The organism is Nocardiopsis sp. NPDC058631 (assembly GCF_042716955.1).
Taxonomy (GTDB): Bacteria; Actinomycetota; Actinomycetes; order Streptosporangiales; family Streptosporangiaceae; genus Nocardiopsis.
In genome coordinates this window covers 1-55,396 of the sequence record NZ_JBHXQY010000037.1, presented here as the reverse complement: position 1 = coordinate 55,396, position 55,396 = coordinate 1, and the positions used below count along the sequence as shown (strand labels likewise).

The window sequence follows — 55,396 nt, the reverse complement described above, 5'->3', positions numbered from 1 at the left end:
ATCCGAGTGGAGCTGCCGTGCGGACCGATCCCCCCGACCCCGCTGTTCTGACCCCCGTGCATGAGCACCGTGTCGACGATGTAGACGGTCGCGTTCGAGGTCTGGACGTTGCCGCAGACCACGGCGGAGTCGTCGTTGACCGTGTAGTCCTCGCCGGACCCGGCGGCCATGACGTCGTCGCCCTGGAGCGAGGTGAACGTGCCTTCCTCCAGATCGGCGGGGGCCTGGCGGCCCTCGACCACGTGGTAGGTCAGGACCTCGGTGAGCTGGTCCTTGTCGGCGAGGAGGGCGTCCAGGTCCTCCTGCGGGATCTTCTCGAAGGCGTCGTTGCTGGGTGCGAAGACGGTGATGTCCTCCGCCGAGTTCAGCGTGTCGACGAGGTCCGCCTCGCCCACAGCGGTCACGAGGGTGGAGAGCAGCGGGTTGTTGGACGCTGCCGTCGCGACCGGGTCCTGGGCCATGCCCTCGAAGCTGCCGTCGCCGTCGGTGGGCACGTCGGCGCAACCGGGGCCGAAGTTCTCGCCGACCTCCTGCATCTCGCCGCCGGTGCCCTCGGTCTCCTCCGTACCCGGGCTCTCCTCGGCGCCGCCCGCGGCCGGGGTCTCGGCCTCCGTGTCGCCTTCCATCCCGCCGCAGGCCGAAAGGCCGAAGGCGAGGACGGCTGCGGCTGCGGTGGCAGTGAGAGCGTTCTTGCGGATCATGGTTCTCTCCTTCAACTGTGTGAACTTCGATTGACTGAAACCACTGCCTGGAGGGCAGCGTCAGCGTGGTTACTCAGCGGTGAACCGGACGCGGTGCCACCCGGTGGCTCCGTCGGGAACCGGGTCGACCCGCTCAGAGGGCTGGGTGTGGCCGGTGGAGTCGGTCGCGCGCACCTCGACGGTGTGCGGGCCGGGGTCGACGGTGGTCTCGGCGATCCACTGGACCCAGGTGTCGATGCCGGGGACCGCGGCCAGCTCGGCGGTCTCCCACTCCCCGTCGTCCACGCGGACCTCGACGGCGTCGATCCCGGTGTGCTGGGCCCAGGCCACCCCGGCGAGGACGACCTCGCCGGAGTCGACGCGACCCAGCGGGGCGGGCACGTCCACCCGCGACATGGTCTTGATCGGCGCGCGCACACCCCATCCGCGCTGCGCCCAGTAGGCCTCCTCGACGGCGAACCGGGTCAGCTTGATGTCGGTGACCCACTTGGTGGCGCTGACGAACCCGTACAGGCCGGGCACGACCATGCGCGCCGGGAACCCGTGGACGGGGGGCAGGGCCTCGCCGCCCATGCCGACGGCGAGGAGCGCGTCGCGTCCGTCCATGACGACCTCGGTGGGTGTGCCGCAGGTCCACCCGTCCCGGGAGGTGCTGAGGATCTGGTCGGCGTCGGCGTGGACGCCGGCGCGGCGCAGAAGGTCGGCGAGGGGAAACCCGAGCCACCGGGAGTTGCCCGCAAGGTCCCCGCCGACCTGGTTGGAAACGCAGGTCAGGGTGATGTCGGCCTCGACCAGCTCTTCGGCGAGGAGTTCGTCCATGTCGATCTCGAAGGGCCGGTCGACCATGCCGTGCACACGCAGGGTCCACCGCGCGGGGTCCACCCGGGGGATCGTGAGGGCCGTGTCGATTCGGTAGAAGTCGTTGCCGGGGGTGCTGAAGGGCTTCAGGCCCGGTACCCCGAGGTCGGTTCCGGCGGGCAGCGGTGCGAGGGGACGCGCGGCGGTGGGGAGGGCGAGCGTGGACTGTCCGCCCGTGTCACCGACGACCGAGGGCAGGCGCCATCCGAGGGCGCCGACGGTTCCGGACGCGGCCAGGACCCCCGTCGCCGTGAGGACGAAGCCTCGCCTCCCGGGTCCCTGCGCCGGTCCCGGAAGGGGGACGGCAGTGTTCCGGTCCCTCTCCGCGTCCGACATCCCGGGTGCGCCCGGCCCGTCCGGCTCCTGTGCCGTCGTCGGGCGGAGGTAGCCCCTTGCACTCCTGAGGAGGAGCGCGAGGGCCAAAGCCCCTGCCGCCGCGCCGACGAGCACGGGGACCGCGGCCCCCGGGTCGTCGGCGCGGCGCAGGAGCACGGCGGCGAGTCCCGCCGCGGCGAACACCGCCAGCCCCGCATACCCGACCGCCGGGCGCCGGAGCGCCACGACGCCGAGCACGGCCCCGACACCGAGGAGCACGATCACGATTCCGGAGACCAGTACGACTTTGTCGGCTGTTCCGAACAGCGAGATCGCCAGCTCCATCAGGGCCGGCGGTGTGTTGTCGACGACGGTGTCGCCGACCGAGACCACCGGTGACGCGGTACGGGTCAGTGCGGAGGCCAACTCGGCGGCGCCCAGTGAGGCACCGACGGAGAGGAACCCCACGACTGTCCCGACGACGGTCCGTCGCCTGTCGCGTGGCGGGTTTCTCGTCCCGCGTGTCTTTGTGGTCACGTGGGGTATTCGGGCCCGGCGGACCGGCGGATGGGTCGGTTGGGAACTTTTTTCCGGAGGTTTCTCTCGGAGGGCCCTGAACTGGGGTTATGTCGCGCTGAAGCGGGTGCGGTGCCACCCCTCGGCGCCGTTCGGGATCGTCTCCACCTCGGCGGAGGACCGCGTGTACCCGGTGGAGTCGGTGGCGCGCACCTCCACCGCGTGCATCCTCCGCGTACCTGCCGGCGGAGCCCCACGGGCGTTGTGGGCCCGAGGTGCGAGCCGGTGAGCGGCGTGGATCACGCCCGAGGGGGGTCGAGTGTGCCGCCGGGGCAGGGGGAGTCGCGAGCCGGCTGAACCGGGTGAGGCGGATGCACGGAAGCGGCCCCCACAACGCCTTGTTGCGGGGGTTTGCCGTGCGTGGTCACCGGAACGGGATCCGGTGCCTAACGCGGGCTCTCGTTCCGCTCTCCCGGGGTTTCCGGTCCGGTGGCGCGCAGCTCCTCGTTGATCCGCTGGGCTTCCTCCAGCTGGTCCTCCAGGATGATGATCCTGCACGCGGACTCGATCGGTGTGCCCTCGTCCACGAGTTCGCGCGCCCGGGCGGCGAGCTTGAGTTGGTAGCGGGAGTAGCGGCGGTGCCCGCCCTCCGAGCGCAGCGGCTCAATCAGTTTGGCCTGACCCAGGGCGCGCAGGAAGGCTGGCGTGGTGCCGATCATCTCGGCCGCGCCGCCCACGGTGTAGGCGGGATAGTCGTCATCGTCGAACCGGTCACCGGTGTCGGGACGGGGCAAGTGCGTGTCTTCTTTCTCCTGAACGCACGTCGAGGGCCCCAGCGCGGTACTGCGCTGGGGCCCGAGAGTTTAATACCACCTACCGGCTGCTGCCGGTCTTCCGCGGCCCGAGGTCAAGCTGGCTCGGGATTGCGGGGATCGCGGTTGTGTGACCGTGGACCACCTTCTTCCGATTCAGGGGCCTGCGGTACCCGAGCGGAACTTCCCACACCCGGGCGATCCTGATGGCATCTACTCCTCTCGATCTCATTTACGTGCACTGCCTTCGCCTACGGTCCTGCCGGCTCCCGACGCCGTACAACCGTGCGCCGGTCGAGCCCTCCTGCGGTACTTCTGTCCTACCGGCTCCCGGTGTCTTGAAGCACGTGCACACCGTCGAGCCGTCCTGCTTTACTTCTGTGCTGCGATCCTGCGGTACTTCTGTCCTGCGGTGCTACCGGCTCCCGGCGCCGTACTGCCAAGCGCGCCGGTCGGGCCTTCCTGCGGTGCTGCGGTCCTGCGGTGCTTCTGTGCTGCGGTCCTGCTGTACTACCGGCTCCCGGTGCTGTGCAACCTTGCTCCGGTCGAGCCCTCCTGCGGTCCTGCTGTACTACCGGCTTCCGGTGCTGTGCAACCTTGCTCCGGTCGAGCCGTCCTGCTTTACTTCTGTGCTGCGGTCCTGCGGTACTACCGGCTCCCGGCGCCGTACTGCCAAGCGCGCCGGTCGGGCCTTCCTGCGGTCCTGCGATCCTGCGGTACTTCTGTCCTGCTGTACTACCGGCTCCCGGTGCTGTGCAACCTTGCTCCGGTCGGGCCTTCCTGCGGTACTTCTGTCCTGCGATCCTGCGGTGCTACCGGCTCCCGGCGCCGTACTGCCAAGCGCGCCGGTCGGGCCTTCCTGCGGTACTTCTGTCCTGCGATCCTGCGGTACTTCTGTGCTGCGGTCCTGCTGTACTACCGGCTCCCGGCGCCGTACTGCCAAGCGCGCCGGTCGGGCCTTCCTGCGGTGCTGCGGTGCTGCGGTACTTCTGTGCTGCGATCCTGCGGTGCTACCGGCTCCCGGTGCTGTGCAACCTTGCTCCGGTCGAGCCTTCCTGCGGTACTTCTGTCCTACCGGCTCCCGGTGTCTTGAAGCACGTGCACACCGTCGAGCCGTCCTGCTCTCCACCGGCGTATCCGGTGGTCCAGCCGTGTGTCTCTGTGGCTACGACAGGAAATGTAGCAGCGCGAGAAAGACATGTCTACTCCAGCCGCTACAAGTTTCCGATCGTGGCCGGGGAGGGTTTCCCGGAGGTCCGGGATCGCCCGGCAGCCGGCGTCTTCCACGGCGGGAACGCGTGGAACGGAAGCCGGCGCCCCTGCGGCCCGGCACCCGCGCCGCGCAGGGGCCGGAACGGCAGGAACCACGAAGAGGGCAGCCTGGTGGATCAACCATTCATGCCGGTTCAGACTCCTTCCCCCTCGCCCGATTCCCGGACATCCCCCCTCCGAGCGGCCGGTATCACGCCAACCGGGGACGGGGCGGTCGGTTCGGCCCCCCGGGTGCTGGAGGATGTTGCCGGTACGCCTCCCTCAACGATCGGAGTTCCCCCACATGGCGCGGAAGACGCCCATCACCGTGGTCGCGCTGATGGTCTCGGGCAGCCTGCTGCTCAGCGGCTGCACGATCACCGCGGACATATCCGACTGGTGGTCCGAGACGTTCGGAGACGCGTCGGGGCCGCCGACGGTCAGGGAGGAGTTCCCCTACGTCCGCGAGGGGCGCATCTTCCAGGACACCGGTCAGGACACGGAGATGCACTTCGCGGTCACCGGCCTGGAGCGCACCGACGACTACACCGTCATGTACTACGAGGTGACCTACCCCGACGAGTTCTCCGGGCCCAACCGGAACCTGAGCATGGCCGACACCCTCGTCGACCCGCTCAGCGGCCGGGTCTACCGGCAGTTCCTGGACGACGGGGGTCTCAAGTACGGCTCGGAGAGCCCGAACGAGGACGGCCTGTACCCGGTCCACGACGGCGTCACCAACGAGTACGTGCGCTACTTCCCCCGTATCCCCGACGAGGTCGAGCAGGTGACCTTCGTCGGCAGCGGCCTCGGCGCGATGACGGGTATCCCCGTCCAGGACGTGGAGGAGGAGCAGCCGGACCCGGAGAACCCCAACGGTCCCGACCACCTCAGCCTGGACAACCCGCCGCCCCGTGGCGAGAACCTCACCTTCGTGAACCGACGCCCCGACGAGGACGCGGTGGCCGACGAGGGCTGGGTGCAGAGCTTCGTGGACTCCGAGATCGCCTCCACCACCCGGGACGGAGACCGGGAGATCATCTCCCTGCACTCGGACGTCATGTTCGAGTTCGACCGCTCCGACCTGACGGCGGACGCCGAGGACGTGGTGCGCAGGGCCGCCACGACCCTGGCCTCGAACGTCGACCCGGACGAGCCGACCATCACCGTCATCGGACACACCGACGGCATCGGGGACGACTCCTACAACGACACCCTCTCGGTCCAGCGGGCGGAGAGCGTCCGCGACCTGCTCGCCGAGGAACTGGGCACCGACTTCACCCTGGAGGTCGAGGGCCGGGGCAAGCGGGAACCGGTCGCCCGTGAGGGAGGCCCCGACGACGACGAGGCCCGGGCCCGCAACCGCCGCGTCGAATTCTCGTACGTGTTCAACACGACGGTCGAGGCGACAGAGGAGGAGGAGTACGACGACGACGGGCTGGGCGTCGCGCAGCGCAACGTCACCTGGCCGGCCCCGTACGACGCCGACCCCGGGTCCGTGGTGGCCGAGGGCGAGCTGGACGGGGTGCGCCTGGAGGTCTACCCGCTGCGCCGCGACGGCGCGTACGTGATCGGCACGGTGGCGCTGACCAACACCACGGACGAGCCGACCATCCCGGACATGGGCGGCCAGGAGGCCGTCCAGGCCGGTGGTCCGGAGCAGTTCAACAAGGGCACCCTCGGCGGCTTCCAGCTCCTGGAGCCGGAGAACGGGCTGGTGCGCTATGTGGCGCAGATGGACTTCGGGGAGGACCGCTACAGCAGCTTCGCCGAGGAGGTCCACATGCTCCAGCCGGGCAACACCTACAACCTCGTCGCGGTCTTCCCGGCTCCGCCGGTGGACGTCGAGGAGCTGACCCTGCGGGCGGGGCCGTTCGGCGAGTTCGAGGAGATCCCCGTCGAGTACTAGGGTTGCCCGCCGAAACGGGGCCGCCGGGGCCCCAGGTGCCCTTGAGGCTTCCTGAGAGCCCTGGGAATCCCGGGGCGGAGCAGAGGTCCGGCCAAACCCCCGGAAACCCGTGAGGGGCCGTCAGCGCGACGCTGGCGGCCCCTCGCCGTGTGATCGGGCCTGTCGGGTTCCGTGCCGGCCCCGCCGGGCGGAGTCCAGCGGCCACGGGGGGCGGGTCCGCACGATCCCGCGCGGACCCGCCCCGAGCGGTCAGCCGCGGACGCCTTCGGCGGCCTGCATGACGATGCGCTCCAGGTCCTCGCGGGGGATCTCCTCGCCATAGGCGACCACGGTCACGTACAGGTCGCCCGGCAGCGACAGGTACAGGTTGCGGCTCGAACCGTCCACGGTGCCCACGTACTCCAAATCGCCGCCCAGGGAGTCGGACTCGTCGGTGTGGTAGCTGTCCACGTCCACGTCGATGTCCACCTCCCAGTTCATCTCCTCCTCGGCACCGGGCACCTGGACGACGTCCGGGTTGGTGCTCGGGTCGGCGTTGGCCGTGAACACCAGGGTGAGGGAGGGAGCGCCTGCTGTTCCGCTTCCGTCGCTGAAGGAGCACACGACCTGCTCGGCGTCGGCGATCCCCTCCACCGGGCCGATGTCCTCGGCGAGGACGGGGCCGGGGGCCAGGTCCCCGACGGCCTCTGCGGCCCCGGCTGCCTCGCACGACTCGGGAAGCCCGTAGGACGAGGCCTCCTCCTCGGCCTCCTCCTCTTCCCCCTCCCCGGGGCTGGGGCTGGCGCTGGGGTCCTCATCAGGTGAATCCTCGCCGTCTCCGGAGAAGAAGCTGAAGTCCATGTCGAAGTCGTCGGTGTCGACCACGTCGCAGCCGACGAGGACGAATCCGCCGACGACGACGGCGACGACGGCCGTGCCCAGGCACGACAGGGGAGAGGACGGGAGCAGTCGCATGGGTGGCTTTCGGTTCGGGGAGCGCCGGGCGGACGGGAGTGGCGCCGACGGGGGACACACGGAAACCTAGCAAGTTCCCCGTCTCCCCATCGAGGGGACGCCGTCGCGGCCCCGCCCCGGGCGCCCGGTCGCACGGGGCTCGGCACCGGGCTCCCGGCAGGGGGTCGCGGCAACGGAATCCGTGTGTGTTCCCGGTAGGCCGGGACCAGAATCCTGCATAGGCGACACCGTTGCCGAAAGAAGTCCTTTTTGTTTACTTATGGGGCAAAACGGTGAACGCTTTCTGCTTCTGGTGGTTATAGCGTGTGTCACGCTCCACCCACGCGAAACCTTCCCGCATCCCGATTTCCGAGGCACGGAAAGCCGATCCCCCGATTCCCACAACGCGCGCCCTGATCCCCGACCTCCTGTTCCGCCCTTCTGATCTCGGCTTCTCCGATTGCAGCCGTTCCTTTCAGGCCGGTCCCGACATCCCGGGCCTCCGGTTGCTGCCCGGGGCCGTGCAGTGCCCCCGTCCCCTGTCCCCCGTGTGAACATCTTCGAGAGTGAGACCCGACCATGCTCGACGCGGACATCCGCCTGGAGTGGTTCGTCTCCTTCCTGGCCGTCATCGACACAGGGAGCTTCGTCGCCGCAGCCGAGTCCACCCGCAGGTCCCAGCCGCGTGTCAGCCAGCACGTGGCCGCACTCGAACGCGAGATCGGTCAGCCCCTGTTCGACCGGAAGAAGCGCCCGGTCCGCCTCACCGAGGCGGGCGACGCCCTCGCCGCCCAGGCCCGCAACGTGCTCCGCGCCCTGGAGTCCGCAGAGTCCGCCATGGCCCCCTGGCGCGGCGGTACGCGCGGCATCGTCTCCCTCGGCTCCTACCCGAGCGCCAGCGCCGCGTTCGTCCCCGGCCTCCTCAAGAACCTCCTCGCCGAGGACCCCGACGTCAAGGTGGTCCTCGTGGAACGCTCCACCCTCGAACTCGACGAGGCCCTCGCGGGCGGTGGCATCGACCTCTACCTGCGCCCGATGTCGCCCCGGCCCGCGTCCCCCTCCGTCACCAGCCTGCCCTTGTGGTCCGAGCCGCTCGTGGTCCTGCACGCGGACGGCCACCCCCTCGGGAACGTGCCCGACCCGGTCCCCGTCGAGGCTGTCGCGGCCCACCCCATCGTGTCCATCGGACGGCTCGACGCCCCGGAGACCTCGGAGTTCGAGTCCTACCGGGTGTTTCAGGAACGGGGTATGCAGATCGATCCGATCCAGGCCACCAACCAGCCGCAGACGCTGGTGTCGATGGTTGCCGAGGGCATCGGGGTCGGTGTCACCAACTGGCTGGCCGCGTCGATCTCGGACACCAGCGGGGTCAGGATCAGACGCCTGGAAGGGCCGCCGGAACGCCGGGTCGCGGTGTGCTGGGACTCGACCCGTCCGCTCACTCCGGCCGCCCGCAGTGTCCTGCGGACCATCACGGAGCAGCCGAGCCCCCGAGGCACCGTGAAAGTCATCGCGCCCCCTAAACGTTCAACAGGCACAGTATTCACTTCTTGAATACCGCTATCACGGAATGGGACTTAACGCCGAGGTTGCGCGGATGTAGCCTCAACCACGCGAAACGGCGGAGGGGATTCCGACCGGCAAGAACCGTCATCCCTTCCGAGCCTCCCCTTTTTCACTCTCCGCTGCCCTGTTCGTGGTTGGCGACAGCCATTCCTCGATCTTTCCTGGTAGGTCGTGGTCCACCGGGGCCGGGAGGGTGCCACCCTGCGTGATCGGAAGAAGTCCATGCCTCGACTTTCCCAGTTGTCCCTCGCCGCGACGTGTTCGTCGGTGCTTCTGCTCACCGCCTGCACCGGGGGCTCGACCGTCGACGACGACGTCGAGGGCGCCGACGCGGGCGCGGGTCCCCTGACGAGCATCAACGCCGGTTACGTCTCCGCGATCGACCAGATCGGTCTGCCGATCGGCACCGAGCGAGGCCTGTTCGAGGAACGTGACCTCGATGTCACCCTCGCCGAGCCCTTCCCCACCGGCGTCGACGCGATCAACGCCCTGGAGGCGGGTGACGTCGACATCGTCCAGGTCGGTACCCCTGCCATCGCGGCCGCGCAGGAGGGCGCCGAACTCAGCCTGATCGGCAACTACACCGGTTCGGCCACCCAGCGGAGCATCGACGAGACCGCGGCGATCGTCGCCGCCGAGGGCTCCGAAATCGACCCCGAGGACCTGTCCACGCTGGAGGGCAAGTCGATCGGTGTCTCCGTCGGCTCCATCAACCACCTCTACCTGCTCGGGCTGCTGGAGGACCTCCGCATCGACACGGACGACGTCGAGCTCGTCAACACCGCCCCGCCGGACATGGCCGTGGCCCTGGAGACCGGCGGCATCGACGCAGCCGTCATCTGGGACCCCTGGCCGATCACCATCACCGAGCAGGTCGAGGGCTCGGAGACCGTCCTGAGGGGCGGCGGCTACATCCCGTTCATCGGCTACATCGTGACCACGCCGACCTTCCTTGAGGAGAACCCCGAGGCCGTCGAGGAGTTCCTCGCCGCACGGGCCGCCTCCGACCAGTGGATCCGGGAGAACCCCGAGGACGCGGCGTCCTCGGCCGTCCAGTGGCTCACCGGCACCGAGCTCGGTGTTGCCCAGGAAGCCATGCAGTACAACGTCGCGCAGCTCGACCCCCGTTTCTCGGCCTGCAACTACCTGGCGCTGGACACGGTCGGCCAGCTTCTCGCGAACCAGGGCGAGATCGATTTCGACTTCGACATCAACGACTACTTCGAGCCCGGCCCGATCCTGTCGGTCATGGAGCAGAACCCCGAGCTCTTCGAGGACCTCACGGAGATCCCCGATGCCGCGGCCGTCGAGGCCGAGTACAACTTCGTCCGTGAGATCGCCCAGGAGTCGTGCTCGGTATGACCCCCGACCCTGTGCCCGCCGCCGGGCGTACCGCGCCCGGCGGCCGGGTGGCCCGGAGGGCCGGGCGCGGCCCCGGGGCCCGGTTCGTCGGACCCGCGCTGTGGTTCACGCTCCCGTTCGTGGCCCTGATCGCCCTCTGGGCCGTGACGGTCGAGCTCACCGGAGTTCCCCGGCGGATCTTCCCGCAGGTCGACGACGTCGCCGCCGCACTGGCCGACATGGCGGCGAGCGGTGAGCTCGCCGAGCACCTCGGGGCGAGCCTGTACCGGGTGCTCACGGGGAGCGCCGTCGCCATCGCGACCGGACTCCCGTTCGGTGTCGCGCTCGGCGCCAGCCCGGCCCTGTCCGCGTTCTTCTCGCCCCTGCTGCGGTTCTCCGTGGCGCTGGCGGGGATCGCGTGGATCCCCATCGCCACCCTGTGGCTGGGCTACGGTGACGGCGCCGTCATCTTCATCGTGTGGAACGCCATGTTCTTCGCGCTGGCCTACAACACGATGCTGGGCGTCCGGCGCATCCCCACGTCGTTGCTGCGCTCGGCCCGGTCCATGGGCGCGACCCGGTGGCGGATGTTCTGGGAGGTGCTTCTGCCGGGGGCGCTGCCGAGTGTGGTCAGCGGGCTGCGGATCGGGCTCGGCTACGGCTGGCGCGGCCTGGTGGCCGCCGAGATCATCGCGAGCAGCGCCGGCCTCGGGTACGCGCTCTTCCTGGCCCAGAAGACCTTCTCCACGGACGTCATCATCGCGTCGATGGTCGTCATCGGCGTCCTGTGGCTGATCATGGACCGGCTTCTCCTGGCCCCGCTGGAGAGGCGCACCATCGAACGCTGGGGCATGACGGGGGGCGCGCGATGACCGCGACCCGTGAGAGGGGAACACCGCTCGGCGCCCGCCCGGAGGCCCGCCGCGCACCCCTGACGAGGCGGTGCTGGGCGGTACTCTCCCGCAACAGCGTGTTCCGCACCCTCGGGCCGTTCATGCCCGTCGTGGCCCTGTGGTGGCTGGTCGCCGAGGCGGGGGTCTTCCCGGACGCCTTCTTCGTCGGCCCCGACAGGGTCGTCGCCGAGGTCGGCGACCTGCTCCGCAAGGGCGTTCTGCCCGGCTACCTGTCGGACTCCCTGACCCGGCTGGGCCACGGGGTCGGGTTCGGTCTGCTCATCGGCCTGCCGATGGGTTTCCTGACCGCGATGTCCCTGCGGGTCCGCAAGGCCGTCTGGCCGATCCTGCTGTTCTTCCAGGCCATCGCGGACATCGCGTGGCTGCCCATCGTGATCGTGTGGTTCGGCTTCAGCCTGACCTCCGTCACGTTCGTCATCGTCTACACGATCGTCTTTCCGCTCATGCTCAGCGTCGTGGCGGGGGTCGAACAGGTGCCCGGCGAGCTGATCCGCGCGGCCCGCAGCCTGGGCGCGGGACGCATCAGGGTGTTCGTGGAGGTCCTCCTCCCCGGGGCTCTGCCCGCGGTCGCGAGCGGTGTCCGCACCGGGCTCGGCTACGGATGGCGCGCGCTTGTGGCCGCGGAGATCATCGTGGGCACCAGCGGTATCGGTTTCATGATGTTCGACGCCCGCCGGGTCGGGGACGTCAGCCAGGTCTTCCTGGGCATGATCGTGCTCGGAATCCTCTGGTACATGCTCGACGCGCTCATCCTGGCGCCGTTCGAGAAGGCCACCGTCGAACGGTGGGGGATGGTGCGAAGCATGGAGGGTGACGGATGACCGCACTGGTGATCGAGAACCTGAACAAGGTCTACACCGACGCCTACTCGGGGGAGGAGGTCACCGCGATCGGTGACGTGTCCTTCGCCGTGGAGCGCGGTGAGTTCGTCTCCGTCCTCGGCCCCAGCGGCTGCGGCAAGACCACGGTGCTGAACACCGTCGCGGGCTTCGTCGAGCCCACCGGCGGCGCGGTCGAGGTGGACGGGAGCCCGGTGTCCGGTCCGGGGCCCGACCGCGGGGTCGTGTTCCAGAGCCACGCCCTCTTCCCGTGGAAGACCGTGCTCGGGAACGCCGTGTTCGGCCTGCGTATGAAGGGCGTCGCGCGCGCCGAGCGCGAGCGCCGCGGCCGGGAGTACCTGGAACTGGTCGGCCTCGGCGGCTTCGAGCGCAAGTACCCGCACGAGTTGTCCGGCGGCATGCAGCAGCGGCTCGGCGTCGCCCGGGTCCTGGCCAACGAGCCCGCGGTGATGCTCATGGACGAGCCGTTCGCGAGCATCGACGCGCAGACCCGGCGCAGGCTCCAGGAGGATCTGACCCGGATCTTCGAGGAGCGGAGACCGACGGTGTTCTTCGTGACCCACGACATCGACGAGGCGGTGTTCCTCTCCGACCGGGTGGTGGTCCTGTCCGGTCGGCCGAGCACGGTCCAGGAGATCGTCACGGTGGACCTTCCCCGTCCGCGCACCTGGCGCGAGGCGGTGGACCTCCCGGAGTTCCGGGACAAGGTCGCCCGGATCAACGACTTGCTCTCGGGCGTGGCGGCGACGGGGGGTGGGGCCCGTGTCGACTCGGACAGCCCCGTCGACGTGGGCTAGGGCCCTCAGGAGCACGGCCCTGCGCAGGATCGCGGTGGTGGCCCTGGCCGTGCTGCTGTACCAGGGGTGGCTCGGGTTCCAGGCGATCGGCAAGGCCGAGCCGGGGCTGGGCGACACCCCAGACGAGCGCGGCAGGTTCGACGTGGACGTGGTCCTCGGGTTCGTGCCCGAGCGGTACCACATCCTCCGACTCCAGAACCACGGGCGCGTCGCCGGTACCGACGACATGGTCGTCCACCTGCGCGGAGTCTCGCCCATGGGGGTGGACGCCTTGGCGCGCGAGTACTGGATCGACGCCCTGGTCGCCCCCGAACCCGAGTAGGGCCCCGTGAACCCGTCGGCTCCGCCCACACCGGCGCGGACACCCTCCGGTGCCCCTGACAGCGTCGGCGGTCGCCCGGCGGCCCCGGGGCGGAAGCCCGCGGAGACCACCGCACCGGATCCCCAACACCGCGATCCCCACACACCCCATGCCGGCGTGAGACCGTCGGCCGCAGAGTCGGAGGAGCCATGGAAGGCCAGCACCCGGGCACCGAAGGGAGTCGGGGCGACGCGCACCGCCCCCGCACGGTCGTCGTCGTCGGCGGTACGAGCGGCATCGGCGCGGCCATAGCGGAGCGGTTCGTCGAACGCGGCGACAACGTCGCCGTGGGCGGACTGCGGGCGGGTGGCGCTCCGCCCGCGCTCCGTGGGCGGGCTGCGGTCTCCGAGGTCGACGTGACCGGGGGCGCTGCCCTGGAGGCCTACCTGGGAGGGTTCGCGGAGATCGACGCCCTGGTCAACGCGGTCGGGATCATCCGGCGCGGGGACGAGTTCGACCCGGTCGTGTTCGCCCGGGTCGTGGAGGTCAACCTGACGTCCGTGATGCGCGCGTGCGTGGCCGCCCGTCCTGCGCTGGCCGCCTCGGGCGGGTGCGTGGTCAACATCGCGTCGATGCTGAGCTACTTCGGCGGTCCGCTGGTGCCCGGCTACAGCGCGAGCAAGGGCGGCATCTCGCAGCTCACACGGTCGCTGGCGGTCGCGTGGGCGGCGGAGGGCATCCGGGTCAACGCGGTCGCGCCGGGGTGGATCAGCACCGACCTGACCGCGGGGATCCGGGAGGACGACGAGGCCGAGGCGCGCATCCTCGACCGGACGCCGATGGGCCGCTGGGGCCGTCCGAGCGAGGTCGCGGGCGCGGTGGACTTCCTGTGCGGGCCCGACGCAGGGTTCGTGACGGGCGCGGTCGTGCCCGTGGACGGGGGGTACCTGGCGGCCTGACCGGACCACGCGCGGTCCCGGACGCACGGTGCCCCGGATCCCGCCGGCCGGATCACGGGCGCACACCCCCGCGTCACAGGGGCGGCGCGGCTACGGAACCGCGTGCCACAGACGCTCCCGGGAGCCGCCGCCATCACCCGGCCACCCGGCGGGGCGGACAGTTCCCCAGGTGCTTTTCCCATGGGAGGAACGGCAGACGCGACAACGCGGGGCGCAACACCAGCGAACCCGGCCACACCGAGCCACACCGGCCACGGAGCCGCGTGGCACAGCAGGGAGGACACCGTGTCACCGAACGCCGCATCCGCCAACGAGCCCGTGCGCATCGCACCGTCGCCGGGCATCCCCGCCGAGATCGCCATTCCCGCGGTCCCCGAGGACCCCCGCATGTGGGTCCCACAGGCGCCGAACGTCTGGTTCCGGCCGCTGATGCTCAACACCGTGACGGGCCAGTGGTGCAACCTGCTCAAGGTCACCGCGTCCGGGATCGTCTCCCGGCACCGTCACCCCGGCGCCGTGTTCGGCTACGTCATCGAGGGCAAGTGGCACTACCACGAGCACCCGTGGGTGGCAGAGGCCGGCCACTTCGTGTACGAGCCGCCGGGGGAGATCCACACGCTCGCGGTCCCCGAGGACTGCGACCACATGGTCACGTTCTTCAACATCAGCGGGGCCATGGTCTACGTGGACGACGACGGCGTCCAGACCGGCTACGAGGACGTGTTCACCAAGATCGAGATGGCCCGGGCGCACTACGAGAGCGTCGGCCTGGGAAACATCGTCGACGACCTGATCCGCTGACCGCGCGGCAGGGTCCCCCGCCGGTACCCGGGGGCGGGGGCCCTGCCGCGCGGCTCCGCGCGTGCTCGGGGCTACAGGTTGATCATGTGCCCGGAGAGGCCGTGCACGGCCTCCTTGACGGCCTCGCTGAGCGTGGGGTGCGCGTGGATGTTGCGCGACACCTCGTGCACGGTCAGGTCCCACTGCTGGGCCAGGGTCAACTCGGGCAGCAGCTCGGTGACGTCCGGGCCCACCATGTGGGCGCCGATGATCTCCCCGTACTTGGCGTCGGAGAGCACCTTGACGAAGCCGCGGGTGTCGCCGAGCCCGTGCGACTTGCCGTTGGCCATGAACGGGAACTTGGCGACCCGGACGTCGTACCCGGCCTCCCGCGCCTCGTTCTCGGTGTAGCCGAAGCTGGCGATCTGCGGCTGGCAGTAGGTGGCCCGGGGGACGAACTTGTAGTCGATCTCCTGCGTCTCCGCGCCCGCGATCGTCTCCACGGCGACGATGCCCATCGCCTCGGCTACGTGGGCCAGGGCGAGCTTCGCGGTGACGTCGCCGATCGCGAAGATGTGCGGGACGTTGGTGCGCCCCCGGCCGTCGATGGCGATGGCGCCGCGGTCGGTGAGTTCCACCCCGGTCTTGTCGAGGCCGAAGCCCTCGACGTTGGGGGCGAAGCCGATGGCCTGGAGGAGCTTGTCGGCCTCCAGGGTCTGCTTCTTGTCGTCGGCGGTGGTGACGTGGACGCGGACGCCCTTGCCGGTGTCCTCGACCGACTCCACCCGGGTGGAGGTCATGACCTTGACGCCGAGCTTCTTGTAGGCGCGGGCGATCTCCTTGGAGACCTCCTCGTCCTCCGTGGGGACGATGCGGTCGAGGAACTCCACGATGGTGACGTCCACACCGTAGTTGGCCAGGACGTACGCGAACTCGACGCCGATGGCGCCCGCGCCCGCGATGACGATGCTCTTGGGCAGGTCCTCGTCGAGGATCTGCTCCTCGTAGGTGACGACCCGCTCGGACAGCTCCGTGCCGGGCAGCAGCTTGGTGGAGGAGCCCGACGCGATCACCGCGTGGTCGAAGGTGACGGTCTGGGTGGAGCCGTCGCCGTCGAGGACCTCGACCGTGCGGTCGTCGGTGAAGGTGCCGCGCCCCTCGATCTCGGTGATCTTGTTCTTCTTCATGAGGTAGTGGACGCCCTTGACGCGCCCGTCGGCCACCTCACGGCTGCGGCTGTGCGCCTTGCCGTAGTCGAACTCGACCTTGCCCTCGACCTTGATGCCGAAGAAGTCGGCCTCGTTGTTGAAGAGGTGGGCCAGTTCGGCGTTGCGAAGGAGCGCCTTGGAGGGGATGCAGCCCACGTTGAGGCACACGCCGCCCCAGTACTTCTCCTCGATGACAGCGGTCTTGAGGCCGAGCTGGGCAGCGCGGATCGCCGCCACGTAGCCGCCCGGACCAGCACCGAGGACCACCAGATCGAAGTGTCGTTGTCCCATGACGGGATCTCCTTGAGTGTGTTTGTGACGCACCCAGCGCAGACGGCTCGCCCGGGGTGTCCGATTGCCGAACGCCAGCCTAGTCGCGTATCACCACCGTGTGTGTGACCAGGTCTGGCCTGGTCGGGGCCCCGGGCGCCGTGGCTGGTCGAGGGCGTGCCCCCGGGGCCGGGCCGCCTTCAGGTGCGGGCTCCTGGAGCCCCGGCGTCGACCCCCGCAGCGTCGTCCGAGGAGGCACTGCCGCCGTTGGTCCCGGAGCTGTCCGGGCCGTCGGTGGGGGTGGGCTCTCCGGCCTGCTCCGCCTCGGCGGCCTTCCGGGCCTTGGCGGCCTCCTCGGCCTTGGCCCGGCGCATCTGCTTGACCACCGGGAGGAAGGCCATCACGAAGACGATCGCGAGCGTGACCCACAGGGCGTACCTGTCCACGGCCAGGACGATGTCGACCCCGGTCTGTCCCGCCGCGTAGCCGATCCCGGCGACCGTGGAGGTCAGGATCAGGGCGCCGAGGGCGTCCAGCAGAAGGAAGGTTCGCAGGCGCATGCCGGTCCAACCCGCGATGACGTACACGAAGAGGGCGGGTACGCCCGGAAGGTACGACAGCGGGACCGCGGCTCTGATGATCCAGGGGTTCATGTCCTCGGCCCTGTCCGCGAACCGCTGCGCCTTGTCGCCCTGCGCGATGAGGTTGACGAAACCCCGACCCCAGAGCCTGCCCACCCACCAGAAGAGCCAGTCGACCTTGATCTTGCCGACGACGCCCGCGACGATCACGAGCCACAGCGGGATCTCACCGATGCGGGCGAAGGCCGAGGCCGCGCCGACCGCCGCGTTGCTGCCCGTCACGAAGGCGAGCCCGACCGGGTGCTCGGCGATCAGGAAGGGCTTCAGCGGGGTCAACGCCATGAAGAACGCGGGGATCGCGACGACCGTGAACAACAGGGCCTTGTCCTGGCGGGTCGCCTTGCCCTTCCAGGGCTTCATGGCGCGCAGGGCCTCGCGGGCCTCCTCCTGCTTGCGCTCCTTCTCGATCTGCTCGGCGGTCCTGCCGTCGGCCGCGGCCCCCGCCGTCGTGTCGGGGTCGGAGTGGTCCGGGTTGTCGGAGGTGTCCTTCTGCGTCGTCGCCATGTACCAAGGATCGCCCAGCCGGTGGACCGCCGAAAGTCGTAGGAGTCACCGCGTCCGTGTGAGAGGTGCAACCGACCGGAGATGACAAGTGTCATGTGCGGGACCGGGTCTCGCAGAAGGGTCCGCGGCACCCATCCGGCGGGGACGGTGAAGCCCCGGCCAGGCCCCCTGGAACCGGCGACGGTCGCGGCGTGCCGATCGACGAGGTGGACGAACGGGCCGGTTCCCCGGCCTTGCGGGCTCAGCGCTCGGGCGGGGTGGGCCACTTCCAGCCGGGGGCCCATGACCAGCTGTCCGAGACGCCCGGGGGCATCGGCGGCAGCAGGTGCGCGCCCGGCGGCCGCTGTTCGGCGCGCTGCTCGGGCTCGGGCCGGACCTCGGGGTCGTCCTCGGCGGCGGGGGAGTGGGGCAGCGGTTCGTCCCCCCGCTGGTGGGGGTCGGGATGCGCCGAGGGCAGCGCGGGCACGGCGGGCGGCGGGGGGTCGGCACCCCACGGGTGCGCCTCGGGTCCGTCGTGCGCCCCGAAGGCGGACCCGTGTCCGGGCGCACCGTCGTACGGGGGTTCGTTGCGGAACCCGAAGCGGTCGCCCTCGCCGGGCTCGAAGCGGGCGGCGGACTCGTCGCGCAACCCCAGTTCGTCGCGGGCACCGGGCAGACCTCCGTGGTCGGGCGCGCCTGCGGGACCGGCTCCGTCCCGGTGGTCCCGCGGGCTCCTCCACGGAGTGGGAGCGCCGGACGGGGGCGGCGAGTCCCCGAACAACGGCGTCTCCTGAGCGTCCTCCGGCTCCGGGAAGGCCCCGCTGCCGTAGTCGTCACGGAACTCCGGCGGCACCCCCCACGGGTCCTCCAGCGACGGCGGCGCCGTCGGCACGGGCGGCTCCGCGCCGAACCCCGCACCAGCGCCGCCCCCGTCCCGGTCACCGAAACCGGCCGGGCGGCTGTCCTCGTCCCCGCTCCCGGGCCCGCCCGGGGCGAAGGGGTCCTCCTTCAGGCTCTCCGCGTCCAGGGCGGCGAACGCCGCCGACATCGGCCCGGAGTCCACCTCCGCGTAGTGCGCGGCCACCCCGAAGTGGCGCGGCGGCCTGCGGTGCGTGCCGGTGTCCTCGTTCTCGATCGGCGGAGCCAGCGGGTGGCGTACCGAACCTGCGGGGTGAAGCCGTGCCCACCAGGCCGCGGCCTCGTCATGGCGCAGCTCCTCCAGCACCTCCAGCGACCCGGGGACGTGCGGGTGCTTGCGCCCCGCCTTCCACGAGTGCGTGAGCGTCTGGGGCTCCAGCACCAGCACGCGTTCGCCGTCGACCACCGGGATGTCGCCGGGGCGGGCCTCGTTGCCGACCCATTCACCGTTGCCGCCGACCAGGTCCCATTCGCCGCGCACCACGTCCGCGAGCGGGTCGGCGGGGGCGTTCAGGCACGCGGAGGTCCAGCGCGGGTCGGGCCGGGTGCCCGGGACGAGGCGGCCCTCCTTGCCGATGAGCGCGTCCGCGAGAAGGGTGTGGAGCTGGAAGTTGTCGCTGATGCCGTCGAAGCGCACCCGGAAACCCCGCCACGAGGCGCGGTCGAGGACCAGGGCGGTGTCGGCCTCGGCCATCCGCAGGAGTTCGCTCACCTCGACGAACTCGCTGAGCTGCGTGGAGAGGGCGTGGGTGATCTGGCTGAGCCCGTCCAGCGCGCTGGAGTCGGCGCGCACGGCGGCGCGCACGGCGGGGTCGCCGAGCATGGCCTTGGCGGCCAGGCCGTAGCGGAGGGAGGTCCACCAGCCGATGGTGGCCAGGGGGGCGTTGTCGCCGAGTACCTCCTCGACGCGCTGCTCTTCCGGCCCGGACACCTCGGTGGGCGAGGGGAGGGGACCGCCGCCGGTCTTGTCCCAGGCGTGCATGAAGGCGACTGCGGCCTGACCGTAACTTCCGAGCTGTCTCAGTACCTCCAGCCCCACCTCTCCCGCCGGAGCACCCGACTCGACCAGGGCTCCGGCCAGGACGGAGAGGTCGGCGGCGATGCCCGCGACCCGTTCGGAGTCGCCGAGGACGGGGGCGAGTGCCTCCATCGCGATCGCGAGTTCTTCCGAGGGCACCTGTGAGGACAGCCTGAACACGTCGTGCACGGCTGCGGGGAACCCGGGTGCCTGGCTGGCGGCGGTGTCGAGCACCCGTTGGAACGCGGCGCGGAACTCATCAGTCACCCGTGAATCCTTCCATACCCGCACGTTGTATCCGTGGTCGCCTACGTGCGTAGATAACGGGCACCGTTGCCTGCTCCCGCGGGTCTGCGGGCATGCGGCGCGGGAAAGGCGGGGAACGGAGGCGCGGTCGGGGCCGAGGGTCCGTTCGGAGGTCGTACGGGGGGTATTCGGAACGGACTCGTGGGCGCGCCTCCTGCGCTTTTTGCGCCTTCCGGGCCACCTGCGTCCTTGCGCGCCGCCGGGACCCGCACTCTTCCGTCTCCCCGCGGCCCCGGGGCGCCCACGTCCCCGGACACGGCTCCGCGCCGTGGTCAGGCCTGTGGGGCGAACCGGACGTCGTGCCCGCCCCGGTCCGAGGCGAGGAACCGCAGCATCCGCAGCCCCTCCACCTCCACCTGTTCGCGGTCCGCACCGCTGATCTCCGCGAACGGGACGACCTCGACAACCGCGTCCCGGGTGGTCCGGACCACCTTCCAGGAGGCGCGCACCTCCCCGTCGACCAGCACGGTCGCGGGCGGCATCCCGTTGCGGGAAGCGAGCCTCTTGAGGTCGTCGTCCGAGATGACCCTGCTGCGGTCCGCGTGCCCGCGCAGCAGGTTGTCGAAGTCGTACAGCAGGCGCACCGGCGCGGCGGTCTCCTCCCCCGGGCGAGGGGCGTCGGGGAGGTCGAACAGCTCCCTGCCGTCCTCGCCGCGCAGCACCACGAGCCGGTCGCGCAGCCGGTCGAACACCTCGCCCAGCCGGGTCAGGCCGGACCACGCCTGCGCGTCCTTCACCCCGGCCGGGCCGAACGCGGCCAGGTAGCGCAGCACCATCCCCTCAGGGTCCGGCGAGGCGTCCATGGGCAACCCCGTCCAGGTGTCGGCGGGCGCGAGCGCGGCGGGGCCGGAGGCGCCCCACACCCCGCGTGGCGGGATCTGGAGCATGGGCCGGCGCGCCTTGACCACCTGCGCCAGGTGGGTCCCCTCGACCCCGGGCCACCGTTCGTTGAGCCGGGCACCGAGCTCTCGCAGGTCGAGCGGGGCTCGACTGAGGATCTCGTACCCGGCCGCCGCGATCTCGTCGGGGTCCAGGCCCCGGGTGGCCCGGCCGTGGGTGCTGTGCGCGATGACCTGGTCGATGGCCGGTTGGACGGTCGGCCGGAGGTACCGGCAGTCCTCGGGGGTGACCAGGTGGAGGGTGCCGCGCATGAGGGTGACACGGACGAGAGCGCCCTCGGTGAGGAGCTGCCCGACCGTCTCGGGGGCCAGCCCTTCGACCCGGTTCTCCAGACCGGCGTACCACGTGTGGGTGGTCTGTGCCTGGAGCCCGGCGAGGCGGGTGACGACCTCGGTGACCGGAAGGTCCTCGCGCCGTAGGAGGAGCTGGCGGGCCAGGGTGGCGCGGTTGAGTGCCCGCCTGGTGAGGACGGTGTCGGTGGTGGCCATCGCTCGGTCCCTCCGGTGTCCGATATGTGGTCGAACACTACAATCCGCCTCGGACACACCGGTCGGGGAGGCGTACCGGGCGGGGTGGCGGACGCAGGCGCTCGACCCCGACATCTGGACGCACTTCGTGACCAGGGTGGACGACGAGGCGGGTTTCTCGGTGCTGCGGGCGGAGTGGCCGGACGTGCGGGCCCGCCTGGAGGAGGGCCCGCGCACCCGGCCGCCGCGCCGGCCGTGATGTCCGTGCCGGTGCGGTGATCGGAAGGGTCCGCAGCCCCGCCCGACCTGCCGTGACGCTTGCACCGACAGCGAGTTCGGGCGCCCGAACTCGCTGCCGGTACGAGATCATCGAGGGCGGAGACCCTCAGGCCACACCGGCGACCTGGCCGTGCTGTCCGGGAACGTACCCGCCTCCCGCCTGCCGGAAGGGGACGCCCATCCGGTTGAACGCGTTGATGAGGGCGATCTGCGCCACGAGGGCGGTGAGCTGCTCGTCGTCGTAGTACCTCCCGCAGGCGAGTTCCGTCATGGGTGATGACGGGCCAGGCGTGGCCGACGTAACCGGCCGAGGGAGAACCCGTGAACCTCGCCCCGGGGATCATCGCCGGTCTGCCGGCCGCTGTCTCCCCCTGGCGGTAACACGCACCCGGTTCGGTCCATGGCGCGGAGGGCCTCGGCCGTGAGGAGGGTCGGGCGCAGGAGGCGGCCCGCACCGTTCTCCTCCTCGACGCACGCGGCTCCACCGTGACCGGCGAGGTCCGGGAACGGCTCTTCGAGCGGCCGGCCGGTTTCGCACGCACGCGGCCTTTCAGGATTGGTAGATCCGTCGGGTGTGTAAAAAGCGGACCGGTCATTCCGCGCTATAGGAAAAGGTTGAAAAAGGTGACCAATTTGGGCAAAAGTAACGAATTCTGCTGCCTTGGGGGGCTGTGCCATCCTTCTGGCCTGGGGAAACGCGCCTCCTGGAAAGGCGAATACACTACTTCTCGGTAATGCGTCTCTCCACTCCGACCGTGCCCTAATATGTGTTCTGATCACACAAATCAATCCATGTGAAGACCCCGCAGCGGTTAGTGCCGCCCGGGGTCGTGGCCGACAACCTTCAACCCTTCAAAGACAAGGAAATTGCCAGCATGCGCCATTATAGCGCCGCCTTCCTCAGCCTTGCCCTGGGCTCCGTGAAGGCCCTCTTCCGCGCACCCCGTGGTCGCCACGCCCGCCGACGCCACCGCTCGACCCGGGTGCGCCGCTACGCCCCGCTCCCCCAGGCCAGGACGCACGCTCTCGCGTCCTCCACCTCCGCGCCCGTCCCTGTCCCGGCGCCCCGCCTGGCCCCCGCCCCCGAACGGCTGCCCGCCGACGAACTCGCCCTGGTCAGGCCCTACTACGCCGCGCACGAGCGTGAACCCGACCGAGAGCGCGCACGCGGACTCGACCGCGTCCAGGCCGAGGCCACGGCCCGCCTGTGCGGCTGGTCCCACCGCGACCTGCCACCCTCCGGCGACCTCCTCGCCACCGAACCCGCACCGCAACCCGTGTCCGAACCCGTGTCCGTCGCACCTCCCGCCCGGGACGCGGTGTCCGCACCGCGCGCCCCGCATCCCGCCTGCGGTCCCGTTCGTAGCACACCGCACCTCCGGCTCCGCATCGCGACCGAAGCCGCTGACCCGAACCCGCCCCCGGGGCCGTGGACCCCCACGGACCCGCCACCCCTCGACAGCAAGGACACCCGTGCCCGGCGAAGAACACGAGATACCCCTGAAGCTCATCCGCAACGCCCCGGAAGTGGTGATCCCGCTCCTTCGGGACGCGGTCGGCTTCGACCCGCCCGAACACACGGAGGTGGTGCTGACCTCGGCGGAGTGCACCGACAGCGCACCTCGCCCCTACACGCCCGACGGCGCCGTCCTGCTGCGCGACGGCACCGAGAACGTCCTGGCCGTGGTCGTGGAGCGCCAGACCAAGTGGGACCCGGACAAGTTCTGGACCTGGCCGGTGTATCTGGCCACCGTCCGCGAACAGCTCCGGTGCCCGACCGTGCTGCTGGTGCTGTGCCCCACCGACGACGCGGCACGGGACTGCGCGGGCCTGATCCCCCTCGGCCACCCGGGCAACACCGTCACCCCCTCCGTGGTGGGTCCCTCCGAGATTCCGGTGGTCACCGATCCGGACCCCAGGCGAGGGACATGCCCGAACTCGCGGTGCTGTCGGCCAAGGCGCACGGCGACGACGACTTTCGCACCCTGGACGCGGCGATGGACGCCCTGAACGCCATATCCCCTGATCGCCGAGCGTTCTACTATGACTACGTACTGGCCGGGCGCTCCCACGCGGCCCGGAAATACCTGGAGGACCTGATGGCCGTGGACACCTGGGAATGGCAGAGCGACTTCGCCCGCAAGTACGTCGGCATCGGCCGCGAGGAAGGCCGCGCGGAGGAGGCGGCCCGCAACGTGGTCCTGATCCTCGACGCCCGGGGCCTCAAGGTCTCCGACGAGGTCCGCCGGCGGATCGGATCCTGCACCGACCTGGACGTCCTGGAGACATGGATCCGCCGTTCCGCGACCATCCAGAGCACCGAACAGCTCTTCGACTGACCACCCGGCCACGGATCGGCCGACTCTCCGTACACACGCGGCGGCCGTGGGCACGAGCCCACGGCCGCCCCGGCTCCCGAACGCTCCGCACGGCCGGGAACCGCCCGGTTACCATGGCGCATGGCCAGCGAAACTCCTGCCGCGGCTCGGGCCCGCCGCGACCAGCTCCGCGACTTCCTACGTACCCGCAGGGCCAGACTCACCCCCGAGGACGTCGGCATGGCGGCCGGGGGCCGGCGCCGGACACCCGGGCTCAGACGCGAGGAGGTCGCCGTCCTCGCCGGGGTCGGCGTCTCCTGGTACACCTGGCTCGAACAGGGGCGCGACATCAACGTCTCCGCCGAGGTGCTCGACGCGATCAGCAGGGCCCTGCACCTGAACGGTCCCGAGCGCATCCACCTGTACACACTCGCCGGGGTCAACCCGCCGCGGGACGGCGGGCCCGAAGCCACCTCCGTGCCCCCCGAACTGCGCAACCTGATCGAGGCGTGGATGCCGCGCCCCGCGATGCTGCGGGACCGGTACTGGAACCTGCTCGTCCTCAACGGCACGGCGCGCACCGTGTTCGGCTACGGCGGGACCGACCACAACTGCCTCGTCACCTTCTTCACCAACGCCCGGTACCGCGCCATGCACGTCCACTGGGCGTCGGCGGCCCCGGATGTCGTCGCCGCCTTCCGCGCCGACGCGGCCCGCTTCCCCGACGACCCCGAGTTCGTCCGGATCGTGGACGATCTCAGCACCGTCAGCTCCGACTTCGCCGAGCTGTGGGCACGCCACGACGTCGGTGACCACGTCCAGACGGTGAAGGCGGTGCTGCACCCCGAAGCCGGTGACCTGGTCTTCGACAAGACGACACTGACGGTGGCCGACCGCCCGGACTGGACCCTGGAGCTGTACAACCCGCGCCCGGGCACCGGGACCGGCGAGCGGCTCGCCCAGCTGGCCCTGGCCCCGGCGGCGACCCCGGCCTGACCTCACGGCCCCTTGCCGTCCGGCCCCCGACCGGCCGGGCCGACCGGTCAGGCGGCCCGACCCACCGCCGAGCCTGGTGGTGCCACACCCTGGATCAACGAGCCCTGTTCGTCCCCGAGGCCCGGTGGGACGCTCGAACCATGACCAACCACACGGCACGATTCGACGGTAGGACCGCGCTCATCACCGGCGGCACGAGCGGCATGGGCCTGGCCGCCGCCCGCAGGTTCCTGGACGAGGGCGCGCGGGTGGTGATCACCGGGCGCGACCAGGGCCGCCTCGACGCCGCGGTCAAGGGCCTCGACGGAGGGGACCGCGTGCTCGCGGTGCGCGGCGACGCGGCCGACCTCGACGACCTCGACGTGTTGGCCGCCCGCATCAAGGAGCGGTTCGGGCGGCTGGACGTGGTCTTCGCCAACGCGGGCGTCGCGTCCTTCCAACCGATCGGCGACGTTACCGAGGCCGAGTTCGACCGGCTCACGGAGATCAACGTCAAGGGCGTGTTCTTCACCGTCCAGAAGACCCTCCCCCTGCTGGTCGGCCACGGGGCGATCGTCATCAACGCATCGTGGACCCTGCACCGGGGCATGTCCGGCGCCACCCTCTACGCGGCCACCAAGGCCGCGGTGCACAACCTCTCGCACACCCTCGCCGCCGAGCTGGGCCCCAGAGGCATCCGGGTCAACTCCGTGAGCCCCGGTTACATCGAGACCCCGATGTTCCACTCCGCCATCCCCGAGGAGGAGCACGAGGGCGTCGTGACCGCCGTTGCGGCGGGTCGCCTGGGCACCTCCGAGGACGTCGCGGGAGCGGTGGCCTTCCTCGCCTCCGACGAGGCGGCCTACGTCAACGGCCAGGACCTGATCATCGACGGAGGCCTCGTCGCCGCCATCCCCGAGCAGATCGTGTAGTCGCGGTCCGACTGCGGGGCGGTCCACCCAGGGGCCGCCCCGCCGACTCAGACGGCGGTACCACCGCCGAAGTGCGGTTCCTGCCGTGCGAGCATCGCCGCGGTGTCGTCGAGGTGGGGGAACGGCCCCTCCGGGACCTCCGTGCCGAGGAACGCGCACAGCCGCTCCCACCCCTCCCCGGTACACCAGCAGCCGCTCGTCCGGGACCTCGGCGCGCACCTGTACGTTCCCATCCCCGCGGCCGGTTCCGAGGAGGTGGCGGGCCGAGTGGGTCCCGCCGCACGCCCCCTGTCGCCCCACAGACGGGGCGGTCGCCGTCAGTTCTCGGGCCAGAACGCGGGCTGCGCCTTGAAGGACGCGTCGGCCCTGATCGAGTACGCCAGCGACCCCAGGAGCCTTCGGGCACGCGAGAGCGGGTGGTCCGGGAAGTGGGGGTCCCACGCCGGGTCGTCGGCGTGGTTGCGCGGGTGCCCGCCCGTGACTCCGTGGGCGTAGGGGTGCTGCGCCCAGGCCGCCATCGCCTCGTCCGGAGAAGCGGCCCCGCCCCTGTACTGCTGGAGGAAACGCGGCAGCACAGACGCCTCACGCACACCCGTGGGCTGCCCCTCCAAGCACTGGACCCTCACGACGACACTGCGGTTCGCCCTCGGGATCGTGTAGGTCCCGAGGTAGGCCAGGCCTCGCTCCCGGTGCGGGTTGTCGCCCTTGACCATCTGCCGGATGACGGGCATCCCGTCCAGCCCGATCACGTCGGGGTCCACCAGGCCCATCCCGGCCGGGCTCCGCGTGGCACCAGGGGTGGCGGGTCGGCCCCCGCCCCAGGAGAGGCCGACCCGCCGGACCGCACCCCGAACGCCCTCCGGGGGCCGGCGCACCACGGTTGAGGTGGTCGCCCGGCTGCCCCTCCGGTGGCGCGGTCCCGTCCGTCGGGCCAGGCGCTCGTCGACGCGCCGACCTCGCTGCTGAACCAGGCACACCTGCCCTGCGGCCCGTCGTGGCCGACTAGGGTGTTTCCTCTTCTGGCGGCCGGAACCCTCGTGCCCCCGCATTTCCAGACCTGGCCGGCCAGGTTCTTTCCCGCCGGGTGGAGCCGGGTCCGTCGCCGGCGAGGAGGGTGCGCAACGAGGTCGGGGTGTGCCCCACGTGCTCCCGGACGGTCCGGCACAGGTGCGCCTGGTCCGCGAACCCCAGGTCGGCGGCGAGAACCGCCAGGCTCTCCTCCCCTCCCTCCAACCTGTCCAGCGCGCGGCCGACGCGGACGCGGTTCCGGTACCGGGTCAGTGACACACCCGTCTCACGCGTGAAGGCCCGGCTGAGCCGGTACGGCGAGACGCCGAGGAGCCCGGCCAGCGGGATCAGCGCGGCGGATGCCCGATGGCCTTCCCCGATGGCCTCGCGCGCCCCGGCGACGAGCGCACGGTCCCGGGCAGGGGAGGGGTGCGCCGGAGGTGCCGCGACCACCTGCTCGACCACGCCCCGGAGCAGGAGGACCAGCTCCTCGGCCACGGCGTAGCCGACGTCGGGCGCGGCGGCGAGGGTGCGGCGGTGCGCCAGGTCGATCCGCGCGTCGACGTAGACGGCGGACCTGGTGACCCGGCCCGGCTCCCCGTCCGTCATGCTCTGCCACAGCCCCGGGGAGAAGACGATCGACGTGCACGCGTCCCCGCCGTCCGGATGGGCGAAACGCTCCTCCGCGCCGGGCTCCGCGAGGTAAGCCAGGGTCGGGTCGACGTCGACGGACTCCCCGCCGTGGCTGCGCCGGAACCGGCCCCGACGTACCAGCACCATGCCGTGGTGGTCCCGTACCTCTGGATCCGACCAACGCCTGTGGTCGTTCCTGCAGGTCACCGAGGCGACAGAGAAGTCTTCGCCGGAGGCGACCCCGATGGTCTCGATCATGGCGGCCCACGCTAGCGCCGACCACCGACACGGGGCCGCACCACGATCCGCCGCAAGGATCTTCAAGACGGGGCGGGCGATCGCGGCCAGGCTGGTCCCGACGCCCCCACGAAGGAGAGATCGGTATGCCAAGGAAAGCCGCGCAGAGCGCGACCGTCCTCGACTGCGCAGAGCCTGTCGCACTCGCGGAGTTCCACCGGAGCTTCGCCGACTGGGACACCGGAGGTGACGGGAGAGTCGTCACGCCGGGCGACGGCGGGCTCGGCCCGCCTCGGGTTCCAGCCCGGAAAGGGCGAGTGGACCGTGCTCGCCGACCCCGAGGGGCACGTGTTGTGTGTGGTGGCCCTCGGATGACGCCGCTCCGCGCTCAGGAACGAACAGGGAGGGTGAGGGTCTGATGGCGTACGTGCGCACACAGGTGACCATCGACGCCGGCGCCGAGGAGGTGTGGTCGGTCGTCTCCGACTTCGCCTCGGGGCCGGTCCGCATGGCACCGGGTTTCGTCACGAGTTCCCGTGCCGAGGGCGGGGACGTACGGGAGGTCGTCTTCGCCGACGGCACGGTGGTCCGCGAGAGGTTGGTCTCCTCGGACGGGGAGTCGCGCCGGATCGCCTACGCCGTTGTGGGCGGGGTCGACGGGCTCGCCCACGACAACGCGTCGATGACGGTGGTCCCGGAGGGGGAGGACGGCTGTCGCCTCGTCTGGAGCCGCGACGTGCTCCCCGACGGGCTGGCCCCTGTCATGGAGCGGAACATGGAGGAGGGGCTGCGGGTGATCGGGCGGGCCCTGGGCAGGAGCCGCACATGACCTGACGCGCCCCGGGCCGCCGACGCCGAACGGCGTTTCCGTCCCGGGCAGGCCGCCCCTGCCCGGGGCGGTCACCCGGACGCCGAGCGGAAGTCCCGGGGAGGCGCGCCGAGCACGCGCGAGAACATCGTCGCGAACGCCGCCGGGCTGGCGTACCCCAGGTCCGAGGCGACCCGCGCCACCGGTTCGCCCCGGGCCAGGAGCGGCAGGGCGTGCAGCACGCAGGCGCGCTGCCGCCACCGCGCGAACCCCATCCCCGTCCCTTCCAGGAACATCCGGTGCAGGGTGCGTTCGCTCACGTGCAAGCGCTCCGCCCAGCGGGCGGGCGGTTCGTGGACGCGCGGCATCGCGGCGAACCCCTCGCAGAGCGCCCGGAGTCCCGCGTGCCGGGGAAGCGGCAGGTCCAGCGGAAGCGGCACGAGCCCCCGGATCTCGTGCAGCAGCAGCGCCACGAGGGCCCCGTCGCGGCCGTGCGGGTCGTACCTCGGCGGCATGTCCACCGCAGCCAGGAGCAGCGCCCGCAGCAGCGGCGAGACGTCCACGACCTGGCATCTGCGGGGGAACCAGGGCACGGCGTCCGGCTCCGCGTACAGGCTCCGGGTACTGACGCCCGTCATGGTGACCCGGTGCTCGGTCCCGGCCGGGATGAGGACCGCGCGGTGGGGCGGAACCGTCCAGGAGCCGTCCGCCGTCTCGACCCGCATCACTCCGGTCGCCCCGTACAGGAACTGGACGCGGCGGTGCCGGTGCGCCTCCAGTACGTGGCCGGTCGGATAATCGGTGCCCAGGGCCAGGACCGGGCGTTCGATCCCGTCCACCTCGTCCACGTGGGTGTTCCGCACGCGCCGGAGTCTACCCGCGCTGTCCGTTCCGCGAAGGAACACGTCATTGCGTCGAATGCCGGACAGCGCCTCTCCCCCTAGCGTGGAGCGGGTGATCGACCACGTCCTCCCCCTCCTCGCGTTCGGCGTCCTGACCGGCCTGACGACCGTGCTGTTCGGTTTCGGCGGCGGTTTCGTGACCGTGCCGGTCGTCTACGCGTTCGCTCAGGCCCAGAGCGGCGCGGAGGGCGACCCCATGCACGTCGCCGTCGCCACGTCGACCGCGGTCATGGTCGTGAACTCCCTCGGCGCGACCGTCGCCCAGTACCGGGCGGGACGTCTGGCACGCGAGTACGTGTGGCCTCTGGCACTGTACGTGGGGCTGGGGGCGCTCATCGGCGCGGCCGGGGCCCTCGCCGTCGGCGACACCGTCCAGCGGTTCCTGTTCGCCGCGTACCTCGCCGTCACGATCGTGGACAGCGTGGTCCGCAAGGGCTTCCTCACCAGGGCGGCAGGGACGGAGCCGCGTGGCCTGGGGCCGGTCACGGTCACCGCCGGAGGGGTCGGCATCGGTGCGGCGGCGAGCTGCCTGGGCGTGGGCGGCAGTGTGCTGACGGTGCCGCTCCTGCGCCGCCGGGGCCTGCCGATGGCGAACGCCACCGCGATGGCCAACCCGCTCAGCCTCCCGGTCGCCGTCGTCGGCACCGCCGTGTACGCCCTTGCGGGCGGCGCGGACGCGGCCGGCGGATCGGCGGGGCAGGTCGGCTACGTGGACGTGGTCGCGGCCGCCACCCTTCTGGCCGGGTCGCTGCCGACCATCGCCCTCGCCCGGCGGGTCGTGGGCCGCATCCCCGACCGCGTCCACGCGGTCGCCTACGTCGCGCTCCTGGGCGCGGCACTGCTCGCCGTGCTCCTCGTCTGACCTGCCCCGGCGGTGGCCGTCGCACATCGCTGTGCGAGAGATCGCCTGGACGGCCGCTCGCCGACCCGAAGACCTTCAAGAACACCCACTGGTCGGAACATGGCGAAGGGGTCCGACGACCTGTCGTCGGACCCCTTCACCGGGCGTTCGCGCCCTACATGCGGTCGAGCAGTTGGGCGCAGCGGATCAGGCCCAGGTGCGAGTACGCCTGCGGGTGGTTCCCGAGCGCCCGCTCGGTGACCGGGTCGAACTCCTCCGGGATCAGCCCGGTCGGTCCGGCGCAGTCCACCAGGTGCTTGAACAGCTCCTCGGCCTCCGCACGGCGCCCGGTCAACAGGTACGCCTCGATGAGCCACGTCGTGCACAGGTGGAAGCCGCCCTCGCCACCGGGAAGGCCGTCCTCACGGTGGTACCGGTACACGGTCGGGCCGCTGCGCAGCTCCGCCTCCACGGCCGTCACGGTCGCCTGGAACCGCTCGTCGGCCGGGTCGATCAGCCCCGACAGGCCGATGTGCAGTGACGCCGCGTCCAGGTCGGTGCCGTCGTAGGCGGTCGTGAAGGCCTGTGCCTCGTCGTTCCAGCCCTTCTCCAGCACTTCGGCCGCGATCTCGTCGCGCAGCTCGCGCCAGGACGGGTCCGCCTCGCGGCCGTACGCCCGCGCCAGGGTGACGGCGCGGTCCAGGGTCACCCAGCACATCACCTTGGAGTACACGCGCTGGCGGGGCTCGTCGCGCTCCTCCCAGATGCCGTGGTCCGGCTCGAACCAGCGCCGGGCCACCGCCTCGGCCATCGCGCGCACCAGGTTCCAGTCCTGGTCCGCGAGGGTGCCGCGCACCGACGACAGACGTGCGATCAGCTCCACGACGGGGCCGAACACGTCCAGCTGCACCTGCCGGTCGGCGAGGTTGCCGATCCGCACCGGACGCGAACCCGCGTAGCCGGACAGCGACTCGATGACCTCCTCCGGCCCCAGGGCGGTGCCGCGCAGCGAGTACAGGGGGGCGAGCAGTTCGGGGCTCGGCAGGGAGTCCACGACCCCGTGCACCCAGTCGAGGAAGCCCTCCGCCTCGGCGGTCGACCCCAGGGACACCAGCGCCTGCACGGTCAGCGCGCCGTCGCGCAGCCAGCAGTACCGGTAGTCCCAGTTGCGGACGCCGCCGATCTCCTCCGGCAGCGACGTGGTGGCCGCGGCCATCACACCGCCGGACGGTGTGCACAGGCCGCGCAGCGTCAGGGCGGAACGCGCCGACAGCTGTTGGGCGGTCTCGGGAAGGGTGAGGCCGTCGAGCCAGGACGACCAGTGCTCGCCGGACGTGCGCTGGCGCTCGGACTCGGGCAGCGCGGACGGGGCGAGGGAGTCGGTGCCGCAGCGCAGCTCCAACACCACCGGCTGCTCCGAGCGGGGGTGCACGACCGCTCGGGCGACGTCGCCCGCCCCGTCGTGGTCGATCTCCCACTCGACCCCGGGCGAGTACAGCACCATCGGGAAGTCGGCGCCCTCCACGAGGAGGCCGTTCTCCCGGACGGTCATGCTCACGGGGCCCCGGCCGAAGTCGGGGCGGGGCGCGAACTCCACGGTCGCCGGGGTGACGCCGCTGATCACCCGGACCAGGTCGGTGCGGCCCCGCGGGGTGCCGTGCGCGAGGTAGTCGGTGACGTCCATCCGCGACCAGCGGGTGCGCACGGTCATGGTGCCGGGCAGGTAGCGCTGGCCGAGCGGTCGCCCGCCGTGGGCGGGCGCGATGGCGAACACTCCCGCCGAACGGCCGCCCAGGACCTCGGCGAACAGGGCGTTGGAGTCGGGCTCGGGGTGGCAGAACCACAGCAGGCGCGCGTCCGGGCCGATCAGGGCGACGGAGCCCTGGTCGGAGAGCATCGACATGCGCTCGATGGGGGTGGGCCGCTCGCCGAACACCCAGGAGCGGCGTTCGGTTGCGAGCGCCGACAGCAGGGTCGCGGCGGCCGGGGTGTCGGCCACCCGGTGGGAGGCCACGGTGGGCTCCGCGCCGACCCGTACGCCCGCGTCGGCGCCGGTCAGCTGCACGAAGACGGGCTCCTCGCCCTCACCGCCGCCGATGTAGAGGGTGGCGGTCGCCTCGACCTGTTCGCGGAGCAGTGCCAGGGCGGCGGCCTTGTCGGAGGGAGGGGCACCGGGGCCGGTCTCGATACTGTCGGGCTCGATGGTGAGGTCGGTGTCGAACTCGGTGCCGTAGGCACCCACCAGGCGGATCTCGGAGGGCAGCCGGGACAGGGCGGCCAGGTCGCGGAGGGGGCGGGCGGAGATGACCGCGCACACCGTTCCGGGCAGGTCGGCCAGGTCGCGCAGCGCGCGAACGGCCTCGGGGACGGGACGGCGCCTGGCCGCACCGGCGTCGTCGGCGGGGTCGAACGGGGCCAGCGCGCCGTCGTAGTCGCAGGCGACCAGCAGACGTGAGGTTCTGGCCAGGGCCGAGACGCGTTGCCGGACGTCCACGGACATGCCTTCGGGGACGGTGTCCTCCTCCGGCGTCTCCGGGGTCGTCTCGACCGCCTGGGTGAGCGTCACGCTGCCTCCTCCATTGGTCCACGATGACCTGGGGAAATGGGTGAAATGTAGGACTCTGCGAGCATGCTTCCGGTTCACACGGGACTGGTGTGATGAAGGTAGATCCGGGGCTTGTGGCGCGGGATGGGCTTCAGGGGTCTTTAGATAGATCTCAGGAACATTTAGCCTGCATGCGGGCAAACTGGTCGTGCCAGTTGCAAAGATCCGCCCCTTAGGAAGTCAACGCGAGACTACCCGCGCACCATGGGTCCCTGCACATCACATTTCAGTGGGGCAGGTCACAAATGTGTCACTCTGTCGCAGGAAGGGTCTTGCGACTCTTCCGGGCGGGCCCCCGATGACCCGCCGTCCCGGAGGAATCCGCCACGGGCGACCCCCTCACCTGGTCCGCCGGCGTGGACGAGGTGCCATGAAACACGTTGCGGGACCTCGCCCGGGCCCGCGGCAGGGGTCCCCGGGCCGCCGGCCGCCGCGTGCGGGGACCCGGAACACACGTCGGGCCCGCCGCACATGCGGCGGGCCCGGCTGACGGATCGGGGGGTCAGTCGGTCTTCTCGGGCTTGCGCAGGTGGTGCACCCACGCGGGCGGAACGTTCGCGAACACCTTGTCGGAGCGGATGCCGTACTGGTCGATCCAGTCCTGGACCAGCCAGCTCGTACGCGCCTGGCGGAGATAGTCCTCGCGCCGGGCGATGACCGCCTTGACCTCCTTGGTGTAGAGGTAGCCGTAGAAGGAGAGGGTGCCCCCCGGTTCGAGGACCTCGAAGTAGTAGTCGAGGATCTCCCGGACCGCGTCCACGGTGAAGTTGGCGAAGGGCAGACCCGACACGATCACGTCGTACCGGCGCTCGGTCCCCATGTCGTTCACGAGCTTGGCGTGCACCGTCGCGGAGTCGGCGATCGGCGACATCACCGGGTCGCTCCTGAGCAGCTCCTCGACATGGGCGGCGAACTCGGGGTTGGACTCGACCAGGTCGACGGTGTCACCGGGGATCATCGCGGCCGCGATCCCCCGGCTGATCGCACCGGTTCCGGCACCCGCCTCCAGGATGCGCAAGGGCTTGTCGGGAACGGGTCGGTTGCGGACGTAGTCGGCCATCGCGTGCGCCAGCGCGGCACTGCTGGGGAGGATCGAACCGGTCGCGTGGAACGTCCGTAGTGCTTGGCTGAAGAACAGCCTGGTGTCACGCAGGCGCTCCTCCAGCCTGAGAGGGGAAAGGGGTCCGGCAGGGCTCTGGATCTCGGACATACCCGAACGCTAACGCCTCAGACCCGCCAGGGGGAGCCGACGCGACCGCCCTCCGATGAAACACCAGGTCAGAGGAGGGTGTGGAGAACCACACCGGAGGATCGGGAACCCGGACGCGTCCTCCGCCGTACCCGCACGCGCGACCGGACCGGACCGCGCCCGTCCACCGGCTGTGCTGCCGTCCTACCCTGGGAAGATGAGCGAACCGGAGAACACCCCCGAGCCCCCCGTCCACGCCCGGACCGCCCTGGTCACGGGAGCCTCCACCGGTATCGGGGAGGAGTACGCCCGCAGGCTCGCCGAACGCGGCTACTCCCTCGTCCTGGTAGCCCGGCGCGGGGACGTTCTCGACACGCTCGCCGAGGAGATCACCACACGCTACGGGGTGCACGTCCAGCCGCTCGCCGCCGACCTCGGTACCGACGAGGGCCTCTCCCTCGTCGCCCACCGGCTCCGGGCAGACGGCAGCGGAACCGAGGCCCCCATCGACCTGCTGGTCAACAACGCCGGGCGCGGCGACGGCGGGACCTTCACCGAGCAGGAGCCCGCCGAGATCGACGCCATGCTCGACCTCAACGTGCGCGCCGTCCTCCACCTGGCCCGCGCCGTCCTGCCCGTGCAGATCGCCCGTCGCGGGGCCGGCGAGGTCTCGGCCAAGCTCGGCGTCATCAGCGTCTCCTCCCTCGCGGGCGAGATCGTCGCGAACCCCGGTGGTTCCGTCTACGGCGCGGGCAAGAAGTTCGTCACCCTGTGGAGCGAGAGCGTCGCAGCCGAGGTCGCCGAGTACGACGTGCACGTCACCGTCGTCCTGTCGGGCTTCGTCCGCACCAACATGACCCTGGGCGTCCAGGAGAGCGGGCTCCCCGCGTTCGCGTTCGTTCCCAAGGACCTGGTCGTCCGCGAGTCGCTCATCGCCTGGTCGGCCGGACGCCCGAGCGTGGTCCCCGGCGGGCAGTACAAGATCGCGACCGGACTCCTCCGATTCCTGCCCAAACCCCTCGTTCGCGCCACCGCCCGCCGGGTCCGGTGAGGGGAGCGCGATGGGGTGTGTGGCGAAAACCGCCGCCCACATGCTGAGACATCCTGGGCCCGGTGCCACGCCGGGCCACCGGACCGCCTACCCTGGTACCGCATCTGTCGGTCGAGGAAAGACACCATGAAGACCTTCGAAGAGCTGTTCGCCGAGCTGTCCGAGAAGGCGCGCTCCCGCCCCGAGGGGTCCGGGACCGTCGCCCAGCTCGACGCCGGCGTCCACGCCATCGGCAAGAAGGTCGTCGAGGAGGCCGCAGAGGTCTGGATGGCCGCCGAGTACGAATCTGACGAGCAGGCCGCCGAAGAGATCTCCCAGCTCCTCTACCACCTCCAGGTTCTGATGCTGGCCCGTGGCCTGCGGCTCGAAGACGTCTACAAGCATCTGTAGGTCGGTCCTCGCGCCCGCCGCGGCGCGTACCGGCCCGGACGTCTCCGCACCCGTACGCACAGCCAACAGAAAGCCACGAACATGCCCGACATGTTGAGAATCGCCGTGCCCAACAAGGGCCAGCTCTCCGAACCCGCCGTCGAGATGCTGCGCGAGGCCGGGTACCGGCAGCGCAAGAGCAGCCGCGACCTGGTCATGGTCGACCCGGACAACGACACCGAGTTCTTCTTCCTGCGACCCAAGGACATCGCCGTCTACGTCGGCGAGGGCATCCTCCAGGCGGGGATCACCGGCCGTGACATGCTGCGCGACTCCGGCGCGCCCGTGGACGAGGTCCTGGCGCTGGGCTTCGGCGGCTCCACGTTCCGGTTCGCCGCCCCCAACGGCGCGGGCATGACCCTGGACGACCTCGACGGCAAGCGCATCGCGACCTCCTTCGACGACCTGCTGCGCGCCCACCTCGCGGAGAAGGGCGTCAACGCCCGCGTCATCCACCTGGACGGCGCGGTCGAGAGCTCTGTCCAGCTGGGCGTCGCCGACGCCGTCGCGGACGTGGTCTCCACCGGCACCACTCTGCGCCAGGCCGGCCTGGAGACCTTCGGGGATCCGATCCTGCTGTCCGAGGCGGTCGTCATCCGGCCGACCGGTGCCGGGGACGACCCCAAGATCGAGACGCTGCTCCGCCGCCTGCGGGGCGTCCTGGTCGCCCGCGACTACGTGATGATGGACTACGACGTGCACGCCGAACGCCTGGAGCCGGCGGTCGCGCTCACCCCGGGCATGGAGGGGCCGACGGTCTCCCCGCTGCACAGGGAGGGCTGGGTCGCCGTCCGGTCGATGGTGCCGCGCAAGGACGCCCAGCAGATCATGGACGACCTGTGGACGCTCGGAGCGCGCGCCATCCTGGTCACGGACATCTACGCCTGCCGTCTCTGACACCTTTCACGGCACAGACGTGACACGGGCCCCGCGACGACCGTCGCGGGGCCTCTCCCGTCCGTCCGCGTCCGCGCCCGCGGGGCGAGAGGAGGCCTGGCCGCGGGCCCGGTGCGGGAGCCGGTACCGCCGGGCGGCGGGCCTCTTCCGCCCTCCCGCCCCCGTGGAGGCCGATTGGTCCGCTTGACGGTGGCCTGTGCCAGGATGCCCGAATGATCGAAGACTTCCGCGGCGCCATCGGCGCCGTGGCCGAAGCCGCCGAGAACCAGCCCTCCCAGTTGCGCGCCGCCGTCAGCGCGGTCTTCCAGCTGGCCGACCGGGTCCCCGCCGACACCCGGATCGAGGGCCTCGCCGCGCTCACCGGGACCCTGCGCGCCCACCAGCGGACGGCGGGCGTCGCCGCCGACATCGCCCTGCTCTGCGGGGCCCTGGTGGAGAGCGGAGTGCCCGCCGGGCCCGCAGGGATGGAGGTCATGAGCCAGCTCGCCGAGTACGGCAAGATGGCCGGAGTCTTCCTGGACGCGTGGCAGAAGTCCGGGGACGACGCACCGCCGCACCCCGGCGCGGTGAGCGATGCGTCCGAGGAGCGCGTCACGCCCGCCCTCGAACACCTGGCACCCCTCGCCACGACCGGCTGGTGGGTCTCGCACCGCTACGGTCTGGCAGCCAAGACGATGCTGGGCGACTCCGGTGTGCGCGCCGCCCTGAGCGCGGACCCCCGGATGCTCGGGGAACTGATCGTCATCGCCGCCCGGCTGCGCCCGCACGTGGAGGAGTACGGCGAGATCGCCGAGCTGCTGCACATGGCGGAGGCCGCGCCCGTACCGGTCCCCGGTGCGCCGCCGCTCCCCGCGGAGCCGTGGGGCGAGGCGCAGGCGTACCAGCACGACTTCGTACCGCCGCCGGTCCCGGACCACGGAGCCCCCGGCCAGGCCGTGCAGGAGCCGGCTCCGGCGGCCGTTCAGGTTCCCCCGCCCGCGCCGTGGGGGGAACCTGTGGGCCCGAGCGCGCGGTCCGCGTCCGCCGGGGCGACACCCCCCGGCGCCGTCCACATGGACCCCCTGCCCGCGGGCGTCTCGGACAGCTCGGGCTGGGGGCCCTCCTGGAAGGACTGATCCAGGGGCGCCGGAGGGTTCGCCGCGCCCGCGGGCGGTCAGTCCCTCGCGGCGTCGGCCGGGCGGCACTGGAGCGCCGCCCAGATCAGCGGGACCTGGAGCGGCACCCGGCCCCAGGCGACCACCTTGTTGTCGGCGGGGCCGGGCAGCCTGCCCGAACCCGAGTCCAGGGCCATCTGCACGTTGGCCGGCCACACGGCGAGCAGCAGCGCGGCGCTGACCGGACCGGCCCACCGCCTGCGCGTGAGCAGGCCGGCACCGCAGGCCAGCTCGGCGACGCCGCTGCCGTACACCCACGCGCGCGGCTCGGGCAGGTTCCGGGGCATGATCGCCTGGAAGGGCTTGGGCGTCGCGAAGTGCAGCACGCCCGACGCCACGAACAGGCCGCCGAGCGCGTACGGGGCGGCGCGGCGCACCTTGGACAGCAGGCCGCCGGGCGTCTTCGAGGGGGTCATGGGTTCTCCTCCTGAGCTGGTGGTCCGCGCCGATCCCCCCAACCTACTCGCTGGTAGGTTCCGGGGGCAGGCCTCCCGGAGCGCGCCGGGCGGTGGGCCCGCACCGTCACACGGTCCCGCCCGGCGCGGCCCACCCCCGGGACGCCGAGGGCCCCGGAACCGGCGGGTTCCGGGGCCGGGGCCACCACCTCAACAGCAGCGCGCACCGGGGTCGGTGTCGCCCTTGTCCGTGTGGTGGCGCCAGAAGACGCGCTCGGTCATCGGCTCCTCACCCGGGTGCTCCCTGGAGTGGTGCTCCAGGTAGATCTCGTAGGCCCTCGCGCCCACGACGCCCCGGGCGATCTGCCACGCCTCCCGGAGGCCGCGCGCCAGGTTCGCCCCGAACTCCGAGCGTGTCGGCATGCCCTACTCCCTCTTCGCTTCCGGGGAGCCGCCCCCGGTGTCCCCGTCCGTTGCCGGCGGCCCCTCCGCGCCGACGGCCGCGAGCTCCGCGGCGAACGCCTTCTCCTCTTTGGTGGCGATGAGGCCGGACGGAGCCCAGATCTTCGACCGCTCGTACGGGGTCTCGGTGGTGGGCAGCGTACCGTCGGGCGCGCGCAGCGCCCTGATCCACACCCGGACCGAGTCGGCCAGGATGATGACGATCAGCAGAGCGAACAGGGCCGACAGAATGCCGTCCACGGTCGTGTTCACCACGACCTGGCGCATCGCGGACTCGCCCTGGATCGCGCCGACACCGGTCTCGCCGTTGGCGAGGGCGTCGGAGAACTGCCGGCGCTGGGCGAAGAAGCCGATCTTCGGGTCGGCGGAGAACACCTTCTGGTAGCTGGCGGTCAGCGTGACCACCGCGTCCCACGCCAGCGGCACCAGCGTCACCCACGCGTACTTGGCACGGCCCGACTTGATCAGCAGCGTCGTGCACACGGCGAGCGCGACCGCCGCCAGCAGCTGGTTGGCGATGCCGAAGAGCGGGAACAGCTGGTTGATGCCGCCCAGCGGGTCGTTGACGCCCGCCCACAGGAAGTAGCCCCAGGCGGCCACGATCACCGCGCTGCAGAACCACGCCCCGGGCTTCCAGCTCGGGTCGCGCATCGGCTTGTACACGTTGCCCAGGGTGTCCTGGAGCATGAAGCGGCCCACACGCGTCCCGGCGTCCACGGTGGTGAGGATGAACAGCGCCTCGAACATGACCGCGAAGTGGTACCAGAACGCCATCATGGCGTCGCCGCCGAACACCTCCGAGAAGATGTACGCGGCACCCAGGGCGAACGTCGGCGCACCGCCGGTGCGCGCGAGGATCGAGTCCTCCTCGATCAGGTCCGCCGTGTGCTGGAGCGTCGCGGCGTCGATGCTGAAGCCGAGCTGGCTCACCACCTGCGCGGCGCTCTCCACGCTGTCGCCCAGCGCGGTCGCGGGCATGTTCATCGAGAAGTACACGCCCGGGTCGATGATGCAGGCCGCGACGAGGGCCATGATCGCCACGAACGACTCGGTCAGCATCGAGCCGTAGCCGATCATCCGGACCTGGCCCTCCTTCTCGATGAGCTTCGGGGTGGTCCCCGACGAGATCAGCGAGTGGAAGCCGGACAGGGCGCCGCAGGCGATGGTGATGAACACGAACGGGAACAGCGAACCGGCGAACACCGGGCCCTGGCCGTTGAACGCGAACTCGGTGAACTGCGGCAGCTGGAGCTTCGGCATCGCCACGATGATCGACACCGCGAGCAGCACGACCACGCCGACCTTCATGAAGGTCGACAGGTAGTCGCGCGGGGCCAGCAGCAGCCACACGGGCAGGACCGAGGCGACGAAGCCGTAGACGATCAGTCCGAAGGTCAGCTCGTTCGGCGTGAACAGGAAGACCTCGCGCAGCACCGCGTGCTCGGCCACCCAGCCGCCGCTGACGATGGCGAGCAGGAGCAGCACCACGCCGATGGCGGAGGTCTCCATGACCTTGCCCGGCCGCAGATAGCGGAGGTACACCCCCATGAACAGGGCGATCGGGATCGTCATGATCAGGGAGAACGATCCCCAAGGCGATTCCGCGAGCGCGTTGACCACGACCATGGCGAGCACGGCGAGCAGGATGATCATGATCGCCATCACGGCGATGAGCGCGGCGATGCCGCCGACCGGGCCGATCTCCTCGCGGGCCATCTGGCCGAGCGAGCGGCCGTTGCGCCGGGTGGAGAAGAACAGCACCACCATGTCCTGCACGGCGCCGGCGAAGATGACGCCGAGGATGATCCAGATCGTGCCCGGCAGGTAGCCCATCTGGGCGGCCAGGACCGGGCCGACCAGGGGACCGGCTCCGGCGATGGCGGCGAAGTGGTGACCGAACAGGACCCGGCGGTCGGTGGGGTGGTAGTCGGCCCCGTTGTTGAGGCGCTCCGCGGGGGTGGCCCGGGTGTTGTCGGTCATCAGCACCTTGTACTGGATGAACCGCGCGTAGAACCGGTACCCGATCGCGTAGGACGCGAGCGCCGCGAAGATCAACCACGCGGCCGAGATCTCCTCACCGCGGTTGAGCGCGATGACGCCCCACGCGAGTGCGCCCACGAGGGCGACGACGATCCAGACGGCGATGCTCCGGGGCGTCCACGTCGGCTTCGGCGGCTGTGCCGCCTGCCTACTGATCGGAACAGAGGGCATCCGATCGTTCTCCTCTTCTGCTGGCAACCGCCGGGGAGGGTCCGGTGGTCTGGTAGCGATCATCGTGCCCAGCCGAGGCGTTGTTGCCAGCGTCACAAAGGCACCGATTGCATCACGGATGCAACACTGCGGGAACTTTCCCGCGCTACGGGTTTCCGGGCGTCCGGGGTGGCCTCCCGGACGGAGGAGTGCACCGGTGGTGGGTCGGCACGGGCACAATGTGGAGATGAACCAGCGAATCCCGGACACCGCCCCCTCCACGGACTTCTCCGCACTGGAAGACGGCGCGGTCACCCTCGCCAGGGTGACCGGGGAGACCGGGGGAGACCTCGTGCTCCGCCGTGTGGGAGCCCACTACGAGATCTACTCCAACGGGTTGTTCCTCATGGACACCCGCGACGGCACCTCGGAGAGGGAGATGGTGCGCGCCGGACTGGCGGGCCTGCCGGAGGGCCGCTCCCGCGCCCGCATCCTCATCGGGGGGCTGGGTGTGGGCTTCTCGGCGAGGGAGGCCCTGGAGAACCCGAAGGTGTCGCTCGTGGACGTCGTCGAACTCGAACCCCAGGTGATCGCCTGGCACGACGGAGAACTGGGCGAGGCCGCCGACTACGTCCACCGGGACCCGCGCTGCCGGGTGCACAACGCCGACATCGTGGCGTGGCTGGCCGGGGCGTCCGCGAAGGCGAAGCCTCCCCGCTACGACGTGATCTGCCTGGACACCGACAACGGCCCCGACTGGACGGTGGTCGAGAACAACAACCGCCTCTACGAGGCGGCGGGGCTGGAACAGCTCACCCGCCTGATGGCCCCCGGCGGGGTGCTGGCCTTCTGGAGCGCCAACGAGGTGGAGAGCTTCGAGGTCCTGCTGCGCGAGCACTTCGCGGAGGTCGAGGTCATGGAGGTGACGGTCTCGCACAGGGTGCCCGACGTCGTCTACCTGGCCAGCGGCCCCAAGGCCCCGTAGCCGCCGGACCGGGCCGGCGCGGCCGGGTCCGCCCTCCGGCGGAGGGCCGCGCCGGACACCGGTGACACCGGGTCTCAGGCCTTGTTCTGCGCCATGTAGCCGGCGAACTCCTCCAGGGAGATCCGGGAGTCGCCGTCGCTGTCCATGGAGCGGACCACCTCGGCGGCCTGCTCCTCGGTGCACTCGTCGCCGATGTTGTGCATGAGGGAGGCCAGTTCCTGGGCGGAGATGAGCCCGTCGCCGTCGGTGTCGACGAGGGCGAACGTGGCCGCGTACTCGGTGGTGGGCATCTGTGGCTCCAGGGGTCGGGGTGTGTTCGGCGAAAAGGCTATCGGCCGGCCCGGGGGAAGCGGAAGGGGCCGCGCACACCGGCGCGGCCCCTGGATCCCTACCCCCGTGGGTGTCTAGCGGGAACCCACGGACGCCCGCGAGCCGATCCACCGGGCGACGATCGTGAACAGCACGACCAGGACGAACAGGCACAGCGCGGCGCCCCAGGCACGGTCGACACCGGCCTCGAAGGGCTGGGCAGCGCCCCGGTACAGCTGCATCGGTACGGCGCCCTGCGCGGACCCCTGCATCGCCGTGACGACCAGTCCCGAACCGAACGCGGTCAGCAGCAGCGGCGCGGTCTCACCGATACCGCGGGCGACCGCCAGCATCGAGCCGGTGGCCAGACCCGGCGCGGCGGCGGGCAGCACCGTGTGCACGATCGTCTGCCACTTGCGAGCCCCGAGGCCGTAGCTGGCGTTGCGGAGCTCGTTGGGCACCAGACGGAGCATCTCCTCCGCCGAGCGCGTCACGATCGGCAGCATCATGACCGCGATCGCCACCGCGCCGACGAACGTGCCGAAGCCCATTCCGCCCCAGCCGATCACCAGCAGGCCGTACACGAAGAGGCCGACGAAGATCGACGGGATGCCCGTCATCACGTCGGTGAAGAAGCGGATCGAGGAGGTCAGGCGGTTCGGCCCGTACTCCACGATGTAGACCGCCGTCGCGATGCCGAACGGGATCGACATCAGGACCGCCAGCGCCATGATGTACAGCGTGCCGACGAAACCGGCCGCGTAGCCGCCGCCCTCGCGGCGGGGCGGGGGCTCGGTCTGGGTGAAGAAGTCCAGGTTGACCACGCCGATGCCGCGCCGGGTGACCTCGAAGATGATGAGGACCAGCGGGATCATGGCGAGGACCATCGCGGCGGTCAGGACCACCGTCGCGGAACTGTTCTTGAACTTGCGGAACCCGGAGCCGGGGGAGCGCTGGCTCAGCGGGGCGGGCCGTGCGGCCGGAGGGGTGGTGGTCGTGGTGCTCATACGGCGGCGTCCCCCTTGAACTGCCCCAGGCGCCAGACGATGACGCGGGCCAGGATGTTGACGATCATCGTGACGAGGAACAGCGCGACGCCGATCGCCATGAGCGCGATCCGGCTCTCCGGCGTGGACTCGCCGAAGGTCGCGGCGATGTGCGAGGCCATGCTGCTTCCGGTGCCGAACAGGCTGGCGCCCCAGCCCTGGGACCCGCCGATCAGCATCAGGACGGCGATGGTCTCGCCCAGGGCGCGGCCCAGGCCCAGCATGGCCGCGGCCACGATCCCGGAGAAGCTGGAGGGCAGGACCACCTTGGTGATGACCTCCCACCGGGTGGATCCGAGCGCGTAGGCCGCCATCTGCTGTTCCAGCGGCTGGACGGCGACCACCTCGCGGATGATGGCGGTCATGATCGGCAGGATCATGATGGCCAGGACGATGCCGGCGGGGAGGTAGCCGACGCCGCGCACCGGGCCCTCGAAGAGGAAGAACCAGCCCATGGACCCTTCGAGCCAGTCGAAGAAGGGCCGCATGACGTTGGGCAGGAACCAGTGCAGGCCCCACAGGCCGAAGATGACGCTGGGCACCGCGGCGAGCAGCTCGACCGTGTAGGACAGCGGCTTGGCGATGCGGCGCGGTGCCAGGTGGGTCAGGTAGACGGCGACCATGATCGCCAGCGGCAGCGCGATGGCGATCGCGATCACCGCGGTGACCAGGGTCCCGTAGATGAACGGCCAGGCGCCGTAGGTGCCGGTGATCTCGGTGCGCGAGCCGCCGGGGTTCCATTCCTGCCCCAGAAGGAAGCCGAAGAAGCCCTCCTTCGCGAAGACGGGCCAGGCCTCGGACGTCGTCCGGATGACCATCAGCGCCAGGATGATCAGCACGATGGTGCCGCAGGCCGCTACGAGGCCCTTGAAGATCGGGTCTGCCAGGCGCCCCTTGCCGGACGTGAGCGTCCCCCGCCGGGGGTCCTCGGGGGCCTGTGGGGCCTCGGGGGCCTCGGTGGACATGTGCTTCTCCTCTGTGGCTTTCGTGGGAGTGGAGAGCGGCCGCCCCGGCACCTCTGGGCGGCGGGGGACGGGGGCGGGGCCGGGGTACGACGACCCCGGCCCCGGTGGAGGGTTACTCCGTTGCTTCGGCGTCCTCGTCGGCACCGGCGTCGGCGTCAGCGTCAGCATCGGCGTCAGCGTCCTCGTCGGCACCGGCGTCGGCCTCGCCGCCGCCGTTCTCGGAGTTGGTCTTCTCCAGCTCGGCGATGACGCGGTCGGTCAGCTCGTCGCTGAGGGGGGCGTAGCCGAGCTCGCCCGAGAGCTCCTGGGCGCCCTCGTCGGTCAGGGCCCAGGTCCAGAAGTCGATGATCGCCTCGCTGGAGGCGTCCTCGTAGCCGCAGGTGTAGGTGAAGATCCAGTTGGACCCGGCGATCGGGTAGCCCTCGCCGCCGATGCCGTCGATGGCGAACTGGAAGTTGTCCGGGATGTCGGCCTCACCGGAGGCCGCGATGGTGGACTCCAGGGTCGGCTCGATCGGGGTGCCGTCCGCGTTCACGATGTGGGCGACGGCCAGGTCGGCCTCCTGGGCGAAGGACTGGTTGACGTAGCCCAGCCCGCCCGGGTTCTGGGTGATGCCCTGGGCGACGCCGTCGTTCTGCTGGCCGCCGACCAGGCCGTCGGCCCAGGTCAGCTCCTTGCCCTCGCCGTACTCGTCCGCCCACGACTCGACCTCGGTCGTCAGGTAGTGCGAGAACACGTAGGTGGTGCCCGAGCCGTCGGAACGGTGGACGGGGATGATCTCCTCGTCGGGCAGGTCCATGTCCGGGTTGAGCTCGGCGATGGCCGGGTCGTTGAAGTTGGTGATGTCGGTGGAGTAGATCCCGGCGAGGGTCTCCGCGTCCAGGATCAGACCGTCCAGCGCGGGGTCGCTCAGAGCGATCACGACCGCGCCGAACACCACCGGGAACTGCACGGCCTCGCAGCCGCGGGCCTCGGAGGCGGCTGCCAGCTCGTCGTCGCTCAGGAACTCCTCGGAGGAGCCGAAGTCGACGGTCTGCTCAAGGAACTGCTCGACGCCCGCACCGGAGCCGACGCTCTGGTAGTTGACGCTGACCCCGGGCTGGACCTCGCCGGAGTAGGTGTAGATCCAGTCCTGGAACAGGGGATCGGGGAAGCTGGCTCCGGCGCCGGTCAGCTGTGCGCTGAGATCGCCGCCGCCACCACCACCATCTGCACCGTCACCTGCCGCGTCGCCGCCACCACCGCACGCCGTGGCGAGCAGGGGAATGGCTGCCAGGACGGCGAGCTTGGAACGCCCGTTGCGCATGTCGTAGTTCTCCTCGTTGAATCACCGCTGTCGGGGCTGACGTAAAACGACAGTAAGTGCGCAGAAAGTCGCGCCGACATCGAAATGAAGGCTGGATGGTAGAAGGCGGGTGAATGCGGAGTGAATGGAGGTAACCGTTTAATAACGTCAGAGTTTTTCGGCTATTGTCGGCTTCTGTCATCTTCCCGGAACGCACGGTGATGACCTGCGGGTATGCCGACCTCCACGCGGGTTCGCCCGTGACCGACCGGCAAGGAAGGTGACGTGCCCGGTTGCCCGGGGGTTCACCTTCACGTGTGTCTGCCAGCAAAGTGACGCCAAGATGAACAATGGGGTCGCTCCGGTGTCTGCCGGAGGACCCTGGGTGTTCGTCAGCAGCGTTCTACATTTGCTCAACCACCATTCGCGGTGTCGAGCCGGTACCCGATTCCGCGCACCGTGTGGATGAACCGGGGCTGTGCCTCGGAGTCACCCAGCTTGTGTCTCAGGCGGCGGATGTGCACGGCGATCGTGTTGTTCACCGGCGGCAGGGGTTTGTGCCACACCTCGGTCCACAGCTCCTCGCGGCTGACCACCCGCCCGTTGTTGCGCAGCAGGAAGTCCATGATCCCGAACTCCCGCAGGGCCAGGTTGACCGGGTTGCCGTCCACGAACAGCCGGTGCCCCAGGGCGTCCAGCTCCAGCGCGCCCGAGCGGAGCGCGGCGGACGGAGCTCCGTGCTCCGGGCCGGCCCCGTCCGCGCCGGGAAGCGAGCCGCGCAGCAGGGCCGCCAGCTCGGGGATCCGGTAGGGGCGGCTCACGCACGCCGTGGCACCGGCCGCCAGAGCCCGCATCGCCCGCTGGGAGTCGCCCGGCCCCACCCCGATGAGTATCGGGATCTCGGTCGCCCGGCGGGTGACCCGCACCAGCGTCTCCAGATCGACCTCGGGCGGGGTCGCGCTGGTCACCAGCGTGTCCGGCCGCATCATCCCCACCCGCAGCAGCGCCTCCGCACCGTCGACGCACACGGTGATGTCCACGTCGTGACCGCTCAGCGACAGCACCAGCTGATGGGACTGCTCCGACTCCGGTTCGACCAGCAGCACGCGCAGCGGGCCCTCCCAACGGTCCGCGCGCTCCACCAGGTCCGTCTCCCCCAGGGCACCCGAAACAGGAGGGACGGACGCGGAGGGCGTGAGCGCGGGCATGGGGGTCCACTTCGTCGAAGGTGCGGGGGAGGGACGCCCCGGAGGGGACCTGTGAGGTCGATCAGCCGAAGCGGCCCACGATCGCTGGTCGCCCCGGAGGGGGTCGATCAGCCGAAGCGGCCCACGATCGCTGGTCGCCCCGGAGGGGGTCGATCAGCCGAAGCGGCCCACGATCGCTGGTCGCCCCGGAGGGGACCGCGGAGCGGTGAGGTCGATCAGCCGAAGCGGCCAGCGATATAGTCCTCGGTCCGCTGGTCAGAGGGCTTGCTGAAGATCGTGGTGGTCTCGTCGTACTCGACCAGGCTGCCGTAGCGGTCGCCCTCGTCGTCCACACCGGCGGTGAAGAACGCGGTCCGGTCGGACACCCGCGCCGCCTGCTGCATGTTGTGGGTCACGATGACGATGGTGTACTCGCTGGCCAGCTGGTACATCAGGTCCTCGATCTTGAGGGTCGCGATGGGGTCGAGCGCGGAGCACGGCTCGTCCATCAGGATCACCTCGGGGTTCACCGCGATCGTGCGCGCGATGCACAGGCGCTGCTGCTGGCCGCCGGAGAGGGCGAAGGCGCTCTCCTTGAGCTTGTCCTTGACCTCGTCCCACAGGGCGGCCTTGGTCAGCGTCTCCTCGACCAGGTCGTCCATGTTGCCCCGGGCGCCGTTGATGCGCGGGCCGTAGGCCACGTTGTCGTAGATCGACTTCGGGAACGGGTTGGGCTTCTGGAAGACCATGCCGATCCGGCGGCGGACCTCGATCGGGTCCACCTCGGAGGCGTACAGGTCCTCGCCGTGGTAGGTCACCCGGCCCTCGATGCGCGCTCCGGGGATGAGGTCGTTCATCCGGTTGAGCGTCCGCAGGACGGTGCTCTTCCCGCAACCGGACGGGCCGATCATCGCGGTGATCTGACGCGGTCCGACCTTGAGGTCCACGTCGCGCACGGCCTTGTTGGACCCGTAGTAGATCGAGAGCCCGGAGACGTCGAAGACGGGGTCTCCGAGATCCGGGACCTCCCGGTTGTACCGGACGGTGTCGGGTGCGACGCCGCGACCGGACTCGGTGCCGCGATCGGTGCCGCGAGGGGTCGCGGTGTTGCTGACAGACATGTGTCCACTTCCGGGTCGGACGGTGCTGCGCGGTCAGGGGGGGTAGAACCGGCGGAGCGCGGTCGAATCCCATGCAAATCCGTCCACATGAAGCCCGGGTGAACGATCCTCGTGGTCAAGGTGAACGTGGGCGGTGGACTCGGAGGCGTTCCGAACGCCGAACGTGGTCCACCCGTCACCGAAGGCGTGCACGGGCGTGGCGGGCCCGTCTTCGGGCACGCGAACGCCCGGCCCCGCCGTTGTCACGGGAGGGCCGGGCGTGGGGCCTGTCGGTACCCCCGGCTACTCCGGGGCGTCGCCGCCCTGTTCGGTGATCTTCTGGCGTACCTCGTCCATGTCCAGTTCCTTGGCCTGGGTGATCAGGCTCTCCAGCGCCTCGGAGGGCAGGGCACCCGGCTCGTTGTAGATGACGGTGCGCTCGCGCACGATCATCAGCGTCGGGATGGACTGGATCTTGAACTCGAAGGCCAGTTCGCGCTGCGCCTCTGTGTCCACCTTGGCGTGCACGATGTCGGTGTGGGTGTCCGCGGACTTCTCGAAGACCGGGGCGAACTGCCGGCAGGGACCGCACCAGTCCGCCCAGAAGTCGATGAGGACGAAGTCGTTGTCCTTCAGCGTCTCCGCGAAGTTGTCCTTGGTGAGCTCGACCGTGGGCACGTGGTCTCCTGATCTCTTCGTTGGTTGGAGTCGACCGTCGGCCAACCGCCATCTCTCAGTCCTACAGCGGTCGTGCCCACTCGTTTGTTCCGCATGCCTGCGCGGTGGGTCGGGCCCCTGTTCCAGATGGGCGATTTCCAACACAACACGTGTTGCATACCTGTTTGGGAGGAAAGGCGACCGGCGGCTAGTGTCGAGGCGGGGCACGGTTCCACTGTGTGGCACCGTGACCGGACGGGGACGGAAACCGGGAAGTGCCGGGCGGACGGGGGTGGGCGTGAAGGACTCCACAGGACCTGGCAGCGACGCGCCGGACCGGCCCGTCGACTACCGGTTCACACTCGCGAACGAGCGCACCTTCCTCGCCTGGGTGAGGACCTCCCTGGCCCTCCTCGCCGGCGCCGTGGCGGTCCTGCACCTGCTGCCCCTCGGCTGGGCGGAATGGCCCCGCACCGCGGTCGGTCTGCTCCTGGCGGTGCTGGCCGGGATCATCACGGTCTACGCGCCGCTGCGCTGGTACCGCGTGCAGAAAATCATGAGCAGGGGCGGGACTCTGCGGCTGAGCCTGCTTCCCCTGGTCACCACGTTCGCGGTGGGGCTGGTGTGCGCCCTCGTCCTGCTCGGCAACCTCCTGTGAGCGAGCCCGTCGAACGCGACGACCCCGGGCTCCAGCCCGAACGCACCCTGCTGTCCTGGCAGCGAACGCTCATCCTGCTCGTCGTGGTGGGGCTGCTGTTCCTGCGCGGTGCGCTCACGAGCGAGGCCGCCACCGCCCTCCGAGCGTCCCCGTCGGTGCGCGTGGCCACGACGGCCGCGCTGCTGCTCGTGTGCGCCGTGCTCGGCGTGCACCTGTGGATGCGCTGGCGGCGCACCGTGTACGGCACCCGTGAGCCGGGGAGGGGCGGGCCCCCGTTGACCGTGGCCCGGCCGTGGGCGATGGCGCTCCTGTGCTCGGCGGTGCTGGCGCTGTGCGTGGTCCTGGTACTGACGGAGCTGCTGGGACTCTGACCGGGGCGCGGACCGTTCCGGCGCCTCGCGGTACGGGCCGTCCGCCCTGATCTGTCGCTCCTATGCCCTGTTCGGGCCGGGTGGCGAAGAGCCCGGCGCTGTCGCTCCTGCCCTCTGCGGGCGTGGAGCGCGCCGGAGCCCGCCGAGGCGGGCTGCCACCGTCATGGCACCGGAGACCGGTCCTCTCGTCGCCGGGGTGCCGTCACGTTGTCGGGGCCGGCGGGGGCGGGGAGGCGCCCCGTGCCGGTCGTGCGGGAGGAGGCCCTAGGCGGGGGCGGGCACGGCCCGCGGCGTGTTCCGGTGCTCGACGATCGACCGGATGATGTCGTTGAGGTCGCGCTCGGGCCGGTAGCCGATCAGGCGCCCTGCCAGCGACGTGTCCGGGTAGCGGCGCTGCATGTCCTCGTAGCCCTCGCCGTAGGCCTCCTCGTAGTCGATGTAGGTGATCGCGCTCGCGGAGCCGGTGAGCTCCACGACCCGGTCGGCGAGGCCCTTGATGGAGATCTCCTCGTGGCCGCCGAGGTTGACGGCCCGGTTGAAGGCCTCCGGGGTCTCCATCAGCCTGAGGAGGCCGGGCACCACGTCGAACACCGAGCCGAAGCAGCGGCGCTGCGTCCCCGTGCCGTACACGGTGATCGGCTCCCCCGCCATCGCCTGGTCGACGAACCGGGGGACCACCATGCCGTAGCGGCCGGTCTGACGGGGGCCGACCACGTTGAAGAAGCGGGCGATGACGCACGGGACCCCGGACTCGGAGCCGTGCACGTAGGCGACCAGCTCGTCCAACCCCTTGGCCGCGGCGTAGGACCACCGGCTCTTGGTCGCGGAACCGTAGATCCGGTCGTCCTCCTCCTTGAGCCCGTTGGCGTCGTTCTTGCCGTACACCTCGCTGGTCGACGCGATCATGTAGGGCACGCGGTGCGCGACCGCCGCCTCCACCACGTTCTCGGTCCCGTGCAGGTTGACCCTCAGGGAGCGCAGCGGGTTGTCGACGATGTTGTAGACACCCACGGCCGCGGCGAGGTGGAACACGGTGTCCGCCTCCGCGACCAGGTCGTCGACCAGGCCCCTGTCCAGGACGTCCCCGTGCACGAAACGGAACCCGGGCGAGCCCTCCACCTGGGTGAGGTTCGCTGTGGAACCCGTCGACAGGTCGTCCAGGACCGTCACCTGGTATCCCTGTGCGACCAGGTGGTCGCACAGGTGAGAGCCGATGAACCCGGCTCCTCCGGTCACTACAGCCTTCATGGTTTCCCCTCCACTGCGGGCGATGTGCGTTGAGGTACTTCCGGAGTTGCGCGAGCGGGGCGCGTGTGGCAGAAGTGTGTGGTCCGGGACGGGGTCCCGGTCGTTCAGGCCAGGCAGCGCAGCACGTGGAAGCCCTCCCCGAGGGCGACCCCGGCCTGCATGCCGCGGAGCACGGCGAGGCTGCGCAGGGTCAGCTCGGATCGGGTGTGCGGGTGCCTGTGGCTCTGCGATCCGTACAGCTCCATGCCGAGAAGCTTGTCCAACAGTTGCGGCTCGTCCAGCTCGACGACGAGGTTCGGAGGCGCCACCGGCTCGGAGCGCCACTGGTCGGCGGCCTCCTCGTAGGCCAGCACCAGGCGCGGGTGGTGCCGCAGGGCGGTGTTCGAGGGGCGCAGCGCGGTGTGCACGGCCTCGGCCGTGACCTGGTGGTCCTGGTTGTAGCTGGTGCGGTGCGGGGCCAGTACGACGGTCGGCCTGAGCCGCTCGATCGAGAGCGGGCTCCCGCACTCGATCAGCTGGGTCAGGTCCACCCGGGCGACGGTGTCGAGTCGCAGGTGGTAGGCGCTCCCGGGGAGGGCCATGTGCCAGTCGTCCCAACGGAAGTGGTCGGAGACCTTCTTGATCTCGGCGTAGCGCTCCTCGGCGGTGGAGAAGCCCTTCGGTGACTGGTCGGTGGTGTCCCCGACGGTGAGGAACTGGACGAACACCTCGGCGCCGGCACTCTTGGCCTTGCTCATGAGGCCGCCGCAGCCGAGCGTCTCGTCGTCCGGGTGGGGGGCGTAGACCAGAATGCGTTCCTGTGACCAGTCCGTCGTCATGCCGGTTTCCCGTCCTTAGCCGAGGTGGGGCGATCGGGGGTGTCCCGAACCGGTGGAGCGGTCTCGTGTGACCCGCGGGGGCGGTCGGGACGTCGACCCGCGTGAGGACGCGCGGTCAGCTCAGGGTTCTCGCCTGCCTGAGCACGTCGAGTGCGTCCGGCCCGGCGTTGAGAAGGAGGTCGATCGCCGACAGGCGCGGCATGAAGCCGACGTCACCGCGCATGTGCTGCGGGTACACCGGATGCCGGAAGTCCTGCCATTCGACGCCGATCCCGTAGCGGCGCAGGGTTTCGGTGTCCAGGTAGTCCCTGGCGCCGTCCCCTGAGAGCATGATGTCCGCGCCGGCCTTGGCGCAGATCTGGGCGAGCAGCTCGCTCTTGTGTCCGGGGAAGTCCCCGATCTCACTGGCGAGCACCAGCGGGGTGTCGATCCCGTAGCAGCGCATCAGCATACGGATCGTCTCCGTGGCGAGCTTCGCGAGGTTGTCCCACTCTCTCTCGTACAGGTGGGCGATTTCGTCGCGGTATTCCCGCCAGTAAGGGGCTCTACGGTAACAGTGTTCCGAGAGTGCCTTGTAGTGCTTGGTCCTCCATTGCTGACCGTTGTCAATATACTTGTCCAGTATGCGGTCATCGCGGTTGCCCTGGTTGACCGGCACGGTGAGGAGGACGGGTTTGTCCCGCCCGGCGACGTAGTTTCGGTTCTGCCATCCGCGTCGTTCGAACTGAACCGTGTCTAACACGACAAAACGGTCAGCACGGTCGATCTTGTCGATGAGGCCCAGCCACGGCAGATAGTGCGGCTGGTGGAGCGCCACCCGCGTGACGGACTCAGGGGTCTCGATGTCATCGCTGGTGACGGTGTTGCTCATGGGGCCGCAGGCATGCCTGTCGCGGGCCGGATCAGGCGAGGGGGATGGTGAGCCGCCGATCACGCCGAGCATTCTCCTTCTCTCCGTGGGTCACCCTCTGCAAGGATTGGCTTGGTTTCCAGACAGCCGTAATAAACCAGGGGCGTACCCGACCCCCGGTCCTCCTCACAAATATCTTCTAATGGGTACCACCTCACACAAGCCCGTGTATACGATTTGCGTGGCCTACATAGGACGCGAACGAGGGTCAACCACTCCGTATCGTAGGGCGTCAACCTAACACCGACTTTGCGGGTCAATGTCGGTCCGAAACCGATATCTTTCGGAGAGGTCCTAGCGCTGTGCGTATCGCGCGTTTCATCGGTGGTCTGCTGACCGGGTTGATCGCCCTGGTCCTCGCCGTCTCACTTTTCGTCTACTGGTTCGCCTTCGCCGTGGACATGGCGGCCGCCGCGGGTCTGGGCGCGTTCGGCTACGTGTTCCTGTGGCTGGCTTTCGGCGCCAACCTCCTGCTGTGGACGGTCGTCGGCCTCCTGCGCCTGGGCGAGGACTCGGTCCGCGCCGTGGTCCGGCCGCGCGTGCGGGGGCGCCGTGCCGTCCGGCCCGCCTCCCCGGAACGGGTCCTGGTCGGGGCGGGCACCGCCCGGGGCGGGCGCTCCGGTGCCACCGCCGGAGCGACCGGCTCCGTCACCGGGGACCACACCGCAGGAGAGGTCGGGAGCGACCCCGCTCCTGCCCCCGACGGCGGTGACGGCGTCCCCGGCGTCTCCCTCGCGGTCATCATCCCCGCGCACAACGAGGAGCCCGTCATCCACGCGGCGATCGGCTCCGCGCTGAGCCTGTTCAACCGCTGGGACATCTACGTCGTCTCGGACTCCTCCAAGGACTCCACCGCGGAGATCGCCGCCAGGACCGGCGTCAACGTGCTCGAACTCCTCACGAACCGCGGCAAGGCCGGGGCCATCGAGGCCGTCATCGAGGAGTTCTCCCTGACCGAGAACTACGGCGGGGTCCTCATCCTGGACGCCGACACCGAACTCGACCCGGGGTACGTGGAGGGGGCGAAGCGGCAGTTGGAGGACCCGACGGTCGCGGCCGTCGCGGGGTTCGTCGTCTCGGAGTGGAAGCCGAAGGAGCGCACGGTCGTCGGCAGGACGATCTCCGCGTACCGGGACCGCCTGTACTTCATGCTCCAGTACCTCATGCGGTTCGGGCAGACCTGGAGGCACGCCAACACGGCGTTCATCGTGCCGGGCTTCGCCAGCGTCTACCGCAGCGAGGCGCTGAGGGAGATCGACATCAACCCCAGGGGACTGGTGATCGAGGACTTCAACATGACCTTCGAGGTGCACCACAAGCGTCTGGGCCGCATCTCGATGAACCCCGACACCAAGGCCTACAGCCAGGACCCCTTCACGTTCGGCGACTACTACAAGCAGGTCAGCCGGTGGACGCTGGGCTTCTGGCAGACCGTCCGCAGGCACAAATTCTGGCCGAGTGTCTTCTGGGCGTTCCTCACGCTCTACATCGTCGAGGTCGTGCTGGTCTCCCTGGTCCTGCTGCTCACCACACTGATCGGGGTGTTCGTCCTGGTGGGCACGCTCGGCGGAGAGCCGTTCGGGACGCTGCCCTTCTTCGGCGGGGCCTTCACCGCGGTGTCGGCGTTCCTGCCGCTCCTGGCGATCGCCATCGGCCTGTTCATCCCGGACTACATGCTCACGTGCCTGATGGCGATGATCCGGCGGCGGCCGTCCTACCTGCTGTACGGGTTGCTCTTCTTCCCGATCCGCCTGGTGGACGCCTACCTCGCGCTGCGCATGATCTCCAAGGCGTGGACCACCGACTCCGACGGTCGGTGGAGCAGCCCGGACCGCGTTTCCAACAAGGGCTGACCTGCGCAGATGTGAGATTGTCCGGCCGCGGCCACCCCGGGGGCCCGCGGCCCCGGACAGCGTTTAGCCTCAAGGAGGGCCCCCGACCCTCCTCGGGGCGGAAGTCTTCTGAAGCGTGTGAGGTAGCGGTGGACAAGAGGCGTGTGTCGTTCGCGGCGTACAGAGTGCTCGCGTACGTGACCGGTGTTTTCCTGCTGGGGCTGACCTTCGTGGCCATGCCCGCCAAGTACCTGGTCGGTGAGACGGCCCGGTTCTCCCTGACGGCCGCGCCGCAGGGCTGGGAGCACTGGTTCGGCCCCGAGTCACCGCTGATGCTGTTCATCGCGATGCCGCACGGCTACATCTACATGGTGTACGTGTTCGCGGTGCTGTGGGTGGCGCTGGACCGGCGCTGGAGCGCGGCACGCACCCTCGGCGTGGCCCTGGCGGGCACCGTCCCCGTGGTCGGGTTCGTGGTCGAGCACCGGGTGGTCAGGTCGGAGCAGGCCAAGGAGCGCGCCGCGCAGGGGCGGGCTCAGGAGCCCGCGACCGCCGGCTGACCCTTTGAGCCCTCCTCCTCGGAGGCCCGTTCCCGCCGGGAGCGGGCCTCCGCCAGCTCCCGGCGCATGAGGATGATCCAGAAGACCACCGCGGAGACGCCGAACATCGCCCACTGCACCGTGTAGCTGAGGCTGCGCCAGTTGATCCTGACCTCGGTGGGCGGCTCGGGCGGCGGCACCGGGACCAGGGCGTCCGTGGCCGGGTCCTGCCCGGGCAGGGTGACGTAGCCCTCGTAGAGGGGGTGGTCCCACTCCTGGACCAGCACGGACGCGGCGATGCGCTCGACCTGTCCCTCGGAGACCTCGACGGGGACGACGCCCTCGGCGCCGACGGGCGGCAGCAGCCAGCCCGTGACGGTCACCTCGCCGCCGGGTGCGTCGGGGATGTCCTGGCCCTCCTCGGCCCAGCCACGGTTCACGGTGACGGCGCTGCCGTCCGCGGTGACCAGCGGGAGGATGACGTCGTGGCCGGCGACGCCGTCCACGGGACGGGGCACCAGGAGCTGGGCGCCGGTGTCGTAGTGGCCGGTGGCCTCGACCGCCTGGTTCGCGAAGGAGTCCGGGTGCATGTACTCGCCGGGTTCCAACAGGTCCGAGACGGGTTGGGCGGAGGCGAGGTCCTCGACCGGGTTGGTGATGACCCCCCGGTCGGGTTCGAAGGCGCGGACGAACTGCCACGAGGTGCCCGCGACGCACACGAGGACGACGAGCAGGGCGGCCAGGTGGATGCCGAGCCAGCGAGGGCTGAGGAGCGGTGATCTCACCGGACCAGGCTATGCGCGGTCCCCGGGGACGCCGTCATGACCCCTGGTTGACGATGGTCCGGCGCCCTTGGTGTGCGGGCTGCACAGCAATGACGATCACTTTAAGTAGTTTCTCGTGACTGAGGGTTGTTCTTCGAGGTTGGGGTGGGTAGTGTCATCAACAACGCGGAACGACAAGGTCGATCCGCGGCAGACCTTACAGGCCGCGACTCCCGGGGGGAGGAGTCGCTGGCCGCTTCCCAGGCGAGGGTTGCTTCCGTACTTTGAGGGGGGATGCGGGAGCGACCCTCGCCACCCTTTTCCGGGGGCGGGCCAGGTGGACACCGAGGGCGAGCACGTCGCCGACTGGCACGCGGAGGTCCGGATCGAGGAGGGCGCCGAGCGGGGCAGTAC

The 55,396-nt window shown here is 70.5% G+C and carries 53 protein-coding genes; 24 read left to right on the top strand and 29 right to left on the bottom strand.

Translation table 11 applies throughout. From position 1 onward, the window contains the following. From ACFWTE_RS14635 to ACFWTE_RS14625, 3 genes are all read right to left on the bottom strand, one after another. On the bottom strand, positions 1–701 hold a 701-nt coding region (locus tag ACFWTE_RS14635), incomplete at its 3' end, for a fasciclin domain-containing protein (RefSeq protein ID WP_378779875.1). Between the two features lie 69 nt (positions 702–770). Beyond that, the gene (locus ACFWTE_RS14630; protein ID WP_378779877.1) at positions 771–2,420 is read right to left on the bottom strand and encodes a molybdopterin-dependent oxidoreductase; all 1,650 of its coding nucleotides are present in this window, start codon (positions 2,418–2,420) and stop codon (positions 771–773) included. A gap of 416 nt (positions 2,421–2,836) precedes the next feature. After that, positions 2,837–3,184, bottom strand: a complete 348-nt coding sequence (locus tag ACFWTE_RS14625; RefSeq protein ID WP_378779874.1) for a MerR family transcriptional regulator — start codon at positions 3,182–3,184, stop codon at positions 2,837–2,839. Positions 3,185–4,757: 1,573 nt separating this feature from the next. Here ACFWTE_RS14625 and ACFWTE_RS14620 point away from each other — a divergent pair. Then, positions 4,758–6,362: an OmpA family protein gene (locus ACFWTE_RS14620; protein WP_378779873.1), complete on the top strand. Its 1,605-nt coding sequence runs from the start codon at positions 4,758–4,760 to the stop codon at positions 6,360–6,362. A 249-nt stretch (positions 6,363–6,611) separates the two neighbouring features. On the opposite strand, the gene ACFWTE_RS14615 is transcribed toward ACFWTE_RS14620, so the two are convergent. After that, positions 6,612–7,316 (bottom strand): hypothetical protein, encoded by a 705-nt coding sequence (locus ACFWTE_RS14615; protein WP_378779872.1) that lies wholly within the window; start codon positions 7,314–7,316, stop codon positions 6,612–6,614. A gap of 558 nt (positions 7,317–7,874) precedes the next feature. Between ACFWTE_RS14615 and ACFWTE_RS14610 the strand changes: the two genes are divergently transcribed. The 8 genes from ACFWTE_RS14610 to ACFWTE_RS14575 all read left to right on the top strand — a co-directional run bounded on the left by ACFWTE_RS14610 (position 7,875) and on the right by ACFWTE_RS14575 (position 14,813). Continuing rightward, complete coding sequence (locus tag ACFWTE_RS14610) at positions 7,875–8,849, top strand: LysR family transcriptional regulator (protein WP_378779871.1); 975 nt, start codon at positions 7,875–7,877, stop codon at positions 8,847–8,849. A 234-nt stretch (positions 8,850–9,083) separates the two neighbouring features. After that, a complete protein-coding gene (locus tag ACFWTE_RS14605) occupies positions 9,084–10,223 on the top strand; it encodes an ABC transporter substrate-binding protein (RefSeq protein WP_378779870.1) in 1,140 nt (379 codons plus the stop codon). Further along, the gene (locus ACFWTE_RS14600) at positions 10,220–11,074 is read left to right on the top strand and encodes an ABC transporter permease (RefSeq protein WP_378779869.1); all 855 of its coding nucleotides are present in this window, start codon (positions 10,220–10,222) and stop codon (positions 11,072–11,074) included. The genes ACFWTE_RS14605 and ACFWTE_RS14600 overlap by 4 nt, the downstream gene beginning before the upstream one ends. Then, positions 11,071–11,937: an ABC transporter permease gene (locus tag ACFWTE_RS14595; RefSeq protein ID WP_378779868.1), complete on the top strand. Its 867-nt coding sequence runs from the start codon at positions 11,071–11,073 to the stop codon at positions 11,935–11,937. The genes ACFWTE_RS14600 and ACFWTE_RS14595 overlap by 4 nt, the downstream gene beginning before the upstream one ends. Further along, positions 11,934–12,752 carry an ABC transporter ATP-binding protein gene (locus ACFWTE_RS14590; protein ID WP_378779867.1) on the top strand — a complete coding sequence of 273 codons (819 nt, stop codon included), beginning with the start codon at positions 11,934–11,936 and terminating at the stop codon, positions 12,750–12,752. The genes ACFWTE_RS14595 and ACFWTE_RS14590 overlap by 4 nt, the downstream gene beginning before the upstream one ends. Continuing rightward, the gene (locus ACFWTE_RS14585; RefSeq protein ID WP_378779866.1) at positions 12,718–13,074 is read left to right on the top strand and encodes a hypothetical protein; all 357 of its coding nucleotides are present in this window, start codon (positions 12,718–12,720) and stop codon (positions 13,072–13,074) included. The genes ACFWTE_RS14590 and ACFWTE_RS14585 overlap by 35 nt, the downstream gene beginning before the upstream one ends. A 188-nt stretch (positions 13,075–13,262) precedes the next feature. Further along, positions 13,263–14,012, top strand: a complete 750-nt coding sequence (locus tag ACFWTE_RS14580) for an SDR family NAD(P)-dependent oxidoreductase (protein WP_378779865.1) — start codon at positions 13,263–13,265, stop codon at positions 14,010–14,012. Positions 14,013–14,297: 285 nt separating this feature from the next. Further along, positions 14,298–14,813 carry a 2,4'-dihydroxyacetophenone dioxygenase family protein gene (locus ACFWTE_RS14575; RefSeq protein WP_330156827.1) on the top strand — a complete coding sequence of 172 codons (516 nt, stop codon included), beginning with the start codon at positions 14,298–14,300 and terminating at the stop codon, positions 14,811–14,813. A gap of 71 nt (positions 14,814–14,884) precedes the next feature. Here ACFWTE_RS14575 and lpdA read toward each other — a convergent pair whose 3' ends face one another. The 5 genes from lpdA to ACFWTE_RS14550 all read right to left on the bottom strand — a co-directional run bounded on the left by lpdA (position 14,885) and on the right by ACFWTE_RS14550 (position 21,553). After that, positions 14,885–16,291, bottom strand: coding sequence for a dihydrolipoyl dehydrogenase (gene lpdA, locus ACFWTE_RS14570; RefSeq protein WP_378779864.1), 1,407 nt, complete (start codon positions 16,289–16,291; stop codon positions 14,885–14,887). A gap of 179 nt (positions 16,292–16,470) precedes the next feature. Continuing rightward, positions 16,471–17,415 carry a DedA family protein gene (locus tag ACFWTE_RS14565; protein WP_378779863.1) on the bottom strand — a complete coding sequence of 315 codons (945 nt, stop codon included), beginning with the start codon at positions 17,413–17,415 and terminating at the stop codon, positions 16,471–16,473. Positions 17,416–17,656: 241 nt separating this feature from the next. Beyond that, positions 17,657–19,597: a hypothetical protein gene (locus ACFWTE_RS14560; protein ID WP_378779862.1), complete on the bottom strand. Its 1,941-nt coding sequence runs from the start codon at positions 19,595–19,597 to the stop codon at positions 17,657–17,659. 311 nt (positions 19,598–19,908) lie between these two features. Next, the gene (locus tag ACFWTE_RS14555; protein WP_378779861.1) at positions 19,909–21,024 is read right to left on the bottom strand and encodes a winged helix DNA-binding domain-containing protein; all 1,116 of its coding nucleotides are present in this window, start codon (positions 21,022–21,024) and stop codon (positions 19,909–19,911) included. Positions 21,025–21,388: 364 nt separating this feature from the next. Next, positions 21,389–21,553: a hypothetical protein gene (locus ACFWTE_RS14550; protein WP_378779860.1), complete on the bottom strand. Its 165-nt coding sequence runs from the start codon at positions 21,551–21,553 to the stop codon at positions 21,389–21,391. A gap of 1,202 nt (positions 21,554–22,755) precedes the next feature. Here ACFWTE_RS14550 and ACFWTE_RS14545 point away from each other — a divergent pair. The 4 genes from ACFWTE_RS14545 to ACFWTE_RS14530 all read left to right on the top strand — a co-directional run bounded on the left by ACFWTE_RS14545 (position 22,756) and on the right by ACFWTE_RS14530 (position 25,507). Beyond that, on the top strand, positions 22,756–23,292 hold the full coding sequence (locus ACFWTE_RS14545) for a hypothetical protein (RefSeq protein ID WP_378779859.1): 537 nt from the start codon (positions 22,756–22,758) through the stop codon (positions 23,290–23,292). Further along, positions 23,211–23,621 carry a hypothetical protein gene (locus tag ACFWTE_RS14540; protein ID WP_378779858.1) on the top strand — a complete coding sequence of 137 codons (411 nt, stop codon included), beginning with the start codon at positions 23,211–23,213 and terminating at the stop codon, positions 23,619–23,621. The genes ACFWTE_RS14545 and ACFWTE_RS14540 overlap by 82 nt, the downstream gene beginning before the upstream one ends. A 120-nt stretch (positions 23,622–23,741) precedes the next feature. Next, positions 23,742–24,596 (top strand): helix-turn-helix transcriptional regulator, encoded by an 855-nt coding sequence (locus ACFWTE_RS14535; protein WP_378779857.1) that lies wholly within the window; start codon positions 23,742–23,744, stop codon positions 24,594–24,596. 140 nt (positions 24,597–24,736) lie between these two features. After that, on the top strand, positions 24,737–25,507 hold the full coding sequence (locus ACFWTE_RS14530; RefSeq protein WP_378779856.1) for a glucose 1-dehydrogenase: 771 nt from the start codon (positions 24,737–24,739) through the stop codon (positions 25,505–25,507). Between the two features lie 47 nt (positions 25,508–25,554). Here ACFWTE_RS14530 and ACFWTE_RS14525 read toward each other — a convergent pair whose 3' ends face one another. From ACFWTE_RS14525 to ACFWTE_RS14515, 3 genes are all read right to left on the bottom strand, one after another. Then, positions 25,555–25,740, bottom strand: coding sequence for a sulfotransferase (locus tag ACFWTE_RS14525; protein WP_378779855.1), 186 nt, complete (start codon positions 25,738–25,740; stop codon positions 25,555–25,557). An 84-nt stretch (positions 25,741–25,824) separates the two neighbouring features. Then, positions 25,825–26,277 (bottom strand): hypothetical protein, encoded by a 453-nt coding sequence (locus ACFWTE_RS14520; protein WP_378779854.1) that lies wholly within the window; start codon positions 26,275–26,277, stop codon positions 25,825–25,827. Between the two features lie 232 nt (positions 26,278–26,509). After that, complete coding sequence (locus ACFWTE_RS14515; RefSeq protein WP_378779852.1) at positions 26,510–27,406, bottom strand: helix-turn-helix transcriptional regulator; 897 nt, start codon at positions 27,404–27,406, stop codon at positions 26,510–26,512. Between the two features lie 397 nt (positions 27,407–27,803). Here ACFWTE_RS14515 and ACFWTE_RS14510 point away from each other — a divergent pair, with 397 nt between their 5' ends. Beyond that, a complete protein-coding gene (locus tag ACFWTE_RS14510) occupies positions 27,804–28,214 on the top strand; it encodes an SRPBCC family protein (protein WP_378779851.1) in 411 nt (136 codons plus the stop codon). A gap of 71 nt (positions 28,215–28,285) precedes the next feature. Here ACFWTE_RS14510 and ACFWTE_RS14505 read toward each other — a convergent pair whose 3' ends face one another. Next, on the bottom strand, positions 28,286–29,056 hold the full coding sequence (locus ACFWTE_RS14505) for an AraC family transcriptional regulator (protein WP_378779850.1): 771 nt from the start codon (positions 29,054–29,056) through the stop codon (positions 28,286–28,288). 91 nt (positions 29,057–29,147) lie between these two features. On the opposite strand from ACFWTE_RS14505, the gene ACFWTE_RS14500 reads away from it, so the two are divergent. After that, positions 29,148–29,957, top strand: coding sequence for a sulfite exporter TauE/SafE family protein (locus tag ACFWTE_RS14500; RefSeq protein ID WP_378779849.1), 810 nt, complete (start codon positions 29,148–29,150; stop codon positions 29,955–29,957). A 154-nt stretch (positions 29,958–30,111) separates the two neighbouring features. On the opposite strand, the gene ACFWTE_RS14495 is transcribed toward ACFWTE_RS14500, so the two are convergent. Next, the gene (locus ACFWTE_RS14495; protein WP_378779848.1) at positions 30,112–32,502 is read right to left on the bottom strand and encodes a trehalase-like domain-containing protein; all 2,391 of its coding nucleotides are present in this window, start codon (positions 32,500–32,502) and stop codon (positions 30,112–30,114) included. Between the two features lie 541 nt (positions 32,503–33,043). Beyond that, the gene (locus ACFWTE_RS14490; RefSeq protein WP_378779847.1) at positions 33,044–33,751 is read right to left on the bottom strand and encodes a class I SAM-dependent methyltransferase; all 708 of its coding nucleotides are present in this window, start codon (positions 33,749–33,751) and stop codon (positions 33,044–33,046) included. Positions 33,752–33,947: 196 nt separating this feature from the next. Here ACFWTE_RS14490 and ACFWTE_RS14485 point away from each other — a divergent pair, with 196 nt between their 5' ends. The 4 genes from ACFWTE_RS14485 (at position 33,948) to ACFWTE_RS14470 (ending at position 37,222) form a co-directional block, all read left to right on the top strand. Further along, the gene (locus ACFWTE_RS14485; protein ID WP_378779846.1) at positions 33,948–34,781 is read left to right on the top strand and encodes an SDR family NAD(P)-dependent oxidoreductase; all 834 of its coding nucleotides are present in this window, start codon (positions 33,948–33,950) and stop codon (positions 34,779–34,781) included. Positions 34,782–34,907: 126 nt separating this feature from the next. Then, positions 34,908–35,171, top strand: a complete 264-nt coding sequence (locus ACFWTE_RS14480) for a phosphoribosyl-ATP diphosphatase (RefSeq protein WP_014913038.1) — start codon at positions 34,908–34,910, stop codon at positions 35,169–35,171. Positions 35,172–35,252: 81 nt separating this feature from the next. Further along, entirely contained in the window at positions 35,253–36,107 is an 855-nt protein-coding gene (hisG, locus tag ACFWTE_RS14475) for an ATP phosphoribosyltransferase (RefSeq protein WP_378779845.1), read from the top strand. 212 nt (positions 36,108–36,319) lie between these two features. Continuing rightward, positions 36,320–37,222: a hypothetical protein gene (locus ACFWTE_RS14470; RefSeq protein WP_378779844.1), complete on the top strand. Its 903-nt coding sequence runs from the start codon at positions 36,320–36,322 to the stop codon at positions 37,220–37,222. 38 nt (positions 37,223–37,260) lie between these two features. Here the strand turns inward: ACFWTE_RS14470 and ACFWTE_RS14465 are convergent, their stop codons facing one another. From ACFWTE_RS14465 to ACFWTE_RS14455, 3 genes are all read right to left on the bottom strand, one after another. Continuing rightward, positions 37,261–37,677: a MauE/DoxX family redox-associated membrane protein gene (locus ACFWTE_RS14465; protein ID WP_378779843.1), complete on the bottom strand. Its 417-nt coding sequence runs from the start codon at positions 37,675–37,677 to the stop codon at positions 37,261–37,263. Positions 37,678–37,866: 189 nt separating this feature from the next. Next, positions 37,867–38,079, bottom strand: a complete 213-nt coding sequence (locus ACFWTE_RS14460) for a YbdD/YjiX family protein (protein WP_378779842.1) — start codon at positions 38,077–38,079, stop codon at positions 37,867–37,869. Positions 38,080–38,082: 3 nt separating this feature from the next. After that, positions 38,083–40,329: a carbon starvation CstA family protein gene (locus tag ACFWTE_RS14455; protein WP_378779841.1), complete on the bottom strand. Its 2,247-nt coding sequence runs from the start codon at positions 40,327–40,329 to the stop codon at positions 38,083–38,085. A gap of 226 nt (positions 40,330–40,555) precedes the next feature. Between ACFWTE_RS14455 and ACFWTE_RS14450 the strand changes: the two genes are divergently transcribed. Beyond that, positions 40,556–41,293, top strand: a complete 738-nt coding sequence (locus ACFWTE_RS14450) for a spermidine synthase (RefSeq protein WP_378779840.1) — start codon at positions 40,556–40,558, stop codon at positions 41,291–41,293. Positions 41,294–41,367: 74 nt separating this feature from the next. Here ACFWTE_RS14450 and ACFWTE_RS14445 read toward each other — a convergent pair whose 3' ends face one another. The 7 genes from ACFWTE_RS14445 to trxA form a co-directional block, all read right to left on the bottom strand. Next, entirely contained in the window at positions 41,368–41,583 is a 216-nt protein-coding gene (locus ACFWTE_RS14445; RefSeq protein ID WP_378779839.1) for an EF-hand domain-containing protein, read from the bottom strand. A gap of 114 nt (positions 41,584–41,697) precedes the next feature. Beyond that, on the bottom strand, positions 41,698–42,609 hold the full coding sequence (gene pstA / locus ACFWTE_RS14440; protein ID WP_378779838.1) for a phosphate ABC transporter permease PstA: 912 nt from the start codon (positions 42,607–42,609) through the stop codon (positions 41,698–41,700). Then, complete coding sequence (pstC, locus tag ACFWTE_RS14435) at positions 42,606–43,613, bottom strand: phosphate ABC transporter permease subunit PstC (protein WP_378779836.1); 1,008 nt, start codon at positions 43,611–43,613, stop codon at positions 42,606–42,608. Before pstC ends, pstA begins: the two co-directional genes overlap by 4 nt. A gap of 112 nt (positions 43,614–43,725) precedes the next feature. Next, positions 43,726–44,919, bottom strand: coding sequence for a phosphate ABC transporter substrate-binding protein PstS (pstS, locus tag ACFWTE_RS14430; RefSeq protein ID WP_378779835.1), 1,194 nt, complete (start codon positions 44,917–44,919; stop codon positions 43,726–43,728). A 392-nt stretch (positions 44,920–45,311) separates the two neighbouring features. Beyond that, positions 45,312–46,106, bottom strand: a complete 795-nt coding sequence (locus ACFWTE_RS14425) for a response regulator transcription factor (protein WP_378779834.1) — start codon at positions 46,104–46,106, stop codon at positions 45,312–45,314. A gap of 215 nt (positions 46,107–46,321) precedes the next feature. Then, positions 46,322–47,206, bottom strand: coding sequence for a phosphate ABC transporter ATP-binding protein PstB (gene pstB, locus ACFWTE_RS14420; protein ID WP_378779833.1), 885 nt, complete (start codon positions 47,204–47,206; stop codon positions 46,322–46,324). A 282-nt stretch (positions 47,207–47,488) separates the two neighbouring features. Next, positions 47,489–47,863: a thioredoxin gene (trxA, locus tag ACFWTE_RS14415; RefSeq protein ID WP_267947578.1), complete on the bottom strand. Its 375-nt coding sequence runs from the start codon at positions 47,861–47,863 to the stop codon at positions 47,489–47,491. A gap of 271 nt (positions 47,864–48,134) precedes the next feature. Here trxA and ACFWTE_RS14410 point away from each other — a divergent pair, with 271 nt between their 5' ends. Together ACFWTE_RS14410 and ACFWTE_RS14405 are read left to right on the top strand one after the other, a co-directional pair. Beyond that, a complete protein-coding gene (locus tag ACFWTE_RS14410; protein ID WP_378779832.1) occupies positions 48,135–48,500 on the top strand; it encodes a YidH family protein in 366 nt (121 codons plus the stop codon). Next, entirely contained in the window at positions 48,497–48,871 is a 375-nt protein-coding gene (locus ACFWTE_RS14405; RefSeq protein ID WP_378779831.1) for a DUF202 domain-containing protein, read from the top strand. Before ACFWTE_RS14410 ends, ACFWTE_RS14405 begins: the two co-directional genes overlap by 4 nt. A 264-nt stretch (positions 48,872–49,135) precedes the next feature. Here the strand turns inward: ACFWTE_RS14405 and ACFWTE_RS14400 are convergent, their stop codons facing one another. The 3 genes from ACFWTE_RS14400 to ACFWTE_RS14390 form a co-directional block, all read right to left on the bottom strand. Then, on the bottom strand, positions 49,136–50,119 hold the full coding sequence (locus ACFWTE_RS14400; protein ID WP_378779830.1) for an NAD-dependent epimerase/dehydratase family protein: 984 nt from the start codon (positions 50,117–50,119) through the stop codon (positions 49,136–49,138). A 104-nt stretch (positions 50,120–50,223) separates the two neighbouring features. Beyond that, positions 50,224–50,937 (bottom strand): PIG-L deacetylase family protein, encoded by a 714-nt coding sequence (locus ACFWTE_RS14395; protein WP_378779829.1) that lies wholly within the window; start codon positions 50,935–50,937, stop codon positions 50,224–50,226. 115 nt (positions 50,938–51,052) lie between these two features. Next, positions 51,053–51,808: a WbqC family protein gene (locus tag ACFWTE_RS14390; RefSeq protein WP_378779876.1), complete on the bottom strand. Its 756-nt coding sequence runs from the start codon at positions 51,806–51,808 to the stop codon at positions 51,053–51,055. A gap of 341 nt (positions 51,809–52,149) precedes the next feature. Between ACFWTE_RS14390 and ACFWTE_RS14385 the strand changes: the two genes are divergently transcribed. Together ACFWTE_RS14385 and ACFWTE_RS14380 are read left to right on the top strand one after the other, a co-directional pair. Then, positions 52,150–53,700 (top strand): glycosyltransferase, encoded by a 1,551-nt coding sequence (locus ACFWTE_RS14385; RefSeq protein ID WP_378779828.1) that lies wholly within the window; start codon positions 52,150–52,152, stop codon positions 53,698–53,700. Positions 53,701–53,828: 128 nt separating this feature from the next. Continuing rightward, the gene (locus tag ACFWTE_RS14380; RefSeq protein ID WP_378779827.1) at positions 53,829–54,239 is read left to right on the top strand and encodes a DUF3817 domain-containing protein; all 411 of its coding nucleotides are present in this window, start codon (positions 53,829–53,831) and stop codon (positions 54,237–54,239) included. Here the strand turns inward: ACFWTE_RS14380 and ACFWTE_RS14375 are convergent. Beyond that, entirely contained in the window at positions 54,215–55,003 is a 789-nt protein-coding gene (locus tag ACFWTE_RS14375; RefSeq protein WP_378779826.1) for an SURF1 family protein, read from the bottom strand. The two genes, ACFWTE_RS14380 and ACFWTE_RS14375, sit on opposite strands and share 25 nt — an antisense overlap. Between the last annotated feature and the right edge of the window lie 393 nt (positions 55,004–55,396).

Excerpts from the sequence above, each read along its gene's own strand:
- ACFWTE_RS14620 (WP_378779873.1), top strand. The coding sequence starts at position 4,758 with ATGGCGCGGAAGACGCCCATCACCGTGGTCGCGCTGATGGTCTCGGGC.
- ACFWTE_RS14615 (WP_378779872.1), bottom strand. The coding sequence starts at position 7,316 with ATGCGACTGCTCCCGTCCTCTCCCCTGTCGTGCCTGGGCACGGCCGTC.
- ACFWTE_RS14610 (WP_378779871.1), top strand. The coding sequence starts at position 7,875 with ATGCTCGACGCGGACATCCGCCTGGAGTGGTTCGTCTCCTTCCTGGCC.
- ACFWTE_RS14605 (WP_378779870.1), top strand. The coding sequence starts at position 9,084 with ATGCCTCGACTTTCCCAGTTGTCCCTCGCCGCGACGTGTTCGTCGGTG.
- ACFWTE_RS14600 (WP_378779869.1), top strand. The coding sequence starts at position 10,220 with ATGACCCCCGACCCTGTGCCCGCCGCCGGGCGTACCGCGCCCGGCGGC.
- ACFWTE_RS14595 (WP_378779868.1), top strand. The coding sequence starts at position 11,071 with ATGACCGCGACCCGTGAGAGGGGAACACCGCTCGGCGCCCGCCCGGAG.
- ACFWTE_RS14590 (WP_378779867.1), top strand. The coding sequence starts at position 11,934 with ATGACCGCACTGGTGATCGAGAACCTGAACAAGGTCTACACCGACGCC.
- ACFWTE_RS14580 (WP_378779865.1), top strand. The coding sequence starts at position 13,263 with ATGGAAGGCCAGCACCCGGGCACCGAAGGGAGTCGGGGCGACGCGCAC.
- lpdA (WP_378779864.1), bottom strand. The coding sequence starts at position 16,291 with ATGGGACAACGACACTTCGATCTGGTGGTCCTCGGTGCTGGTCCGGGC.
- ACFWTE_RS14565 (WP_378779863.1), bottom strand. The coding sequence starts at position 17,415 with ATGGCGACGACGCAGAAGGACACCTCCGACAACCCGGACCACTCCGAC.
- ACFWTE_RS14555 (WP_378779861.1), bottom strand. The coding sequence starts at position 21,024 with ATGGCCACCACCGACACCGTCCTCACCAGGCGGGCACTCAACCGCGCC.
- ACFWTE_RS14550 (WP_378779860.1), bottom strand. The coding sequence starts at position 21,553 with ATGACGGAACTCGCCTGCGGGAGGTACTACGACGACGAGCAGCTCACC.
- ACFWTE_RS14540 (WP_378779858.1), top strand. The coding sequence starts at position 23,211 with ATGCCCGAACTCGCGGTGCTGTCGGCCAAGGCGCACGGCGACGACGAC.
- ACFWTE_RS14535 (WP_378779857.1), top strand. The coding sequence starts at position 23,742 with ATGGCCAGCGAAACTCCTGCCGCGGCTCGGGCCCGCCGCGACCAGCTC.
- ACFWTE_RS14530 (WP_378779856.1), top strand. The coding sequence starts at position 24,737 with ATGACCAACCACACGGCACGATTCGACGGTAGGACCGCGCTCATCACC.
- ACFWTE_RS14525 (WP_378779855.1), bottom strand. The coding sequence starts at position 25,740 with ATGGGAACGTACAGGTGCGCGCCGAGGTCCCGGACGAGCGGCTGCTGG.
- ACFWTE_RS14520 (WP_378779854.1), bottom strand. The coding sequence starts at position 26,277 with ATGGGCCTGGTGGACCCCGACGTGATCGGGCTGGACGGGATGCCCGTC.
- ACFWTE_RS14515 (WP_378779852.1), bottom strand. The coding sequence starts at position 27,406 with ATGATCGAGACCATCGGGGTCGCCTCCGGCGAAGACTTCTCTGTCGCC.
- ACFWTE_RS14510 (WP_378779851.1), top strand. The coding sequence starts at position 27,804 with ATGGCGTACGTGCGCACACAGGTGACCATCGACGCCGGCGCCGAGGAG.
- ACFWTE_RS14490 (WP_378779847.1), bottom strand. The coding sequence starts at position 33,751 with ATGTCCGAGATCCAGAGCCCTGCCGGACCCCTTTCCCCTCTCAGGCTG.
- ACFWTE_RS14485 (WP_378779846.1), top strand. The coding sequence starts at position 33,948 with ATGAGCGAACCGGAGAACACCCCCGAGCCCCCCGTCCACGCCCGGACC.
- ACFWTE_RS14480 (WP_014913038.1), top strand. The coding sequence starts at position 34,908 with ATGAAGACCTTCGAAGAGCTGTTCGCCGAGCTGTCCGAGAAGGCGCGC.
- hisG (WP_378779845.1), top strand. The coding sequence starts at position 35,253 with ATGCCCGACATGTTGAGAATCGCCGTGCCCAACAAGGGCCAGCTCTCC.
- ACFWTE_RS14470 (WP_378779844.1), top strand. The coding sequence starts at position 36,320 with ATGATCGAAGACTTCCGCGGCGCCATCGGCGCCGTGGCCGAAGCCGCC.
- ACFWTE_RS14465 (WP_378779843.1), bottom strand. The coding sequence starts at position 37,677 with ATGACCCCCTCGAAGACGCCCGGCGGCCTGCTGTCCAAGGTGCGCCGC.
- ACFWTE_RS14460 (WP_378779842.1), bottom strand. The coding sequence starts at position 38,079 with ATGCCGACACGCTCGGAGTTCGGGGCGAACCTGGCGCGCGGCCTCCGG.
- ACFWTE_RS14455 (WP_378779841.1), bottom strand. The coding sequence starts at position 40,329 with ATGCCCTCTGTTCCGATCAGTAGGCAGGCGGCACAGCCGCCGAAGCCG.
- ACFWTE_RS14450 (WP_378779840.1), top strand. The coding sequence starts at position 40,556 with ATGAACCAGCGAATCCCGGACACCGCCCCCTCCACGGACTTCTCCGCA.
- ACFWTE_RS14445 (WP_378779839.1), bottom strand. The coding sequence starts at position 41,583 with ATGCCCACCACCGAGTACGCGGCCACGTTCGCCCTCGTCGACACCGAC.
- pstA (WP_378779838.1), bottom strand. The coding sequence starts at position 42,609 with ATGAGCACCACGACCACCACCCCTCCGGCCGCACGGCCCGCCCCGCTG.
- pstC (WP_378779836.1), bottom strand. The coding sequence starts at position 43,613 with ATGTCCACCGAGGCCCCCGAGGCCCCACAGGCCCCCGAGGACCCCCGG.
- pstS (WP_378779835.1), bottom strand. The coding sequence starts at position 44,919 with ATGCGCAACGGGCGTTCCAAGCTCGCCGTCCTGGCAGCCATTCCCCTG.
- ACFWTE_RS14425 (WP_378779834.1), bottom strand. The coding sequence starts at position 46,106 with ATGCCCGCGCTCACGCCCTCCGCGTCCGTCCCTCCTGTTTCGGGTGCC.
- pstB (WP_378779833.1), bottom strand. The coding sequence starts at position 47,206 with ATGTCTGTCAGCAACACCGCGACCCCTCGCGGCACCGATCGCGGCACC.
- ACFWTE_RS14400 (WP_378779830.1), bottom strand. The coding sequence starts at position 50,119 with ATGAAGGCTGTAGTGACCGGAGGAGCCGGGTTCATCGGCTCTCACCTG.
- ACFWTE_RS14395 (WP_378779829.1), bottom strand. The coding sequence starts at position 50,937 with ATGACGACGGACTGGTCACAGGAACGCATTCTGGTCTACGCCCCCCAC.
- ACFWTE_RS14390 (WP_378779876.1), bottom strand. The coding sequence starts at position 51,808 with ATGAGCAACACCGTCACCAGCGATGACATCGAGACCCCTGAGTCCGTC.